50 protein-coding genes (2 of these 50 only partly in view) are annotated in these 57,671 nt (G+C 60.4%); 29 read left to right on the top strand and 21 right to left on the bottom strand.

What is annotated here, in order from left to right; all coding sequences use genetic code 11:
• The 15 genes from hscB to AB4O36_RS21150 all read left to right on the top strand — a co-directional run.
• On the top strand, positions 1-382 hold the 3' portion of the coding sequence (hscB, locus tag AB4O36_RS21220) for a co-chaperone HscB (protein ID WP_460140192.1). 140 nt of this gene lie to the left of the window's left edge; only the last 382 of its 522 coding nucleotides appear in the window; its start codon lies off the left edge, out of view; the stop codon is at positions 380-382.
• 51 nt (positions 383-433) lie between these two features.
• Entirely contained in the window at positions 434-2,296 is a 1,863-nt protein-coding gene (gene hscA, locus AB4O36_RS21215; protein WP_460140191.1) for a Fe-S protein assembly chaperone HscA, read from the top strand.
• Between the two features lie 2 nt (positions 2,297-2,298).
• Positions 2,299-2,640: an ISC system 2Fe-2S type ferredoxin gene (gene fdx / locus AB4O36_RS21210; protein ID WP_368557202.1), complete on the top strand. Its 342-nt coding sequence runs from the start codon at positions 2,299-2,301 to the stop codon at positions 2,638-2,640.
• Positions 2,641-2,654: 14 nt separating this feature from the next.
• The gene (gene iscX, locus AB4O36_RS21205; RefSeq protein ID WP_460140190.1) at positions 2,655-2,855 is read left to right on the top strand and encodes a Fe-S cluster assembly protein IscX; all 201 of its coding nucleotides are present in this window, start codon (positions 2,655-2,657) and stop codon (positions 2,853-2,855) included.
• 88 nt (positions 2,856-2,943) lie between these two features.
• Positions 2,944-3,369 carry a nucleoside-diphosphate kinase gene (gene ndk, locus AB4O36_RS21200; RefSeq protein ID WP_192302616.1) on the top strand — a complete coding sequence of 142 codons (426 nt, stop codon included), beginning with the start codon at positions 2,944-2,946 and terminating at the stop codon, positions 3,367-3,369.
• 29 nt (positions 3,370-3,398) lie between these two features.
• On the top strand, positions 3,399-4,541 hold the full coding sequence (rlmN, locus tag AB4O36_RS21195; RefSeq protein WP_460117749.1) for a dual-specificity RNA methyltransferase RlmN: 1,143 nt from the start codon (positions 3,399-3,401) through the stop codon (positions 4,539-4,541).
• A 14-nt stretch (positions 4,542-4,555) separates the two neighbouring features.
• Positions 4,556-5,314, top strand: coding sequence for a type IV pilus biogenesis/stability protein PilW (gene pilW / locus AB4O36_RS21190; protein ID WP_460117747.1), 759 nt, complete (start codon positions 4,556-4,558; stop codon positions 5,312-5,314).
• Positions 5,314-6,351 (top strand): RodZ domain-containing protein, encoded by a 1,038-nt coding sequence (locus AB4O36_RS21185; protein WP_460117745.1) that lies wholly within the window; start codon positions 5,314-5,316, stop codon positions 6,349-6,351. The genes pilW and AB4O36_RS21185 overlap by 1 nt, the downstream gene beginning before the upstream one ends.
• Before the next feature lie 3 nt (positions 6,352-6,354).
• A complete protein-coding gene (gene ispG / locus AB4O36_RS21180) occupies positions 6,355-7,464 on the top strand; it encodes a flavodoxin-dependent (E)-4-hydroxy-3-methylbut-2-enyl-diphosphate synthase (RefSeq protein WP_460117743.1) in 1,110 nt (369 codons plus the stop codon).
• Positions 7,465-7,496: 32 nt separating this feature from the next.
• Complete coding sequence (gene hisS / locus AB4O36_RS21175) at positions 7,497-8,786, top strand: histidine--tRNA ligase (RefSeq protein WP_460117741.1); 1,290 nt, start codon at positions 7,497-7,499, stop codon at positions 8,784-8,786.
• 41 nt (positions 8,787-8,827) lie between these two features.
• Positions 8,828-9,469 carry a YfgM family protein gene (locus tag AB4O36_RS21170; RefSeq protein ID WP_460117739.1) on the top strand — a complete coding sequence of 214 codons (642 nt, stop codon included), beginning with the start codon at positions 8,828-8,830 and terminating at the stop codon, positions 9,467-9,469.
• The gene (bamB, locus tag AB4O36_RS21165) at positions 9,462-10,613 is read left to right on the top strand and encodes an outer membrane protein assembly factor BamB (protein WP_460117737.1); all 1,152 of its coding nucleotides are present in this window, start codon (positions 9,462-9,464) and stop codon (positions 10,611-10,613) included. Before AB4O36_RS21170 ends, bamB begins: the two co-directional genes overlap by 8 nt.
• A 280-nt stretch (positions 10,614-10,893) precedes the next feature.
• Entirely contained in the window at positions 10,894-12,363 is a 1,470-nt protein-coding gene (gene der / locus AB4O36_RS21160; RefSeq protein ID WP_460140189.1) for a ribosome biogenesis GTPase Der, read from the top strand.
• Between the two features lie 140 nt (positions 12,364-12,503).
• A complete protein-coding gene (locus tag AB4O36_RS21155; RefSeq protein ID WP_460140188.1) occupies positions 12,504-13,652 on the top strand; it encodes a pyridoxal phosphate-dependent aminotransferase in 1,149 nt (382 codons plus the stop codon).
• A complete protein-coding gene (locus AB4O36_RS21150) occupies positions 13,640-14,431 on the top strand; it encodes an amidohydrolase (RefSeq protein WP_460140187.1) in 792 nt (263 codons plus the stop codon). The genes AB4O36_RS21155 and AB4O36_RS21150 overlap by 13 nt, the downstream gene beginning before the upstream one ends.
• Positions 14,432-14,606: 175 nt before the next feature.
• On the opposite strand, the gene leuA is transcribed toward AB4O36_RS21150, so the two are convergent.
• The 3 genes from leuA to xseA form a co-directional block, all read right to left on the bottom strand.
• Positions 14,607-16,286, bottom strand: coding sequence for a 2-isopropylmalate synthase (gene leuA, locus AB4O36_RS21145; RefSeq protein ID WP_460140186.1), 1,680 nt, complete (start codon positions 16,284-16,286; stop codon positions 14,607-14,609).
• 459 nt (positions 16,287-16,745) lie between these two features.
• Positions 16,746-17,567, bottom strand: coding sequence for a peptidoglycan DD-metalloendopeptidase family protein (locus AB4O36_RS21140; RefSeq protein ID WP_460140185.1), 822 nt, complete (start codon positions 17,565-17,567; stop codon positions 16,746-16,748).
• Between the two features lie 3 nt (positions 17,568-17,570).
• A complete protein-coding gene (gene xseA, locus AB4O36_RS21135) occupies positions 17,571-18,950 on the bottom strand; it encodes an exodeoxyribonuclease VII large subunit (RefSeq protein ID WP_460117726.1) in 1,380 nt (459 codons plus the stop codon).
• 63 nt (positions 18,951-19,013) lie between these two features.
• On the opposite strand from xseA, the gene AB4O36_RS21130 reads away from it, so the two are divergent.
• The 4 genes from AB4O36_RS21130 (at position 19,014) to guaA (ending at position 23,787) form a co-directional block, all read left to right on the top strand.
• Complete coding sequence (locus AB4O36_RS21130) at positions 19,014-19,781, top strand: sulfite exporter TauE/SafE family protein (RefSeq protein WP_460117725.1); 768 nt, start codon at positions 19,014-19,016, stop codon at positions 19,779-19,781.
• A gap of 154 nt (positions 19,782-19,935) precedes the next feature.
• Complete coding sequence (locus tag AB4O36_RS21125) at positions 19,936-20,484, top strand: sugar ABC transporter ATPase (protein ID WP_460117723.1); 549 nt, start codon at positions 19,936-19,938, stop codon at positions 20,482-20,484.
• A gap of 129 nt (positions 20,485-20,613) precedes the next feature.
• On the top strand, positions 20,614-22,083 hold the full coding sequence (guaB, locus tag AB4O36_RS21120; protein WP_460117721.1) for an IMP dehydrogenase: 1,470 nt from the start codon (positions 20,614-20,616) through the stop codon (positions 22,081-22,083).
• 126 nt (positions 22,084-22,209) lie between these two features.
• On the top strand, positions 22,210-23,787 hold the full coding sequence (guaA, locus tag AB4O36_RS21115) for a glutamine-hydrolyzing GMP synthase (protein WP_460117719.1): 1,578 nt from the start codon (positions 22,210-22,212) through the stop codon (positions 23,785-23,787).
• 95 nt (positions 23,788-23,882) lie between these two features.
• Here guaA and AB4O36_RS21110 read toward each other — a convergent pair whose 3' ends face one another.
• Positions 23,883-24,194, bottom strand: coding sequence for a hypothetical protein (locus AB4O36_RS21110; RefSeq protein WP_460142167.1), 312 nt, complete (start codon positions 24,192-24,194; stop codon positions 23,883-23,885).
• A gap of 95 nt (positions 24,195-24,289) precedes the next feature.
• Entirely contained in the window at positions 24,290-25,180 is an 891-nt protein-coding gene (locus AB4O36_RS21105) for a LysR family transcriptional regulator (protein ID WP_460140184.1), read from the bottom strand.
• Between the two features lie 132 nt (positions 25,181-25,312).
• On the opposite strand from AB4O36_RS21105, the gene AB4O36_RS21100 reads away from it, so the two are divergent.
• Entirely contained in the window at positions 25,313-26,410 is a 1,098-nt protein-coding gene (locus AB4O36_RS21100) for an aldo/keto reductase (RefSeq protein ID WP_460140183.1), read from the top strand.
• 14 nt (positions 26,411-26,424) lie between these two features.
• Here AB4O36_RS21100 and AB4O36_RS21095 read toward each other — a convergent pair whose 3' ends face one another.
• Positions 26,425-26,922: a lipocalin-like domain-containing protein gene (locus AB4O36_RS21095; protein ID WP_460117715.1), complete on the bottom strand. Its 498-nt coding sequence runs from the start codon at positions 26,920-26,922 to the stop codon at positions 26,425-26,427.
• A 109-nt stretch (positions 26,923-27,031) separates the two neighbouring features.
• Here AB4O36_RS21095 and AB4O36_RS21090 point away from each other — a divergent pair, with 109 nt between their 5' ends.
• A complete protein-coding gene (locus AB4O36_RS21090; protein WP_460140182.1) occupies positions 27,032-27,931 on the top strand; it encodes a LysR family transcriptional regulator in 900 nt (299 codons plus the stop codon).
• Between the two features lie 39 nt (positions 27,932-27,970).
• On the opposite strand, the gene AB4O36_RS21085 is transcribed toward AB4O36_RS21090, so the two are convergent.
• The 5 genes from AB4O36_RS21085 to AB4O36_RS21065 form a co-directional block, all read right to left on the bottom strand.
• Entirely contained in the window at positions 27,971-29,254 is a 1,284-nt protein-coding gene (locus AB4O36_RS21085) for an MFS transporter (protein ID WP_460140181.1), read from the bottom strand.
• A 40-nt stretch (positions 29,255-29,294) separates the two neighbouring features.
• On the bottom strand, positions 29,295-30,434 hold the full coding sequence (locus AB4O36_RS21080) for a mandelate racemase/muconate lactonizing enzyme family protein (protein WP_460117710.1): 1,140 nt from the start codon (positions 30,432-30,434) through the stop codon (positions 29,295-29,297).
• Between the two features lie 287 nt (positions 30,435-30,721).
• Complete coding sequence (locus AB4O36_RS21075) at positions 30,722-35,011, bottom strand: membrane-targeted effector domain-containing toxin (RefSeq protein ID WP_460140180.1); 4,290 nt, start codon at positions 35,009-35,011, stop codon at positions 30,722-30,724.
• A 199-nt stretch (positions 35,012-35,210) separates the two neighbouring features.
• Positions 35,211-36,566 carry a membrane-targeted effector domain-containing toxin gene (locus AB4O36_RS21070; protein WP_460140179.1) on the bottom strand — a complete coding sequence of 452 codons (1,356 nt, stop codon included), beginning with the start codon at positions 36,564-36,566 and terminating at the stop codon, positions 35,211-35,213.
• A gap of 23 nt (positions 36,567-36,589) precedes the next feature.
• A complete protein-coding gene (locus tag AB4O36_RS21065) occupies positions 36,590-38,287 on the bottom strand; it encodes a dermonecrotic toxin domain-containing protein (protein WP_460140178.1) in 1,698 nt (565 codons plus the stop codon).
• A gap of 196 nt (positions 38,288-38,483) precedes the next feature.
• Here AB4O36_RS21065 and AB4O36_RS21060 point away from each other — a divergent pair, with 196 nt between their 5' ends.
• The gene (locus AB4O36_RS21060) at positions 38,484-39,857 is read left to right on the top strand and encodes a multicopper oxidase family protein (protein ID WP_460140177.1); all 1,374 of its coding nucleotides are present in this window, start codon (positions 38,484-38,486) and stop codon (positions 39,855-39,857) included.
• Complete coding sequence (gene tadA / locus AB4O36_RS21055) at positions 39,857-40,354, top strand: tRNA adenosine(34) deaminase TadA (protein ID WP_460140176.1); 498 nt, start codon at positions 39,857-39,859, stop codon at positions 40,352-40,354. Before AB4O36_RS21060 ends, tadA begins: the two co-directional genes overlap by 1 nt.
• A 44-nt stretch (positions 40,355-40,398) precedes the next feature.
• Here tadA and cmoB read toward each other — a convergent pair whose 3' ends face one another.
• From cmoB to AB4O36_RS21015, 8 genes are all read right to left on the bottom strand, one after another.
• Positions 40,399-41,355, bottom strand: a complete 957-nt coding sequence (gene cmoB / locus AB4O36_RS21050; RefSeq protein WP_460140175.1) for a tRNA 5-methoxyuridine(34)/uridine 5-oxyacetic acid(34) synthase CmoB — start codon at positions 41,353-41,355, stop codon at positions 40,399-40,401.
• Positions 41,352-42,131, bottom strand: coding sequence for a carboxy-S-adenosyl-L-methionine synthase CmoA (gene cmoA / locus AB4O36_RS21045; RefSeq protein WP_460117698.1), 780 nt, complete (start codon positions 42,129-42,131; stop codon positions 41,352-41,354). The genes cmoB and cmoA overlap by 4 nt, the downstream gene beginning before the upstream one ends.
• Before the next feature lie 74 nt (positions 42,132-42,205).
• On the bottom strand, positions 42,206-42,841 hold the full coding sequence (locus AB4O36_RS21040; protein WP_460140174.1) for a lysoplasmalogenase: 636 nt from the start codon (positions 42,839-42,841) through the stop codon (positions 42,206-42,208).
• Positions 42,842-42,843: 2 nt separating this feature from the next.
• Positions 42,844-43,236, bottom strand: coding sequence for a protease inhibitor I42 family protein (locus AB4O36_RS21035; protein ID WP_460140173.1), 393 nt, complete (start codon positions 43,234-43,236; stop codon positions 42,844-42,846).
• Between the two features lie 129 nt (positions 43,237-43,365).
• Complete coding sequence (locus AB4O36_RS21030) at positions 43,366-43,776, bottom strand: hypothetical protein (protein ID WP_460140172.1); 411 nt, start codon at positions 43,774-43,776, stop codon at positions 43,366-43,368.
• A gap of 176 nt (positions 43,777-43,952) precedes the next feature.
• A complete protein-coding gene (lon, locus tag AB4O36_RS21025) occupies positions 43,953-46,370 on the bottom strand; it encodes an endopeptidase La (protein ID WP_460140171.1) in 2,418 nt (805 codons plus the stop codon).
• Positions 46,371-46,617: 247 nt separating this feature from the next.
• On the bottom strand, positions 46,618-49,029 hold the full coding sequence (locus AB4O36_RS21020) for a glucose/quinate/shikimate family membrane-bound PQQ-dependent dehydrogenase (protein ID WP_460140170.1): 2,412 nt from the start codon (positions 49,027-49,029) through the stop codon (positions 46,618-46,620).
• 94 nt (positions 49,030-49,123) lie between these two features.
• On the bottom strand, positions 49,124-50,506 hold the full coding sequence (locus AB4O36_RS21015; protein WP_460140169.1) for a carbohydrate porin: 1,383 nt from the start codon (positions 50,504-50,506) through the stop codon (positions 49,124-49,126).
• Between the two features lie 283 nt (positions 50,507-50,789).
• Between AB4O36_RS21015 and AB4O36_RS21010 the strand changes: the two genes are divergently transcribed.
• Positions 50,790-51,020 carry a VF530 family protein gene (locus tag AB4O36_RS21010; protein ID WP_460117687.1) on the top strand — a complete coding sequence of 77 codons (231 nt, stop codon included), beginning with the start codon at positions 50,790-50,792 and terminating at the stop codon, positions 51,018-51,020.
• A gap of 2 nt (positions 51,021-51,022) precedes the next feature.
• Positions 51,023-51,655: a Pr6Pr family membrane protein gene (locus AB4O36_RS21005; protein WP_460140168.1), complete on the top strand. Its 633-nt coding sequence runs from the start codon at positions 51,023-51,025 to the stop codon at positions 51,653-51,655.
• A gap of 62 nt (positions 51,656-51,717) precedes the next feature.
• On the opposite strand, the gene AB4O36_RS21000 is transcribed toward AB4O36_RS21005, so the two are convergent.
• Together AB4O36_RS21000 and AB4O36_RS20995 are read right to left on the bottom strand one after the other, a co-directional pair.
• Positions 51,718-52,503 (bottom strand): siderophore-interacting protein, encoded by a 786-nt coding sequence (locus AB4O36_RS21000; protein ID WP_460140167.1) that lies wholly within the window; start codon positions 52,501-52,503, stop codon positions 51,718-51,720.
• The gene (locus AB4O36_RS20995; RefSeq protein ID WP_460140166.1) at positions 52,500-53,069 is read right to left on the bottom strand and encodes a PadR family transcriptional regulator; all 570 of its coding nucleotides are present in this window, start codon (positions 53,067-53,069) and stop codon (positions 52,500-52,502) included. The genes AB4O36_RS21000 and AB4O36_RS20995 overlap by 4 nt, the downstream gene beginning before the upstream one ends.
• Positions 53,070-53,534: 465 nt before the next feature.
• Between AB4O36_RS20995 and AB4O36_RS20990 the strand changes: the two genes are divergently transcribed.
• The 4 genes from AB4O36_RS20990 to AB4O36_RS20975 form a co-directional block, all read left to right on the top strand.
• Positions 53,535-54,035 carry a CS1 type fimbrial major subunit gene (locus AB4O36_RS20990; protein ID WP_460117679.1) on the top strand — a complete coding sequence of 167 codons (501 nt, stop codon included), beginning with the start codon at positions 53,535-53,537 and terminating at the stop codon, positions 54,033-54,035.
• Between the two features lie 119 nt (positions 54,036-54,154).
• The gene (locus AB4O36_RS20985; RefSeq protein WP_460140165.1) at positions 54,155-56,674 is read left to right on the top strand and encodes a TcfC E-set like domain-containing protein; all 2,520 of its coding nucleotides are present in this window, start codon (positions 54,155-54,157) and stop codon (positions 56,672-56,674) included.
• Positions 56,675-56,723: 49 nt separating this feature from the next.
• Positions 56,724-57,479, top strand: coding sequence for a molecular chaperone (locus AB4O36_RS20980; RefSeq protein ID WP_460140164.1), 756 nt, complete (start codon positions 56,724-56,726; stop codon positions 57,477-57,479).
• Between the two features lie 5 nt (positions 57,480-57,484).
• Positions 57,485-57,671: the 5' end (the start) of a CS1 type fimbrial major subunit gene (locus AB4O36_RS20975; protein ID WP_460140163.1), read on the top strand. Its footprint extends 302 nt past the window's final position; 187 of the gene's 489 nt are visible here — the first part of the coding sequence; the start codon lies at positions 57,485-57,487; the stop codon falls past the right edge of the window.

Below are 57,671 nucleotides of genomic sequence, written 5' to 3'. Positions count from 1 at the left end.
GCGCCTGGCGCTGGAGCAGTCGGCAAGCCTCAATGAGGCCTACCAGACGCTCAAAAGCCCTCCCAAGCGCGCGCGTTACCTGCTCGCGTTGAACGGTGGCGAGCTGCCGCTGGAAGTCACGGTGCATGATCCGGAGTTTCTCCTGCAACAGATGGAGTTGCGCGAAGAGCTTGAAGACCTGCAGGACAGCGCCGATCTAGCCGGTGTTGCCGCGTTCAAGCGTCGTCTCAAGTCCGCCCAGGAAGAACTGAACCAAAGTTTCGCCGCTTGCTGGAACGATGCCGAGCACCGCGAGCGCGCCGAGCGCCTGATGCGACGCATGCAGTTCCTCGACAAGCTGACCTACGAAGTGCGCCAGTTAGAAGAGCGCCTCGACGATTAACCCAGTGCCGCTCCGGTCGCACGCCTGATATACAGATAAGTCCTGATCACGATGGCCCTACTGCAGATCGCCGAACCCGGCCAAAGTCCTCAACCGCACCAGCGTCGCCTGGCTGTGGGGATCGACTTGGGTACTACCAATTCGCTGGTCGCTGCATTACGCAGTGGTCTTTCCGAGCCGCTGGCCGATGCTGACGGGCAGGTCATCCTGCCGTCCGCCGTGCGCTACCACGCCGACCGCGTCGAAGTCGGCGAGTCGGCCAAGCTTGCCGCCTCTGCCGATCCGCTGAACACCGTGCTGTCGGTCAAGCGCTTGATGGGTCGTGGTCTGTCCGACGTCAAGCAATTGGGCGAGCAACTGCCGTATCGCTTTGTCGGCGGCGAGTCGCACATGCCGTTCATCGATACCGTGCAGGGTCCCAAAAGCCCGGTCGAAGTCTCCGCCGATATCCTCAAGGTGCTGCGCTTGCGCGCCGAGGCCACCCTGGGTGGTGAATTGGTCGGTGCGGTGATCACCGTGCCGGCGTACTTCGATGACGCTCAGCGCCAGGCCACCAAGGATGCGGCGAAACTCGCCGGCCTGAATGTGCTGCGCCTGCTCAACGAGCCGACCGCTGCTGCCGTGGCGTATGGCCTGGATCAACATGCCGAAGGCCTGGTCGCGATCTACGACCTGGGCGGCGGCACCTTCGATATTTCCATTTTGCGCCTGACTGGCGGCGTCTTCGAAGTGCTGGCCACCGGTGGCGACAGCGCCCTGGGTGGCGATGACTTCGACCACGCCATCGCTGGCTGGATCATCACCAATGCCGGTTTGTCCGCCGACCTCGATCCGGGCGCGCAACGCAATCTGCTGCAAACCGCTTGCGCGGCCAAAGAGGCGCTGACCGATGCGGCGTCGGTTGAAGTCGTCTATGGCAACTGGAAGGCCGAACTGACCCGCGAAGCCTTCAATGCGCTGATCGAGCCGATGGTCGCCCGCAGCCTCAAGGCCTGCCGACGCGCCGTGCGTGACTCCGGTGTGGAACTGGAAGACGTGCACGCCGTGGTCATGGTCGGTGGCTCCACCCGCGTACCTCGTGTGCGTGAAGCGGTCGCCGAAGCCTTTGGTCGTCAGCCGCTGACCGAAATCGATCCGGATCAAGTGGTGGCCATTGGGGCCGCGATCCAGGCCGATACGTTGGCTGGCAACAAGCGTGATGGCGGCGAATTGCTGCTGCTCGACGTGATTCCGTTGTCCCTGGGGCTGGAAACCATGGGCGGCCTCATGGAGAAGGTGATTCCGCGCAACACCACCATCCCCGTCGCCCGTGCCCAGGACTTCACCACGTACAAGGATGGCCAGTCGGCCATGGCGATTCACGTGTTGCAGGGCGAGCGGGAGTTGATCAGCGACTGCCGTTCCCTGGCGCGTTTCGAATTGCGCGGCATTCCTGCCATGGTGGCGGGTGCGGCGAAAATCCGCGTGACCTTCCAGGTCGACGCCGATGGCCTGCTCAGCGTTTCGGCCCGGGAAATGGGGTCGGGCGTTGAAGCCAGCATTCAGGTCAAGCCGTCCTACGGTCTGACCGACGGCGAAATCGCCAAGATGCTCAAGGATTCGTTCCAGCACGCCAATGATGACAAGGTCGCTCGTGTGTTGCGTGAGCAGCAGGTCGACGCCCAGCGCCTGATCGAGGCGGTGCAGGCTGCGCTTGATGCGGACGGCGAGCGTCTGCTCGATGCCGAGGAGCGCATGGTCATCGACATGCAGGTGCAGGAACTGACCGAACTGATGAAAGGCACCGATGGTTATGCCATCGAGCAGCAGACCAAGCGTCTGTCGCAAGTGACCGACGCCTTTGCCGCCCGCCGCCTGGATTCGACGGTGAAAGCCGCGCTGGCGGGTCGCAACCTGAATGAGATTGAGGAATAACGATGCCGCAGGTCATTTTTCTGCCACACGAAAAGTTTTGCCCCGAAGGCATGGTTGTGGAGGCTGAGCCCGGTACGTCTATCCTCGATCTGGCCCATGAGCACCATATCGAGATGGAAAGTGCCTGTGGTGGCGTCTGCGCCTGCACCACCTGTCACTGCATCGTTCGCGAAGGGTTCGATTCGCTGGAAGAGGCGGATGAGCTCGAGGAAGATTTCCTCGACCGCGCGTGGGGCCTGGAAGCGCAATCGCGCCTGGCCTGTCAGGCCATTGTCGGGACTGAAGACCTGACCGTCGAGATTCCGAAATACTCGCTCAACCACGCCGCCGAAGCGCCGCACTGATTCAAGGAACTATCATGAGTCTCAAGTGGACTGATGTGCTGGAAATTGCTATCCAGCTGGCTGAAAGCAAACCTGAAGTTGATCCAATGTCGGTCAACTTCGTCGATCTGCGTAAATGGGTGATGGAATTGCCCGAGTTCGACGACAAGCCTGAAAATTGTGGCGAAAAGATCCTCGAGGCCATTCAGGCCAACTGGATCGAAGAACGCGACTGAGCCACGCTGCAGGTTAGGCAATACCCAAGAACCCGCGTATAATTCGCGGGTTTAATTTTTCACAAATTACCGTTTCTGGAGTTACACCATGGCTGTTCAACGCACTTTCTCCATCATCAAGCCTGACGCCGTTGCTAAAAACGTGATCGGCGAGATCACCACCCGTTTCGAAAAAGCCGGCCTGCGCGTTGTAGCTTCGAAACTGAAGCAACTGTCCAAAGCCGAAGCTGAAGGCTTCTACGCTGAGCATAGCGCTCGTGGTTTCTTCGGCGACCTGGTTGCCTTCATGACCTCCGGTCCGGTTGTCGTTCAGGTTCTGGAAGGCGAAAACGCCATCGCTCGCAACCGTGAGCTGATGGGCGCTACCAACCCTAAAGAAGCGGCTGCCGGCACTATCCGTGCTGACTTCGCTGAATCGATCGACGCCAACGCTGTACACGGTTCGGACTCCGAAGCCGCTGCTGCTCGCGAAATCGCATACTTCTTCGCAGCTACTGAAGTAACCACTCGCTAAGCATTGGCTTAAAGAGTGAAGGTGAATCCATGACGACATCGACTGTAAAAACCAACCTGCTGGGGCTTACCCAGCCGGAAATGGAGAAATTCTTCGACTCAATCGGGGAGAAGCGTTTCCGTGCCGGTCAGGTAATGAAATGGATTCACCACTTTGGCGTCGATGATTTCGACGCCATGACGAACGTCAGCAAGGCCCTGCGCGAAAAGCTCAAGGCTGTTGCTGAAGTTCGCGGCCCCGAAGTGGTCAGCGAGGACATCTCCAGCGACGGCACCCGTAAATGGGTGGTGCGCGTGGCGTCCGGCAGCTGCGTCGAGACCGTGTACATTCCCCAGGGCAAACGCGGCACCTTGTGCGTTTCGTCCCAGGCAGGCTGTGCCCTGGATTGCAGTTTCTGCTCCACCGGCAAGCAAGGCTTCAACAGCAACCTCACCGCCGCCGAAGTCATCGGCCAGGTGTGGATTGCCAACAAATCCTTTGGCAGCGTCCCGGCGACCGTCGACCGTGCCATCACCAACGTGGTGATGATGGGCATGGGTGAGCCGCTGCTGAACTTCGACAACGTCATTGCGGCCATGCACCTGATGATGGACGACCTGGGCTACGGCATTTCCAAGCGCCGCGTGACCCTGTCGACCTCCGGCGTGGTGCCGATGATCGATGAGCTGTCCAAGCACATCGACGTCTCGCTGGCGTTGTCCCTGCACGCACCGAATGACGCATTGCGTAACCAATTGGTGCCGATCAACAAGAAATATCCGCTTAAGATGTTGCTCGAATCCTGTCAGCGTTACATGTCCGCCCTCGGCGAGAAGCGTGTGCTGACCATCGAGTACACCCTGCTCAAGGACGTCAACGACAAGCTTGAGCACGCCGTGGAAATGATCGAGTTGCTCAAGAACATCCCGTGCAAGATCAACCTGATTCCGTTCAACCCGTTCCCGCATTCCGGTTACGAGCGTCCGAGCAACAACGCGATTCGTCGTTTCCAGGATCAGCTTCATCATGCAGGTTTCAACGTCACCGTGCGCACCACCCGTGGTGAGGACATCGACGCCGCCTGCGGTCAATTGGTAGGGCAGGTGCTGGATCGCACCCGTCGCAGCGAACGTTATATTGCCGTGCGCGAATTGAGCGCCGACAGCGATATGGCGCAAAACGCCGCGAAATAATAGAGAGGATCTCCATGTCCCTGCGCTTCGCGCTGCTTGTGCTGTTGGCCAGTCTTTGCACTGGCTGCGTCCTGTCGGGCGATTACAACCCGATGAAGACCAGCAAGGGGCGTGACGAGGCGCGGGTTGCCTATGTGCAATTGGGCCTGGGCTACCTCCAGCAGGGCATGACCGAGCGCGCCAAGGTGCCGTTGAAGAAGGCGCTGGAGCTGGACAGTTCGGATCCGGACGCCAATGCGGCGCTGGGGCTGGTGTTCCAGGCCGAACGGGAGCCGGAGCTGGCGGACGAGCACTTTCGCAAGGCGCTGTCGGCCAGCCCCAAGGACGCACGAATCCTCAATAACTACGGCAGTTTCCTCTACGAGCAGAAGCGCTTCAAGGAGGCGTACGAACGCTTCGAACAAGCCGCCGCCGATACCTTGTATCCTGAGCGATCGCGGGTGTTCGAGAACCTGGGGATGACCGCTTCCATGATGGGCCAGCGTGAGTTGGCCCAGCAGCAACTGGATAAAGCCCTGCGTTTGAATCAACAACAACCCCGTGCCTTGCTGGAAATGGCTGAGTTGTCTTACGAAGACAGGCATTATGTGCCGGCGCGTGACTACTACGACCGTTTCAGCCAGCTCACCGAGCAAAATGCACGTAGTCTGTTGCTTGGCGTTCGGTTGGCAAAAGTATTTGAAGATCGCGACAAGGCCGCCAGTTACGGCCTGCAACTCAAACGACTCTATCCCGGTACGCCGGAATATCAGCAATACCTGTCGGAGCAATGATGAAAGCGGCGCATCCTGAAGTTGTAGCAGCGAATCGCGTTAACCCCGGTGAGACTTTGCGCCAGGCCCGCGAAAGCAATGGCTGGTCGCTGGCCGAAGTGGCCCTCAAGCTCAACCTCACGGTTACCTCATTGAGCAACCTTGAAGCAGGCGCTTTCGACAAGCTGCCTGGGCATACCTTCGCTCGCGGTTACATTCGCGCTTATGCCAAATTGCTGGGCATGGACCAGACCGTTCTGGTCCAGCAGTTCGACCAATCCACCGGCACCGACTCCCAAGGCAGCAGTGTCCACGCCTTGGGGCGAATCGAAGAGCCGGTGCGGGTTTCCCACACCATTTTGCGTATCGTCAGCCTGTTGCTGCTGATCGCCGTGATCGGCGGCGGTTTTGTCTGGTGGCAGGATCAGACATCGCTGCGCACCAAGGACCTGATCAGCCTGACCCCGGAACACGTTGAAGTCGAAGGCGCGGACGGCACTACTCAGATTCACCCGCTGGACGAGCCGGAAGACCAGGCTGTTGCCGAAGCCCAGACTGACAACTCCACCGCCCTTGCATTGCCGCAAGCCGAGACCTCGGCTCAAGCGCCGGCAGAAGCGGCAACCCCTTCCGCTGAGCCGACTGCTCCGGTTGCGCCAGCAGCGCCGGCCCCTGCCGCACCGACACACAACGCTGCACCAGCGGTCACCACGCCGGTTGCGCCTGCTCCGACCGCTCCAGTGGTCTCGACGCCGCCTGCGACGGCTGCGGTGACGCCGACCATTCCAGCCCAGACAGCCGCTGCCACCACCGCAGGCCAGGGTCAGGTGCAACTGCAATTCACCGCCGATTGCTGGACGCAAGTCACCGATGGCGCAGGCAAGGTGCTGCTCAGCGGTCTCAAGCGTAAAGGCGACAGTGCCAGCCTCAGCGGCAAGCCACCGTTTACCGTGCGTCTGGGGTATGCCCGTGGCGCGCAGGTCAGCTACAACGGTCAGTCGGTTGATGTCACTCCGTTCACCAGTGGCGAGACTGCTCGCCTGAAGTTGGGTCAATAAGTCATGCACGGCGAATCTCCAATCAAACGTCGCGAATCACGCAAGATCTGGGTGGGTAACGTGCCCGTGGGCGGCGATGCGCCTATCGCTGTGCAAAGCATGACCAACAGCGACACCAACGACGTAGCGGCTACCGTCGCCCAGATCAATCGCCTGGAGGCCGCTGGCGTCGACATCGTGCGCGTGTCCGTGCCGGACATGGATGCCGCCGAGGCGTTCGGCAAGATCAAACAACTGGTCAAAGTGCCATTAGTGGCCGACATTCACTTCGACTACCGCATTGCCTTGCGCGTGGCCGAACTGGGCGTCGATTGCCTGCGGATCAACCCCGGCAACATCGGTCGTGAAGACCGTGTGCGTGCGGTGGTCGATGCCGCCCGCGACCGCGGCATTCCGATCCGCATCGGCGTCAATGCCGGTTCGCTGGAAAAAGACCTGCAAAAGAAATACGGCGAGCCGACCCCGGCCGCGCTGGTCGAGTCTGCGCTGCGTCACGTCGAGCACCTGGAACGCCTGAATTTCCAGGACTTCAAGGTTAGCGTGAAGGCCTCCGACGTGTTCATGGCCGTCGAGGCTTATCGCCTGCTGGCGAAGGAAATCGTCCAACCCTTGCACCTGGGCATCACCGAAGCCGGTGGTTTGCGTTCGGGCACGGTGAAATCCGCGGTGGGCCTCGGTATGCTGCTCGCCGAAGGGATTGGCGATACTATCCGCATCTCGCTGGCCGCTGACCCGGTCGAGGAAGTGAAAGTCGGGTACGACATCCTCAAATCGCTGCACCTGCGTTCCCGTGGCATCAACTTCATCGCCTGCCCGAGCTGCTCGCGGCAGAACTTCGATGTGGTCAAGACCATGAACGAACTGGAAGGACGTCTTGAAGACCTGCTGGTGCCGCTGGATGTGGCGGTGATCGGTTGCGTGGTCAACGGGCCGGGCGAAGCCAAGGAAGCCCACGTGGGCTTGACCGGCGGCACGCCGAACCTGATTTACATCGACGGCAAGCCGTCGCAGAAACTGACGAATGACAATCTGGTGGATGAGCTCGAACGCTTGATCCGCGAGAAAGCGGCCGAAAAGGTCGAAGCTGACGCTGCGCTTATCGCGCGCGGCTGAGCCCGACGGCCCAACGAATTTAAGGATTGATAGTGAGCAAGTCTCTGCAAGCCATTCGTGGCATGAACGACATCCTGCCCGAACAGACTCCCCTGTGGCGTCACTTCGAAGGCACCGTTGCGCGCCTGCTGGATAACTACGGTTACAAGCAGATCCGCATGCCGATCGTCGAGTTCACCGAGCTGTTCAAGCGCTCGATCGGCGAAGTGACCGACATCGTCGAAAAGGAGATGTACACCTTCGACGACCGCAACGGCGATTCCCTGACCCTGCGCCCTGAAGGCACGGCGGCCTGCGTGCGTGCCGTGCTCGAGCACGGCATCACCGGCGGTGGCCAAGTGCAGAAGCTGTGGTACATCGGTCCGATGTTCCGCCACGAGCGCCCGCAAAAAGGCCGTTATCGCCAGTTCCACCAGATCGGTGTCGAAGTGTTCAACCTCGACGGTCCGGACATCGACGCCGAACTGATCGTATTGACCTGGCGCCTGTGGGGCGAGCTGGGCATCCGTGATGCGGTCAAGCTCGAACTCAACAGCCTGGGCACCAGCGAGTCCCGTGGCCGTTATCGCGAGGCGCTGGTGGCGTTCCTGTCCCAGCACATGGACAAGCTCGACGAAGACAGCCAGCGTCGTCTGAAGACCAACCCACTACGGGTCCTGGACACCAAGAACGCTGACACGCAGGCCATCCTGGTCGATGCGCCGAAAATGGCCGACTACCTGGACGACGAATCCCGCGCGCATTTCGAGGGCCTCAAGGCTCGTCTCGATGCAGCCGGCATTCCGTATGTGATCAATCCGAAGCTGGTACGCGGGCTGGATTACTACAGCAAGACCGTTTTCGAATGGGTCACCGACCAGTTGGGCGCCCAGGGCACCGTGTGTGCCGGCGGCCGTTACGACGGTCTGGTAGAGCAGATGGGCGGCAAGCCGACCCCGGGCGTAGGTTTCGCCATGGGCATCGAGCGCCTGGTGCTTCTGCTGGAAACCCTGGAGCAGATCCCGCAAGAGATCTCCCGCCAGGTCGACGTTTACCTCTGCGCCTTCGGTGAAGAAGCCGAATTGGCTGGGCTGAAACTGGCCGAGCGTGTGCGTGATCAACTGCCCAACCTGCGCCTGCAAGTGAATGCCGGCGCCGGCAGCTTCAAAAGCCAGTTCAAGAAAGCCGACAAGAGCGGTGCGCTGTTTGCATTGATTCTCGGTGACGACGAAATGGCCCAGCAAGTGGTAGGTTTCAAACCCCTGCGTGGCCAGGGCGAACAACAAAGCATTGCCTGGGATGCGCTTGCCGCACACCTGGCCACCTGCGTCGTGCAGGGTTGAAGCTGTCTAAACAGCCGATTTAGCGATTAAGGAGTATTGGGGTGTCGAGTACCGAAGACGAACAGCTGGCGGATTTGAAGGACTGGTGGTCACGCAACGGCAAGCCCCTGGTCACTGGCGGCCTGTTGGCGCTGGTCATTGTGTTCGGCTGGCAGGCTTTTCAGAAGTATCAGAGCAACCAGTCGCAAGGCGCTTCGGTGCTCTATCAGCAATTGCTCGAAACCACGCTGACGCCTGACGGCAAACCGGATGCGGCACGTGTTTCGGACCTGGCCGGCAAGCTCAACAGCGAATTCGGCGGCAGTGCCTACGCGCAGTATGGCAGCCTGTTCGTGGCGAAAGTCGCGGTCGACAGCGGCAAGCTGGACGACGCAGCCAGCGAGCTGAAAGCCATTGTTGCCAAACCCGCCAACCCGGCACTGGGTGAAATCGCCCGTCAGCGCCTGGCGCAGGTGCTGGGTGCGCAGAACAAGGCCGATGAAGCCCTGAAACTGCTCGAAGGCGATGCCGACAAGTCGTTCCTGGCCACTCGCGAAGAGCTCAAGGGCGACTTGCTGGTGCAGCTGGGTCGTACCGACGAAGCGAACACGGCGTATCAAAAAGCCAAGGCGGCACTGTCGGATGAAGCGGCAGTCGGTGGCCTACAAATCAAGCTGGACGACCTGGCCAAAGGGGATGCGTGACGTGATCCGTTGGAAACATGCAGCATTGCTGGCTCTGGCCATTCTGGCCGCGGGTTGCAGCAGCAACAGCAAAAAAGAATTGCCACCGGCTGAACTGACCGACTTCAAAGAAGAAGTGGTTTTGCAGAAGCAGTGGAGTCGTTCGATCGGTGACGGTCAGGGCGAAACCTACAACATGCTCGTTCCGGCAGTTGAAGGCAGCACTATCTACGCCGCCGACGTAACGGGCGTGGTGGTGGCGATGGACCGCATGAACGGTGATGTCATCTGGAAAAAAGATCTCGAACTGCCTGTTTCCGGCGCCGTTGGCGTGGGTTACGGCTTGCTCCTGATCGGTACGACCAAAGGCGAAATCGTTGCGCTGGATTCGGTCAACGGTGAAGAGAAATGGCGCGCTCGCGTGTCCAGCGAAGTACTCGCGCCACCGGCCAACAACGGTGACGTTGTCGTGGTGCAGACCCAGGACGATCGCGTGATCGGCCTGGACGCCGCTACCGGTAACCAGCGCTGGTTGTATGACAGCACTCCGGCGGTCCTGACCCTGCGCGGCACCAGTGCGCCGATCGTCACCAACCGCATGGCGGTAGCCGGTCTGTCGACGGGTAAAGTCGTCGCTCTGGACATTTCCAACGGCGTGCCGGTATGGGAACAACGGGTTGCGGTTCCACAAGGTCGTTCGGAACTGGAACGCGTGGTGGACATCGATGGTGGCCTGCTGCTGTCCGGCGGTACGTTGTATGTTGCCAGCTACCAGGGTCGCGTAGCGGCCATCGACCTGGAAAGCGGCCGTCCGCTGTGGCAGCGTGATGCTTCCAGCTACGCCGGCCTGGCCCAGGGTTTCGGTAACGTCTATGTCAGCCTGTCTTCGGGCACGGTAGAAGGCATCGACGAGCGTTCGACCACCGCGTTGTGGAGCAACGACGCTCTGGCTCGCCGTCAACTGTCGGCGCCGGAAGTGTTCTCCAGCTACGTTGCAGTGGGTGACCTGGAAGGTTACCTGCACCTGCTGAGCCAGGTCGACGGCCGTTTCGTTGGTCGCGAGCGTATCGACAGCGACGGCCTGCGTGCCCGTCCGCTGGTGGTAGATAACATGATTTATGTGTATGGCAACAGCGGCAAACTGGAAGCCCTGACCATCAAGTAACAACTATGCTTGGGGGTGATACCCCAGGCGGCTATACCTGTCGGCACGACTGTAGCTGTAACTGTCACTGTAGGAGCGAGCTTGTCGAGGCGTCGAACCGTCGCGATGGACGTCAGGATAATGCTGGCGTCCTGGATGAACGCGGTGTCTGTGCGTTCATCGCGAGCAAGCTCGCTCCTACAGGTACAGGGATCGCAGGCGTGCCGGGGAAGCCCACGAGCACCAGCCGCTGCCTAGCAGCGGCTTTTGTATTTTCTGAAATAACGAAGTGGAGAGCCGCATGGTTCCCGTAATCGCCCTGGTGGGTCGACCGAACGTCGGCAAGTCCACCTTGTTCAACCGCCTGACCAGGACTCGCGACGCCATCGTCGGCGACTTGTCCGGTCTGACCCGTGATCGCCAGTACGGTGAGGCCAAGTGGCAAGGGCGTTCCTACATTCTGATCGACACCGGCGGTATCTCTGGTGACGAGCACGGTATGGACGAAAAAATGGCCGAGCAGTCGCTGCTGGCCATTGAAGAAGCGGATGTTGTCCTGTTTCTGGTCGACGCCAAGGCGGGTTTCACCGCCGCCGACCAGATGATCGCCGAGCATCTGCGCAAGCGTAACAAGCGTTCTTACGTGGTAGCCAACAAGGTCGACAACATCGACCCTGAGATGGCCCGCGCCGAGTTCGCCCCGCTGGGCATGGGGCACGCGATCCCGATCGCCGGTGCCCACGGTCGCGGTATCACGCAGATGCTGGAAACAGCCCTGAGCGACTTCCCGAAAGACGATGACGAGCAGGAAGAAGGTGAGGAAGAGGAAGTAGCCGAAGGCGAAGAAGCCAAGCGCATTCCTGGTCCGAGCGAAAAAGACGGGATCAAGATCGCCATCATCGGTCGCCCGAACGTCGGCAAGTCGACGCTGGTCAACCGTATGCTCGGTGAAGATCGGGTCATCGTCTATGACCAACCCGGCACCACTCGCGACAGCATCTACATTCCCTTCGAGCGTAACGAAGAGAAGTACACGCTGATCGACACCGCTGGTGTGCGCAAGCGCGGCAAGATCCACGAAGAAGTCGAAAAATTCTCCGTGGTCAAAACCCTGCAGGCGATCAAAGACGCCAACGTGGTGATCTTCGTCATGGACGCCCGCGAAGGCGTGGTGGACCACGACCTCAACCTGCTGGGCTTTGCCCTGGAAGCGGGTCGTGCGCTGGTCATCGCGATCAACAAGTGGGACGGCATGACGCCGAGTGAACGTGATTTCGTGAAGATCGAGTTGCAACGTCGGCTGTTCTTCGTCGAATTCGCCGACATCCACTTCATCTCGGCGCTGCACGGCACGGGCGTGGGTAACCTGTACGCCTCGGTACAGAACTCGTTCAAGTCGGCGGTTACCCGCTGGCCAACCAGTCGCCTGACCCAGATTCTCGAAGACGCGGTCACCGAGCACCAGCCGCCGATGGTCAACAGCCGCCGGATCAAGCTGCGTTATGCCCACTTGGGTGGCGCCAACCCGCCGATCATCGTGATTCACGGTAACCAGATCGAGAAGGTACCGAAGTCTTACGTGCGCTACCTGGAAAATACTTATCGCCGTGTCTTGAAGCTGGTCGGTACGCCGATTCGCATCGAGTTCAAGGGCGGTGAGAACCCGTACGAAGGCAACAAGAACTCGCTGACCGACCGCCAGGTCAACAAGAAGCGTCGTTTGATGTCGCACCACAAGAAGGCTGACAAGAAGCGCCGCGATAAGAAATAGGGGCAGCTTCGAGCGGCAAGCTTCAAGTGAAAGCAAAAGAGGGTCCTCAGCGGGGGCCCTTTTTTGTGGGTGGGACTTTGAGGCTTGACCGCTTGCGGCTTGTCGCTTGAAACTTGGGGCTCACCTGCCGAGGCCCACCGATGATCACCAGTAAGTTGCCGAATGTCGGCGTCACTATTTTCACTCAGATGTCTCAGCTCGCGGCGCAGACCGGGGCGATCAACCTGTCCCAGGGTTTCCCCGATTTCGACGCACCGCAGGCGTTGTGCGATGCGGTCGGCCGGCACATTGCCCAAGGCCATAACCAATATTCGCCCATGACCGGTTTGCCGGCGCTGCGTCAGCAGGTATCGGCCAAGATTGCTCGCAGCTATGGCGTGCAGGTCGATGCCGATCATGAAGTCACCATCACCCCCGGTGCCACCCAGGCGATCTTCTGTGCGATTCAGGCAGTTATCCACAGCGGCGACGAGGTGATTGTGTTCGACCCTGCCTACGACAGCTACGAGCCGTCGGTGGAGCTGGCCGGTGGCCGTTGCGTGCACGTGCAACTGGGCCTGAATGACTTTTCCATCGACTTTGAACGGCTCGCGGCAGCCATCACCCCGCGCACTCGCATGATTGTGCTGAACACGCCACACAACCCGAGCGGTGCGTTGATCAGTCGTGCCGAGTTGGACCAGTTGGCGGACCTGATTCGTGATCGCGATATCTATCTGGTCAGCGATGAAGTCTACGAACACCTGGTGTTCGATGGCGTGCCCCACGTCAGTGTGTTGAACCATGAAGAGCTCTATCAGCGCGCCTTCGTGGTCAGTTCGTTCGGCAAGACCTATCACGTTACCGGTTGGAAAACCGGCTATGTGGTCGCGCCGCCGGCCCTCACGGCAGAGCTGCGCAAGGTCCATCAATACGTGAGCTTCTGCGGCGTGACGCCGCTGCAATTCGCCCTCGCCGATTTCATGGCCGAGCACCCGGAACACATCGATGAGTTGCCGGGCTTTTATCAGGCCAAGCGCGACCTGTTCTGTGATCTGTTGACGCCGTCGCGTTTCAGCTTTACCCGGGTGACCGGCACCTACTTCCAATTGGTCGATTACTCGCAGATTCGCCCGGACCTCAATGACGTCGAGATGTCGCTGTGGATGACCCGCGAGCACGGCGTGGCGAGCATCCCGATCTCGGTGTTCTACCAGACCCCACCGCAAGGCCAGCGCGTGGTGCGCCTGTGCTTTGCCAAGCGCGAGGAGACCCTGCGAGAAGCAGCGGCAAAACTATGCGTGATCTGAGTGCATTGCCCAACCTGAACATTGCGCTGATCCAGACCACCCTGGCCTGGCATGACCGGCAGGCGAACCTCGATCACTTCGAGCCGTTGCTGGAGCAGGCGCGGGGGGCGGACCTGATCATCCTGCCCGAGATGTTCACCACGGGTTTCTCGATGGAATCTGAAACACTCGCCGAAGCGGAAAACGGCCCCACCAGCAAATGGCTGCGCGCCCAGGCCGCAAAGCTCGATGCTGTGATCACTGGCAGTGTGATCGTTCAGGCTGGCGACGGCAGCCATCGCAACCGGCTGCTGTGGGCTCGTCCGGACGGCGAAGTCTGGCACTACGACAAGCGCCACTTGTTCCGCATGGCGGGGGAGCACAACCACTACACCCCAGGTGAACGCCAGGTGCAATTCGAGCTAAAGGGTTGGCGGGTGCGGCCCCTGATTTGCTACGACCTGCGCTTCCCTGTTTGGAGTCGCGATGCCCAGGACACCGATCTGTTGTTGTACACGGCGAACTGGCCGGGAGCCCGGCGCCAGCACTGGAATCGCTTGCTGCCGGCCCGTGCGATTGAAAACCTGTGTTATGTGGCAGCGGTGAACCGCATTGGCACCGACGGCAAGGGCTTTGCCTACACCGGCGACAGCCAGGTGCTGGACTTCCAGGGTGAGACCTTGCTCAGCGCCGGGGATGCGGATGGCGTGTTCAAGGTGGTGCTGGATGCGGCAGAGCTGCAGGCGTACCGGACTCGGTTTCCAGCGAATCTGGATGCTGACACGTTCGAATTCACCTGAGATTCTGGTTGTCTGACGGGCTGCCATCGCGGGCAGGCTCGCTCCTACAGGTTATATGAGTACCCTGTAGGAGCGAGTTTGCTCGCGATGAGGCCTTCAAGGCCACCGAAATCACCCGCCCAACAAAAAGGCCCCAAGGTTCACACCCAGGGGCCTTTTGTATTACAGCGACTGCTTACGCCGCCTTCGCCTCAGTCTGGCTCAGCGAACGGTTCAGCGCGCTGAACAGTGCCTTGAAGCTGGCCGTGGTGATGTTTTCATCGATGCCAACGCCATGCACCGCACGCTCGCCGTTCACCCGCAGTTCGATGTAGGCCGCCGCCTTGGCGTGGGTGCCCGCGCCGATGGCGTGTTCGTTGTAGTCCATGATCTCCACCGGTACCGGCAAGCCGGCCACCAGGGCTTCCAGTGCACCGTTGCCCTTGCCGCGCCAGTGCAGATTGGTCTCGCCCTGGCCTTTGCTGGACACTTCCACTTCCACGGCGCTGTGACCGTTTTCCTCCTGCAGACGATGGCTGACCAGCGCATACGGAGTGTTGGCCTGCAAGTATTCGCTGTGCAGCAGACCGTGGATTTGCTGGGCCGTCATTTCCAGGCCCAGGCGATCGGTTTCGCGCTGCACGACCTGGCTGAACTCGATCTGCATGCGACGTGGCAAGCTGATGCCGTATTCCTGCTCCAGCAGGTAGGCGATACCACCCTTGCCCGACTGGCTGTTGACGCGGATGACCGCCTCGTAGCTGCGACCGATGTCGGCCGGATCGATCGGCAGGTACGGCACTTCCCAGAGGGCGTCCGGTTTCTGCTGGGCGAAGCCCTTGCGGATGGCGTCCTGGTGCGAGCCGGAGAACGCGGTGTGAACCAGGTCGCCGACGTACGGGTGACGTGGGTGCACCTGGATCTGGTTGCACTCTTCGACGACCTTGCGCACGCCGTCGATGTCGGAGAAGTCCAGCTCAGGGTTCAGGCCCTGGGTGTACATGTTCAGTGCCACGGTGACCAGGTCGACGTTACCGGTGCGCTCGCCGTTGCCGAACAGGCAGCCTTCGACGCGATCGGCGCCGGCCATCAGGCCCAGCTCGGTGGCTGCAACGCCAGTGCCACGGTCGTTGTGGGTGTGCAGGCTGATGATCACGCTGTCACGACGGTTGATGTGACGGCCGAACCATTCGATCTGGTCAGCGTAGATGTTCGGGGTCGCGCATTCCACGGTGGCCGGCAGGTTGAGGATCATCTTGTGCTCAGGCGTCGGGTTCCACACCTCGATCACCGCGTCGCAGACTTCCTTGGCGAATTCCAGTTCGGTGGCGCTGAAGGTTTCCGGCGAGTATTCGAACGTCCACTCGGTTTCCGGCTGCTGGGCGGCGTATTTGACGAACAGCTTGGCCGCGCTCACGGCGATTTCCTTGATGCCGTCCTTGTCCTGGTTGAAGACGATGCGACGGAAGGAAGGGGAGGTGGCGTTGTACAGGTGAACGATGGCTTTCTTCGCCCCGCGCAGGGACTCGAAGGTCCGCGCGATCAGGTCTTCACGGCCCTGGGTCAGCACCTGGATGGTGGTGTCGTCCGGGATGTGGCCGTCTTCGATCAGAGTGCGCACGAAGTCGAAGTCGGTTTGCGAAGCGGCCGGGAACGAGGCCTCGATTTCCTTCACGCCGACCTGCACCAGGGTTTTCCAGAAGCGCAGTTTCTTCGCCGCGTCCATCGGTTCGATCAGCGACTGGTTGCCGTCACGCAGGTCGGAGCTGCACCAGATCGGCACCTCGGTGATGGTTTTCGACGGCCAGGTGCGGTCCGGGAGGTTGATGGCCGGGAACGCGCGGTATTTCGAAGACGGGTCTTTGAGCATGCTCATCGCAGTAATCCTTGTTGTGTGGGCCGAGAAGAGGCGGCCTGCCCGGTGGAACTGTTCTAGGGGAAAAGCGTAGGACGAGGCGTCGCGATTCAGCCCGGCAGTCGTGCGCTGACTAGGCACAGGCTGCGGTGCTGGCGAAGCTGAATGAGGGTGTGAGAGGTTTTCATGCCCTCAACCCTAACCGCGAGGGGAAAGGATGGCAAGCAGTGGAAAAAAATTGGGAGAAGTTCTGCTTTTAGGGTTTTTGTCGCGATTTTATCGCGGCTTGGAGGGTTTGGGGCGTGGATGATTGCGCTGATGATCTGGCGTCCGCAATTTGGTTTTTGCGTGAGCCTGCTGGCCCCATCGCGGGCAAGCCCGCTCCTACAGTGGTCGGTGGTGGGCACAACTCTTCTGTTCACCCGGCCCCCCTGTAGGAGCGAGCTTGCTCGCGATGAGGCCTGCAAGCTCACCCACAAACTAAGGCTGGAAAGCCCCAATAAAAATCGCCGGATCCACCCGCGCATCATTCAGGCTGACATTCCAGTGCATGTGCGGCCCGGTCGCTCGCCCGGTAGCCCCGACCTTGCCCACCACGCCACCGCGAGCCAGCTGTTGGCCGACCTTCACGTCGATTTTCGACATGTGGCAGAACATGCTGATGAAGCCCTGGCCATGGTCGACGAACACGGTGTTGCCGTTGAAGAAGTAATTGCCGATCAGGATCACCTTGCCAGCGGCCGGGGTTTTGATCGGTGTGCCGGCGGGCACCGCGAAATCCAGGCCGGAGTGCGGGTTGCGTTCTTCGCCGTTGAAGAAGCGGCGCACGCCGAACTTGCTCGACAGCGGGCCGTTGACCGGCTTGTCCAGCAGTAGGTTGCTCGGTGTGTTCGGGCTGAAGGTGCGATAGGCGGCGATCTGCTCGGCCAGTTCGCGCTCGATGCGCTTGAGGTTGCTCTGATCTGGATTGACCTGCTGGGTGTTCTTCAGGGTGATGCGCTGTTCCGGGTACTTCTTGCTGCCAACGCTGAAGTTGAGGGTGCGACCGCCGCTGCTGATGGACTGCACGCCCGGCTTGACCGTCAATGGCACACCGACGATGGCGCGCCAGTTGTCCTGCTCCTTGACCACCAGTACCGGTTTGCCCTGATAACTGGCGGTTGGTGTCTGCGCAGCGGTGCCCAGATCGATCACGGCCACGCCGCCCGGCACCGGTTTGTTGAGCAGCCGGGTGATGTAGCTGTCGGCATGGGCGTTGAAGGTCAGGCACAGCAAGAGCAGCGAAGCTAAAAAGCGCGGCATGGATCAGTCCAGTAAAGAAAGGGTGACGGGCGTCAGGTGATTGTCTTCGACCCGCACTTGCAGTTCGCCTTCGCCGAGTTTGGCTTTCAGGCGCTGGCCGTTGTGGGTTTGCGCGGCGTTGCGGATGGCATTGCCGCGCTCGTCCAGCAGAATGCTGTAGCCACGGCCCAAGGTCGCCAACGGGCTGACCACGTGTAGCGTCTGCATCTGCGCGTGCAGTTGTTGACGGCGATCCTTGAGCCCTTCGCGCATGGCCCGAGGCAAACGTTCGGCGAGGCTGTCCAGGCGTTGGCGCAGCATCGCCAGCTGGCGTCCTGGGTGTTGCCCGGCGAGGCGGGTTTCCAGGCGCATCAGCCGTTCGCGACGGGTATTGAGGCTGCGCTCGAAGGCGCGGCGCATGCGCATGTCCAGATCATCCAGGCGCTGAGCCTGCTGGCGAAGGCGTTCGCCAGGGTGGCGCAGGCGGCGGGAAACGCCTTCGAGGCGCAAGCGCTCACGCATCAAGCGGTCGCGCATGCGCATCACCAGCCGGCGATGCAGGCTTTCGACCTGACGCACCAGATGGCTGGAGTCCGGGGCGAGCAGCTCGGCGGCAGCCGACGGCGTCGGGGCGCGAACGTCGGCGACGAAGTCGCTGATGGACACATCGGTTTCATGGCCGACGGCACTGACAATTGGCGTCACGCAGGCACCCACGGCGCGGGCCACGGCTTCTTCGTTGAAGCACCAAAGGTCTTCCAGCGAGCCGCCGCCACGGGCCAGGATCAAGGCATCGAAACCACGGGCGTCCGCCAGCTTCAGCGCGCGGACGATCTGCGCGGTGGCTTCGCGGCCTTGCACGGCGGTGGGGATCAGCGTCAATTGCACCTGCGGCGCGCGGCGGCGGAATACGCTGATGATGTCGCGAATTACCGCGCCGGTGGGCGAGCTGATGATGCCGATGCGTTGCGGATGCGCGGGCAGCGGCACCTTGCGTTCGGCACTGAACAGGCCTTCGGCGCTGAGCTTTTCTTTCAGGGCATCGAAAGCCAGGCGCAGCGCACCGTCACCGGCGGGTTCCACGGTGTCGAGGATCAACTGATAATCGCCACGGCCTTCGAACAGCGAAACCTTGCCGCGCACCTTCACCGCCAGGCCATCCTTCAACGCCTGGCGCACGCGCTGTGCGTTCTGGCGGAACAATGCGCAACGCACCTGGGCGCCGCTGTCCTTGAGGGTGAAGTACACGTGCCCGGACGCCGGGCGGGCGAGGTTGGAGATTTCGCCTTCGACCCAGATATTGCTGAACACATCTTCCAGCAACACCCGCGCGCGGCCATTGAGCTGGCTGACGGTCAGGACTTCCCGGTCCAGGCCGAGTCTTGCAAAGGGATCTTTAATCATGGGCGCAGTTTAAAGGATTCGCTGAACGGGTAAAGTAGGCGCCGAACTCAAGGATGACACCCAATGAATCTGCTCGAACTGTTACAGCAATGGCCCTTCGGCCTCACGGATTGGCTGGTGATCGGCCTCGGCATTGCCCTGGCCTACATCGTGTTCGGCATCGCTGGTTTTGGCACCGCGCTGGTGGCAGGGCCGATTCTGATTCTGTTCATGCCGTTGTCCAAGATCGTGCCGTTGCTGGTGCTGCTGGATTTCATCGCGGCATTCGGCAACTTGCTGCCTTCGCGCAGGGATGTGGCACGGCCCGAGTTGCTGCGGCTGCTGCCGTGCATGGCGATCGGGTGCACGCTGGGGGTAATTTTCCTGCTGAACCTGCATTCTGATGTGTTGCTGCTGTTGATGGGGCTGTTCATCAGTGCCTACGCCATTTACAGCCTGTGGGTCAAAGCCCGCCCGGCCGAGCTCTCGGCCGCCTGGGCGGTGCCGATGGGCACGATCGGCGGGATGTTTGGTGCGCTGTTCGGCAGTGGCGGGTTTCTCTACGCGATCTACCTCAACAGCCGCCTGTCGAAAGAAGCCGCGCGGGCCACCCAGAGTGCGCTGATCAGTTGCAGCACCGTGGTTCGGTTGAGTCTGTTCGTCGTCGCGGGGGTGTATGCCGAGCTACGCTTGTTGGTGTTGGCGGTGTGCTTGCTGCCGGCCATGGCGCTGGGCTTGTGGATCGGGCGACGGCTGACCATGCGCCTGTCCCGCGAGGCGTTCGTGCGGCTGGTGACCTGGTTGGTGCTGGCCAGCGGGATTGCCTTGATCGGGCGGTACCTGAGCACTTGACCTCTGGGTGTCAGGGATTAAGCTGCCGGCCTTTAGGGCCTCATCGCGGGCAAGCCCGCTCCCACAGGTTTTGTGAACGCCGCTGAACCCTGTGGGAGCGGGCTTGCCCGCGATGGCGTCAGTCCGAACACTGCAAATGCGCCAGGCCCACCCCATGAACTCCCAAAGCATCATCGTCCCGAAAATCTCCACCTTGCCGGTTCACGAGCCCCGGGCTCGGGCAATCGTGCGCTGGCTGGTGCGCAAGAACATCATCCACGAAGAGTTGACCACCTGTGGGCGTACCGGCAACCGCATGGGGCACGCCATTGCCGAGGGGGCCCGCGCCGTGGTGCTGCACCCCGAGGCGCTTCCGTTTGGCGAGCCGGTCAATGGCCTGGAGATCGTCACCAAACGCTGCATTTACACGCCGGCCAAGGGGTTCCTGGGGGAGGCGGGCTGCGCCGAGTGCCGCCAGGAAGTCGGCGAGGCGCTGTTCGAAAGCCTGGAAGACTGGATGCCGGGGCGCACCGATAACTTCACCTGCCCCGAATGCGGTCATGAAGACGACATCAATGGCTTTCTGTTCCTGCAGGAATGCGGGTTTTCCAACCTGGGTTTCATCTTCAACAACTGGGCCGAGGCCGGGTTCAAGCAAAGCTTTCTCGACGAGTTTGCCGACTGGCTGGACCAGCCTGTCAGTTGCGTCAAGGTCGAGCTCTAAACAGGCGCTTTGGGCCGGGAAAAGCTCCGTCGATCACCACATCGAATATAGACAGAGTTTTACATTGAACAGGGCAGGGTGTCTGACTATAATGGCGCGCTTCCATTTTCCCGCTCGGGAGCCCCCGCGATGCTGCGTATCAGCCAAGAAGCTCTGACATTCGACGACATTCTCCTAGTGCCCGGTTATTCCGAGGTGCTTCCTAACGAAGTCAGTCTGAAGACCCGCCTTACCCGTGGCATCGAGTTGAACATTCCTCTGGTTTCTGCCGCCATGGACACCGTTACTGAAGCCCGTCTGGCAATCGCCATGGCTCAGGAAGGTGGCATCGGCATTATCCACAAGAACATGACCATCGAGCAGCAAGCTGCTGAAGTGCGCAAGGTCAAGAAGTTCGAAGCCGGCGTTGTCAAGGACCCGATCACCATCGAGGCAGATGCCACGGTTCGTGACCTGTTCGAATTGACCCGCCTGCACAATATTTCCGGCGTACCGGTGCTGCACGATGGCGACCTGGTCGGCATCGTCACTTCCCGTGACGTGCGTTTCGAAAGCCGCCTGGACGTCAGCGTCCGTGAAGTGATGACGCCGAAAGAGCGCCTCGTCACGGTCAAGGAAGGCGCCAACAAGAACGACGTTCGCGAGCTGCTGCACAAGCACCGCATCGAACGCGTCCTGATCGTCGACGACAAGTTCGCCCTCAAGGGCATGATGACCGTCAACGACATCGAAAAAGCCAAGGCTTACCCGCTGGCCAGCAAGGACGATCAAGGTCGCCTGCGCGTAGGCGCTGCCGTCGGTACCGGTAAAGACACCGGTGACCGCGTTGCCGCCCTGGTCAATGCCGGTGTGGACGTGGTGGTGGTCGACACCGCCCACGGTCACTCCAAAGGCGTGATCGACCGCGTTCGCTGGGTCAAGCAGAACTTCCCTGACGTGCAGGTCATTGGCGGCAACATCGCCACCGGCGCTGCCGCCAAGGCCCTGGCCGAAGCCGGCGCTGATGCGGTCAAGGTCGGTATCGGCCCTGGCTCGATCTGCACCACCCGTATCGTCGCCGGTGTCGGCGTCCCGCAAATCAGTGCCATCGCCAACGTTGCCGCTGCCCTTGAAGGCACTGGCGTTCCGTTGATCGCCGACGGCGGCATCCGTTTCTCCGGTGACCTGTCCAAGGCCATCGTTGCCGGTGCCTCCTGCGTGATGATGGGCTCGATGTTCGCCGGTACCGAAGAAGCACCGGGCGAGATCGAACTGTTCCAGGGCCGTTCGTACAAGGCTTACCGTGGCATGGGTTCGCTGGGCGCCATGTCCCAGGCTCAAGGCTCCTCCGACCGTTACTTCCAGGACTCCTCGGCCGGCGCCGAGAAACTGGTTCCGGAAGGCATCGAAGGCCGTGTGCCTTACAAGGGCACCCTGAGCGCGATCATCCACCAGTTGATGGGAGGCTTGCGTTCCTCGATGGGCTACACCGGCAGCGCCGACATCGAGCAGATGCGCACCATCCCTGAATTCGTGCGGATCACCGGCGCAGGCATGGCCGAGTCGCACGTACACGACGTACAGATCACCAAGGAAGCGCCAAACTACCGGGTCGGCTGACGCCTCCAGCTAGAAGCCACAAGTTACAAGCTGCAAGCGGTGCTGTGTTTGTGCAGCCACCGCGCAGCCTCCGATTACTTGCAGCTTGCAGCTTGAAGCTTGCAACTGCTTTGAGAGTTTTTTTCCATGGCCCTCGATATTCACGCTCACCGCATCCTGATCCTCGACTTCGGTTCCCAGTACACCCAACTGATCGCCCGCCGCGTGCGTGAAATCGGCGTGTACTGCGAACTGCATCCGTTCGACATGGACGACGAAGCGATCCGCGAATTCGCGCCAAAGGGGATCATCCTCGCGGGCGGCCCGGAATCGGTACACGTGGCCGATAGCCCACGCGCTCCACAGGCCGTCTGGGACCTGGGCGTACCGGTTTTCGGTATCTGCTACGGGATGCAGACCATGGCCGAGCAACTGGGCGGCAAGGTTGAAGGTTCCGAGCTGCGTGAGTTCGGTTACGCCCGTGTCGACGTGGTCGGCAAGAGCCGCCTGCTGGATGGCATCGAAGACCACATCGACGCCGACGGCCTGTTTGGCCTCGACGTGTGGATGAGCCACGGTGACAAGGTCACCAAAATGCCTGGCGACTTCCACATCCTCGCCAGCACCCCAAGCTGCCCGATCGCCGGCATGTTCAGCGACGAGCGCGGCTACTATGGCGTGCAATTCCACCCGGAAGTGACTCACACCAAGCAGGGCGGTCGCATCCTGTCGCGCTTCGTCCTCGACATCTGCGGCTGCGAAGCCCTGTGGACCCCGTCGAAAATCGCAGAAGACGCCATCGCCCAGGTGCGCGCTCAAGTGGGCACCGACAACGTGCTGCTGGGCCTGTCCGGCGGTGTCGACTCCTCGGTCGTTGCTGCATTGCTGCACAAGGCCATCGGCGACCAGTTGACCTGCGTGTTCGTCGACAACGGCCTGCTGCGCCTGCACGAAGGCGAGCAAGTGATGGCCATGTTCGCCGAGAACATGGGCGTCAAGGTCATCCGCGCCAACGCCGAAGACCAGTTCCTGAACAACCTGGCCGGCGAAGCCGACCCGGAGAAGAAGCGCAAGATCATCGGCCGTACCTTCATCGATGTGTTTGATGCCGAATCCTGCAAGCTGGACAACATCAAGTACCTGGCGCAGGGCACCATTTACCCGGACGTGATCGAGTCGGCTGGCGCGAAAAGCGGCAAGGCCCACGTGATCAAGTCGCACCACAACGTGGGTGGCTTGCCGGAAGAAATGAACCTGAAACTGGTCGAGCCCCTGCGCGAACTGTTCAAGGACGAAGTGCGTCGTCTGGGCCTGGAACTGGGCCTGCCGTACGACATGGTCTACCGCCACCCATTCCCGGGCCCGGGCCTGGGCGTGCGTATCCTGGGTGAAGTGAAGAAGGAATACGCCGACCTGCTGCGTCGCGCCGACCACATCTTCATCGAAGAACTGCGCAAGGCCGATTGGTACCACAAGGTCAGCCAGGCTTTCGTGGTGTTCCAGCCCGTGAAATCGGTAGGCGTGGTCGGCGACGGCCGCCGTTACGCCTGGGTCGTGGCCCTGCGTGCGGTGGAAACCATCGACTTCATGACTGCCCGTTGGGCACACCTGCCTTACGAATTGCTGGAAACCGTCAGTGGCCGCATCATCAACGAAATCGAAGGCATCTCGCGCGTGACGTACGACGTGTCGAGCAAGCCGCCGGCGACGATTGAGTGGGAATAACCCGCAGCGCTGCATGAAAGAACCGGCTCCGGCCGGTTTTTTCATGCCCGCGTAAAGTGCGAGTTCTTGCGCGGCAGCGGCATGCTATGAGCGATCTACCGGCGGCCTTCGCACACCGGTGACTCGCCAATGCGGCCTTCTTTACAAAGGTCAATGTTATCGTTGCGCGAGAACCCGGCGTCCTTCATGCAATAGAACCGCGTGAGTACCTGGTCAATCGGCGTCTTGTCTCCCGTCCCCACCAGGTTGGTATAACCACAGGCGGTCATGGCGCTCTTGACGCCGTCTTGCGAGACTCCGCTTTTTTTCCAACTGGTAAATTCCGGCGGCGGCGGTTGAAAGCCCCTGCCCGTGCAGCCAACCAGTAACAATGTGCAAAAACTTATCAACAGCTTCCTTGTGAACATGGTGTTCTTCCCTAGGATCAGTGTGGCATCAGCCGACGGGTCAATCCCCGTCGGCGTGCCCATCAAATGGTGGGCGTTGAATCGCTGGTGGAAAATCATCGCTGATCACGGATGTATTCAAGAAAAGCCCGCACGGCTGCGCTTGGGTGTCGCCGGCTCGGGTAGTACAGGTACCAGCTCGGTAGCGTCTGCTGCCAGTCGTTGAGCAATTCGACCAGCCTGCCGTGCTCGATGTCTTCACGCACATAATCCTCGAACAGGTGGGCGATTCCCGACCCGGCCAGCGCGGCCTGGCGTTCCTGATGCGCTGAACCCAGCGTCAGCCGGCCCTCGGGGGCGATTTCCACTTTGTCGTCATCCTTCTCGAATGTCCACGTCACCAGGGTACCGCCGGGGAAACGGCGACGGATGCAGTCGTGTTGCAGCAGATCTTGCGGAACCTGCGGCTGACCGCGCTCCTGGAGATAATCGGGCGCGGCCACGATTGCATAGCGCAGGGCCGGGCCCAGGGGCACGGCGATCATGTCCTGAGCGAGCTGGTTGCCAAAACGCACGCCGGCATCAAAACCTTGTTCCACGATATCGATGATCGCGGCATCGCTGACGATCTCAACGCTGACCTCGGGATAGAGCTTCATGAACTCAAAGGCCAGGGGACACAGCACGTGATCGGCCGCCGGCCCCGGCGCATTGATGCGCACGGTGCCGGAGGGGCGGTCGCGAAGCTGATTGAGGTCGTCCAACGCCGCTCTTATTTCGTGTAACGCGGGCCCCAGTCGCTGCAGAAGTTGCTCGCCCGCTTGGGTCAGCGCGACGCTGCGTGTGGTTCGGTTCAGCAGCCGGATGCCTAGCGCTTCTTCGAGGGTGCTGATCGATTGGCTGATGGCGGATGACGAAACACCCCTGCCCAGCGCTGCGGCTCTAAAACCACCTGAGCGAACGACGTCCTCAAGGGTCTCCAGGCTGTCCAGGCGTAATGGCGGCATTGTTAAGGCCTGCTTATCAAATTGATCGGTTTTGATCAGCTTATCTGTGCAGTCGACGTGTGTCACTTATAGGCAAACGGCAAGCGGGCGCAAACGTGTCCCGTGCATGAAGACACAACAGGAGACTGACGGATGAGTGAACAACAGCAGCCCGGCCTTAATCGACGCGGCTTTATGGGGGCCATTGGCGCAGGCGCCACACTACTGGCGGCAACCCACTTGTTTCCCGCCGAGGCTCACGCTCAGGCGCCAGCGGGTTCGCCGGTAACGGCGGCCGCCACACCTGTGCGGACCCGCACGATTGCGCGAACCCAGCAGACGCTGACTTCGCTTGGCCTGGGCACGTTCCTGACGTTTGACGCTCGCCCGGGTGGCGACCGCAGCCATCTACGCGAGGTCTTCCGGCGCTATGTCGCGGGCGGTGGTCGAGTGGTCGACACGTCGCCCCTCTACGGTTCGGCGGAAGTCTCGGTGGGGGCGTTTCTGGCCAGCACACCACAGGCCTCCGAGATCTTCATGGCCAACAAGATCTGGTCGACCGGCGAATACCTCGGCGACGAAAGCCATGCAGTGGCAAGTTTCGAGCAGTCGAGGCTGCGTGTCTGGCGCGATACGATCGACCTCATGCAGTGCCATACCCTCATCAATGCACCGGTAATCGTCCCGCTCATGCACGCGTGGAAGAAGGAAGGTCGCATTCGCTACGTTGGTGTCACCCACCACGAAGCCGGGGCGCAGGATCAGCTTGCCCAACTGGTTGAGGGAGGCGGTGTCGATTTCGTCCAGACGAACTATTCGATCTTCGACCGCAGCGCCGAGCGGCGCCTGCTGCCAGCCGCCGCAGCCCATGGCGTCGGCGTCTTCATCAATCTTCCGCTCGAGAAGGCGCGCCTGATGAAGGTGGTGGAAGGGCGTCCGCTGCCTGCCTTCGCCCGGGAGTTCGAAGCCGCGACCTGGGCGCAGTTTTTCCTCAAGTGGGTCATGGCCCATCCGGCGGTCACGACGGTATTGTGTGGCACATCAAATCCTGATCATGCCGAAGATAACGTGCAGGCCATGTACGGCCCCTTGCCGGACGAGGCGATGCGCCGGCGCATGGTGCAGCACATGGAGACTATTCCAGGTTTTTCGCAAATAGGCCGGATGCCCTGGTACCCGGGCAAGGATGACCAATACCAGGGACTGATCCGTGGGGCCCAGGCCAATGCGCGCGCTCGTAGCTCGACGTGAGCCCATCGCGGGCCTCACTTGACCCGCTGGAATTCGATCTGGATTGCAGTGCCCTCCGGGCGTCGAAAGTGTTCGGTCATGCGATCGCCATTCACCACCAGTGTGAGCTGCTCGCGGGTGCGGGTGCTGCCGACCCAGTTGGGAAACGTCGCCGCTTGGACGTGATTGCCGCTGAACTGACCTTCTTCATCGACGGTATAGGTGCCGAAGAAGCCGATACTGCCTGACATCGCCCTGCGGTTCTCCTCATCGGTTCCTTCGCCCCGGGCATCGGAGGCAAAGCGCGGGGTGCTGGCATCGGTCAGCACTTCGATGAAATGCATGTCCGCGGTGAACACGAGAAGACCGTTGGGCCTCTCGCCATACGCAGGGATATTACGGCCACCGGGATCGATCGTTGCCGAAACCACTCTCCAGGTTCCAACCACCTGGTTTTTTGCTGCTGTCTGCGCGAATGCGGGGAGAGCCGGGAGACAGATGACGAGTGCGAAGATGGCTGAACGGATGAGCATGAGCAGGTCCCTGGTCAGTTCGTTGTGGGTAGTGCTCCTCACGTTAAATCAGTTCGAAGGGTGGTATAAGACGGCCAATATGAGTTGAGCTGGTGAGGATATTTCACGAATGCCCCGTCCAAGCCTGAATGATTTGGCGGCATTTGCTGCCGTAGCGAGCCACCGCAGCTTTCGCAAGGCGGCGGACGCGATGGGCGTGTCACGCTCGGCACTCAGCCACGCCGTGATCGGGCTGGAGGAAAAACTGGGCATACGGTTGCTCAATCGTACGACGCGCAGCGTGTCGCTGACCCCGGCGGGATCGAAGCTGCTCGCACGACTCGAGCCGGTGCTCCAGGACCTGGATCAGGCTTTGGATACGCTGTCTGACGCCCGCGGAACGCCCAGCGGCCAGTTACGGATCAATGCGAACAAGAGTGGGGCGCGTATCCTGTTGCGGGATGTCGTGCCCCGTTTTCTGGACCTGTACCCTGGGGTTGAACTCGACCTTGTCTCGCAAGGCCAGCTAGTCGACATCGTGGAGCAAGGTTTTGATGCCGGCGTTCGCCTTCTCGAGACCGTCCCTCAAGACATGATTGCCGTCAGCTTCGGCGGCGACGTGCGTTTCATCGCCGTCGCTGCTCCCGCCTATCTGCAAGACCGTGGCATTCCCGAAACGCCCGACGATCTCCAGGCGCATTCCTGCCTACGCCAACGTCTGCCGGGTGGAAGGCGCTATCGGTGGGAGTTTTCCCGACGCGGCGCGCACGTGACGGTCGATGTGCCCGGCAACCTCACGCTTGATGACAACGATCTGCTGGTGGAAGCGGCGGCGGCCGGACGCGGCATCGCCTACGTGCCGGAACACTTTGCGCAACCTGCGCTGAAGGCGGGGCGACTGGTGACGGTTCTGGCGAACTGGTGCCCGCCGATACCTGGGCTGGCGCTTTACTACCCGCGCAATCGGCACATGCCATCACCGTTGCGTGCGTTCATCGACCTCTTGAAAGAGGCCGATGAACAGCGATGAATGCGCCGTCTGCCGTCGTCTTTGGGTGACTCGAAATGCTCAGTGCACCGCCGCTGCCGCAGCCGGGCCCTGCTGACTCTGCCCCCGCACCGCCAACACCACCACCAACATCCCCAGGCCACAGACCGCCGCCGAGATGATGAAGGCCACGTTGTAGCCGCCGCCGTACTGGACGACCAGCCCGGTCAGCGTGGGCGCGATGATGCCGGCCAGGTTGGCCAGCAGGTGGACGAAGCCACCGGTGCCGCCGACGCGGTTTTTCGGCACGATGTCCTGAATCAGGGCCCAGCAGATTTGCGGGGTCACGAACAGGAACACGCTGGAAATGGTGATGCACGCCACGGCCATGCTCAGCGAAGTCACCTGGGTCGTGATCAGCACGCAGGTGGCGGCGACGCCAAGGCCCAGGATGAGCATGATTTTACGGGCAAGGATGACGTTGTTGAGCTTCTTGGTCAGGGCATCGGTGAGGAAGCCGCCGCCGAGGAAGCCCACCGCCGCACCGAGCCACGGGATCACGCCGATGATGCTCATGCTCTTGATGTCCAGGTGCTGGTAGTCCATCAGGTAGCTGGGCAGCCAGGTCAGGAAGAAATACAGCACGTAGTTGAAGCAGAAGAACGCGGTCGCGACGGCCAGTACCGGTATGGAAAAAATGTAGCTGAACAGGCTGCGGCCTTCTTCGACGTTCTCCACCAACACTTCTTCGCGCCCGGCACGGATCAGTTCACGTTCGGCCTGGGAGACACTCGCGTGATGGTCCGGGGTGTCCTTGAAGATCATCAGCCAGGCCAGTAGCCACAACGCGCCCAGCACGGCGATGACCACGAAGGAAATGCGCCAGCCGAAGTTGAACGCCACCAGCCCGACCACGGGACCAGCCAGAGCTGCGCCCAGCGGTTGCCCGCAGTTGGTGAAGCCCAGGGCGCGTCCGGCTTCCTGGCGTGGGAACCAGTTGGTGATGGCCTTGTTGGTCGTGGTGCCCATCGGCCCCTCGCCCATGCCAAACAATACGCGGAAGATCAGCAGTTGCAGGTAGCCGGTGATGACGGCGGTCAGGCCGCAGAACACCGACCAACTGCCGGCGGCCCAGGCGAACACCTTTTTCGGCCCGTACTTGTCCGCCGCCCAGCCGCCGATGAAGCACAGCGCGCAGTAGCCGAAGAAAAACGAGCTGAAGATGAAGCCCATTTGCGCATCGTCGATGTGCAATTCGGTCTTGAGCAGTGGCGCGACGACCGAGAGGGCCGCGCGGTCGAGGTAGTTGAGCATGCCGGCGAAAAACAGCAGGCCGGCAATGTTCCAGCGGTAATAGCCTTTCATTCTTTTATGGCCTTTATTATTGACAGAAAACAGGGATGGCTCAGTCGATCAACGTACGTTCCAGGCAGTAGTCTTCGAGCACTTGCAGGTCCGGGTCGAAGCCCAGGCCGGGGGCGGTTGGCAGTTGCATGTGCGGCTTGAAGGCCAGGGCAGGGTAGAGCAGGCGTTCGAACTCGATGAAGGGCACTTCCACCGCCACATTCGGCGGCAGCAACGTGCACAGGTGCGCCACGGCCAAAAGGCCTGGGCCGAAGTAGAAGCAGTGCGGCACGACTTTCACGCCATGCTGTTCAGCGAGGGCAAATACCTGAAGCATGGCGCCGATGCCACCGATTTTCGCCACGCTGGGTTGCACCACATCGATGGCTTGTTGTTCGAGCAAGGTCTTGATGCCCTGTACTCCGGCAGCATTCTCGCCCGCGGACAACGGCACGCCTTGTTGACGCACCTGTGCCAGTCCGGCGACGTCATCGGGCGGCCAGACCGGTTCTTCCAGCCAGGTCAATTCCAGGGTTTTCAGGCGTTCGGCGATTTCGCTCGCTTCGGTAACCGACCATGGGCAATTCACGTCCACCATCAACTCGCCCGCAGAGACAGGCAGTGCCCTGCGAGCGGCGGCAATCGCGTCGACGTGGGTTTCGTGCAGTTTGATCTTGCGAAAGCCCAGATCGCGGGCGCGGCTGACCTGGCGATAGACCTCGTCGGGATCGTTGCCGTAGCTGACCAGGCTGGCATACAGCTCCAGCTTGCGAGGCGTGCCGCCCAGCAGTTGATGCAGCGGAGCGCCGGCCACCTGGGCCGCGAGGTCCCACAGGGCGATGTCGATACCGGAGAGGGCGTAGACCATGGCACCGGTCGAGCCGAAACCATGCACGGCGCGGCGGACCTTTTCCATCGTCTGCTCGCGATGCTCCAGCGAAGTGCCGATGAACATCGGGCCGACCACGGCCGTCAACGCCTGGAACGTCACCGGATTGGAGCCGTGTCCGAACGCTTCACCCCAGCCTACCAGCCCGGTGTCCGTGGTGACTTTGAGCATCAGGCTTTGCATGCGCTGATGGCTGGGCGAGGCGGCATTGAAGGCGTCGTCGTCCTTGGCCTGGCCGTGGTTTTGCCGCTGGCTGGCGCCCGTACTGAACGGGATGCTGATGCGGATAACTTCGATACTGCGAATGATCAAAAGTCGCTCCTTGCCCATTTTATTAAAATTGTGGGTCTGTCATGAAGCACAGGTACGTCATCGTACAACATAGAAAATGACAGTGAAACATTTTGTGACATCGCATTTTGCCTGCAGCGGGAGGCTCTAGCACGGGGCAGGGGGCTTTGGTGTAGGAGCGAGCATGCTCGCGATGGCCGTCCAGACACCGCTGGCATCCAGACAACCAGCGTCATCGTTCACCACCATCGCGAGCATGCTCGCTCCTACAGAGGGGGGAGATCTGTGCGGCATCCGTGCGTTGCGGATCAGCTCGCTTCGGTCAGTTTCAGTTCTTCCAAAGCCCTGCGCAGTGCTCCCATGCTGGAGAAGCGTTTTTCATGCAGTGCCAGCCACGCCGGGCGTTGAATATAAAAATGCCCGGACTCATACCAGATAGGCGTTTTCACGATCACGCCATCACGCCCACGGTGTACGAGAAAAACGCGGTCCGGTTTGCGTTGGAGGGTGTACATGCCGGGGCGGCTCAGTAACTGTTCGAGCTCCTCGTCCGTTCGGCTCAGCCACGGCGTTTCCATCTGTAATCGGAGATCGCTTTTCACCGTCCCCTCCGGCTTGCCCGTGATATCGAGATAGGTTCTGCCAGGATCAGGTTCAAAGCCGTGCGACTGGCCCTTGCCCACATCTTCGATGCGCAGCCCCAGCGCATTCTCCAATTCACTGACCCCAGGCACACCTTCAAATGTACTGGCGTGGGAGTTCCCCACTAGCGACACCCATTTGCCTGGCCCGCGAGTCGTCAGGTCGGCGTCGATGACGGTCTGGGCGTAGAAATTCATCATCGCCTGGCGTGTGGTCTTTTGCAGGCCCTGCATGCCGTTCAGCCGGTAACTGGCCATGCAGTCGATGGCCTGGACCCGGACGCCGTAGCGGGTGGCTTCCCTCACCAGTTCGAGGAAGTTGAAGGTGAGTGACGGATCGGTCATGTGGCCCGTATCCAGGCTCTGCAGGTACATTTCAAGGTCCCTGGGCATGACGCCGCTCCTGGCAAAACTGTCCAGTGACGCCTGGTGAAAGTCAGTGAGCAAATGCTCCATGTAGAGTGTTTTCACACCCTTGCGGGCCATCAGTTCCATATTTTCGATCAGCCACTGCTTGCTGCCGATGTCGGCATGACTCTCACCAATGACCAGGCCGTCGTAATGCACCAGCCACCACTCGATGAAAGATTCGGCATTCCAGGCGGGATCGATCGGCGGCAGCGGTGGTCGCTTGGCCAGGACCAGGTCGGCGAAAAACGCTTTGGTCGCCTCAAACAAGCGTCGACGTGTAGCCTGGAAGACCGACAGTGAGGAGCCTTCTTCGTCAAGTTCAGCAAAAACATCCCCCAGCAGTCTCCCGTCTGGGTTGTTGACGGCGTCCTTGAGACTCCCGCGAAGCTCCCGTGGAATCTCGTAGGGTGAGGTAAACAGCGGATTATCGGGCAGCTCGATATCCGGATTCGGCACCTGGCCCGTACCTCCGGCAGCCGGCAGCGGCTTGATGTGCGGCTCTGCAGCCAGGGGGTCGATGCGCACATGCGCCTGGGTCAGGCCTTCGTCTCCCAGCGCCAGGGCCAGTTCATTGAGGCTGGCGTAGCGACGTCCGCTGACCAACCTCCACCGTGGACGTATCAGGAAATATCCACCGGCATCGCGCTGCAACGGTGTGCTCACCAGAGTCCCGTCACTGCTGCGGTGGATCAGGGTTGCATTGTCTTCAATCATGAACATGCCACTTCTGGGCAAGGCTTTCTCGACCGTCTTGAACGTGACAATGGGTGTGTTGGCTTCCACTTGCAGGCGCAGGTCGCCCTTGAGCAGGTCGATAGCGCGATCCAACTCATCGAGCACTTCTCTTCCTGGATCGACGGTCAACCCGGCAGCGCCGGTGGGCACGTCTTCAATGCGCAACGAGACGGCGCCCCTCAGCTTGCCGATGCCCGCGACGTTGTAAAGGCTACCGGCGCGATCGTCATCCACCAGCGCCACCCAGCGATTGGCCCCTCGTGCGGTCTGGTCGGCGCGGATGGTTTCGTCCGAAAAGTAGTTCAGCATTTTCCGGGCACTGGCGTCCGTCGTGCGCTCCATGCCCGGAAATCGCCGGCTGGCCATGCAGTCGATGGCTTGCACGCGAATGTGGTTTTTCTGCGCGGCCGTCACCAGCTCGATGTAACTGTGGGGGCCGGCCGGATCGGTGCCCATCTGCAGGTCCATGGCCTTCAGCGAATCTTCCAGCGTTGGGGACATTTCGCCGATCTGGTGGAACAGATCGAGGTCGGCCTGGTGGAAATCGGTCATCAGGCGATCCACGTACAACGTCCTGACCTTCTGCTTGTTCAGCACTTTGAAGTTCTTGATGAGGAGGCGTCGGGCGGTGGTGCTGGCGTTCGGCTGCCCGAGCACCAGGCCAGGCCCATCCTTGAGCACGCCTTTGCTCAAGTCGGCAAAGGTGGTCGACGATTTTACGGCAGGCACTGCCGGCCGCGCGGGAAAGACGGGGTCGCGATAGAAGCTGCTCGCGTCGGCATAAAGGCGACGACGCAGCGATTTGAAGTTCTGGTAAAGGCCATCGGTTTCAGGCCCGATGTCCAGTGGGAAATCATCGGTACGGGCCTCGGCCACGGGTCGCAGTTCGGCTTTTACCGATTCCGCCACGTCGTAGGGCATGGGTTCGGTGGCTATTTCCGGCAGCGGTGTGGTCGTATGCCCCCAGGGCCAGTCGCCGAAGATCTTCATGCCGCCGCGCAAGCCGGGGCGGGCGACCGGCTCCCATTTCAACGCTTCGTTCAGGCGCACCGGCACATTGCGATAAAACGAGTAGGGGTGCACCGGGTCGATGATCACCCACCCACGCATCTGCTCGACATAGCGCACCTCGTAGAAGGCATCGGCGCCGGCGCGGCGCATCAGGATGTAGGTCTTGCCGGACGGTGTCCTGAAGATTTCCTGGAATTTGGGGTTGTCGGCCTCCAGGAGAGTCGGTTCGGTGAGGGTGGTTTTGAACGAGTCGAGGAAATTCTCCGGTGCCTTGGGCAATACTTGCGTCGGTGCGATATCCTCGATCGGCGGCAGCGGAGTACGCGCCTTCGCCGCTTCAAACAGTAGCGCCTCTTCCTCTTCTATGAGCACCGAGGTCTCGGCAATTTCCGGCAGGGCGCCTTCACCCGCCAGGAACGTGGCGTTGAACAGCGTGTCGATCGCGGTGAAAATTGCCGCGGTCACTGCTGACTTGCGCGCGCCCGGTGTCTTGCCGTTGACCGCCTGATCGATCTCCAGTCCGACGTTGGCGATGCCGGCGCCCACCACCGCCAGCGCGACTGGCCAGCCCACAGCGGCCATCGGACCAAACATCTTGTTAAAGGCGTTCAGGTAACCGATCCACAGTTTTTTACGCAGCTCGCCATTGGAGTGCAGCATGAACTCGGCGTCGCTGATCATGCGCGCATGGGTCGCGTACCCCAGGAACGTGAAGGCATCGCCTTCCACCGCTTCGGCCGACAGTGCGACCAACTTGTGATCATTGGTGTGCCAGGTCGTGGTCAGCAGATCGAGCACATGGGTGAGGCCGACGTTCTGGTTGTTTGGCTCACTCAGTATCTTTGCCGCGAGTGCCGCACCCGGGTTCAGTATTTCGAGCCACTCAAGCTTTGCACTCTTGCGCGAGGAGCTGTCCTCCGTAATGTCGTGATCGGCAACCTGGAAGTGCGCCATGAAACGCTTGCGACCGGACGGCGTCTTGATTTTCGACAGGATCCACCAGTGCACATGGCGGTCGGACTGCAAGGCATGCACGCCCCAAACTTCGCCAGGGGTGTAGATCATTTTCCTGCCATGGGCGTCGACGATGCACAGGATGTCGGTGGCGATGAAGTCGCCGACTTTCAACAGGCTGATGCGCACACCCTTGGGAGGGGGTGCTTGCTCTTCGAGCATCTGGCGCGTCACAGGCCAACGGACGTTGCCGGCCACGGCGTTGACGGCCGTCCGGAAGTTATCGTCGGAAAGCCGCCCGCTTTCACGGTCCTCCATGGCCTTGGCGAGAAAAGTACATTTGGCCAACATGCGGAACGTCTTGCGGTGGTTGTACCAGAACGCCTTGATCTTTTTCCGGTACTTGTCGGCGAAGTTGAGGTCCCAGAACACCTTCAGCACATCCTTGGCGTGCAAACGGATTTCGTTGGTCTGGTCGTAATTGCCGGCGTCCGGGCCGGCGGTGTAGAAGCCGGCGTCGGAGTCGAGCAGGTCGGCGTTGTCCTGGTCGTGCACGCTGAAACGCTGGATGACCAGTTGCGGCAGGGTCATCGATTCGCGGGGGACTTCAACACGATGCTCCCAGCCGGTGAAGGTCAGCGGGCTACTTTGCGCGGCGTGAAATCGATGGAAATAAACCTGTTCGGGCTCCAGGTGGCTGAGGTGGTGTTCGGCAAGAATATCCCGGGAGATGGCGCAGGCCATTTCGTACATGTCGGGGCAGGAGGCGACGAGTGTCGGAACCAGTTGCTTGAGCGCCTCTCTGTCGGCGGAATTGGGCAGTGCATCGGATTCTGGAGTGTCCACAGGCTTTCCTTGATCGTGGTGGGTTGATAACAACCACGATCATTTCAGGCGCAAGGGTGAAGGGTCTGTCAGAAGACAGGGCAGTGCGATGTCGGAACATGGATGGTATGCGTACGAAAAAACCGCAGCGTGCGAGCGCATCGTGAACCCGCGCGGGTCGAATGTGGCCCGCGGGGGCATTCAAATGTGAGCGATCACGTCAGCTCGGAATACGGCTCTGCAACACCATGCCCATGCCGCTCAGCGCCCGCGACAGCAGCTCGACGGAAGGAAACGGAACGCCGCTGACCTCTGTCCATGCGGGGCGGATGATGCACAGGTTACCGTGCGCCAGTGGCTCCACGGCGGTGTGGACGATGGAGCCCTCGCCGCTGCGATGGACGAGGGTGTATGCACCTTCCGCTTTCTGGAACAGGTACATGCCCCTGCGGAACAGCAGGCGTCTGATTCGCTCTTCGGTCCAATTCACCGGCGGCGCTTCCACTTGCAGGCGCAGGTCGCTGTAAAGAATGTCGGTCCTGCCCTTGAACACGCTGGTCACGGAGGGGCCGCGATCCATTTCAATGCCGGGATCGATTTCCAGGCCATGCCCTTGTCCTGGGTCCACCTCCTCAATGCGTACGCCCAGGCCTCCTTCCAACTCGCTGAGGCCTGCCATCCCCCTGAACGTGTTGGTGCTTTCCGCTCCGGTCAGTACCAACCATTTCCCGGCGCCATTGAGCACCCTGTCCGAGAACATGATTTCGCTCGCCAGGTGGTTGGCCATCATCTGCTCATCGTGGGGGATCATGGCGACGGGTTTTCGATAGTTGGCCGCGCAGTCCAGAGCCTGCACGCGGATACGCTGGGCTCGGGCTGCCTTGACCAGCTCCAGATCATTGAAGCGCCCAGCCGGATCGGTGCCCAGTTGAGTCAGGTATTTTTCCAGGTCCTCGGACATCACGCCGGTGTTGAAATATTGATTAAGGTCCTCCTGGGCAAAGTCGGCGAGCAGGCGCCGCATGTAGATGGTTTTCACGCCCTCGGCGGCCAGCGTTGGCATGTCCTTGATCACCAGTTTCATGCTGGTGATCCGGTCGAGTGTTTCGCCGATGACCAATCCGGGAAAGGCGCTGAACGTGCGCTTGATCAACGTTGTGAACGTCATCGAACTGTCGACCGCCGGAATGTGCGGACGTGAAGGCAAAGAGCGCCAGTCGAGGTTCTGGTAGAAACGCCGTGCGGACGTCAACAGCGACTGGTGTTTCTGGGCGAAGTTAAGTGCGTAGCGATCCTGGGAAAGCAATTCGCCGCTGGGGCCTCTCTGTATCCGGACGTGGGTTTCAGGGAGGTCCAATGCCCAGCGCTTCAAACCGTACGCTTTATAGGGATCGACGTCGTAGGACGTCACAATTCGTCTGGGTCCGGTGGAAATGGGCGGCAGGGCGCTCGGATGGGGTTGTTCCGGGGCGGGCGATGCGGGCTGGGCGGCTGCTTGTTCAGTCAACTCCAGTTCGACCACGCAGGCGGTCTTGCCCATGCATTGCCCACCGGCCGCCAATCGCAGTTTGGGCATCCGTTCCCATTGTCCTTCGGCATTCAGGCGCACGGGCAGGGAGTGGATAAACTGGTTGGGCCGGGTCGGGTCGACGATCGCCCAGTAACCGCCCCCCTGGAGTCGGGGAAGTAGCGCACGTAGTAGGCGTTGTCGTTGATCATGATGGCGTACGGCGGGTCGCCATCGAGCGGATAGATACCCTGGAATTTACCGGGTTCGCTGACGGGCGTTTTGCTGTCCAGCAGTTCGTTGGTTTGAAATTTCTCCGGTATGTCGGTGCGCGGAGCCGGCTTCGGCGACGGTGCTTCTGCGGTTGTTGGCAACCCTTCGGATGGTTCATCGGGCACGGCCGATTCGTCCGGGGTTCGTGACGACTCGGCGTACTCGTCCCACTCTGCCGCTTCCGCCGCATCGACCTCGGCACCGACCTCCGCCACCGACCCGACACCCTTGAGAAACGGCAGATTGAACAGCGCGTCGATGGCATTGAAGATCGCCCCGATCACGCCTTCCTTGCGCTCACTGGCGGTCTTGCCGGTTACCGCCTGATCGATATTCAGGCCCATGCTGGCAATGCTCGCGCCAATCACCGGCAGTGCCACTGGCCAGCCCACCGCGGCCATCGGGCCGAACACCTTGAGGCCGGCGCTGAGGTAACCGATCCAGAGATTCTTGCGCAGATCGCCATTGGAGGTCAGTGACAGGTTGGCTTCTTCGGTCATGGCGTTGCGGGTCGAGTCGCGCAGCCAGCCAAAGGCGTCCCCGGTAATCGTCTGGTCTTTCTGGTTGATCAGGTGATGATCGGAATGGCCCCAGGTGCTTGTCAGGCGATTCATCAGGTCGACGAGGTTTTCGCTGATGGCCTGGCGTTCCGCCAATGGGAAATGAGTCATGAGGGCTCGGCGAGCGGATTCATCGTTCATTTGATTGAGGATCCACCAGTGCAGGTCCGAGGGTGTCTCGAACACCTGCAAAGGTGTGTCCTCACCCGGTACATAGAGAATCTGCCGGCCCTTGGCATCGATGATTCGCAGGATATTCGTGGCGGCGTGGCCGGCGATATCCAGGGCGGCGACGCGCAGGTGCGAGACGGGTGATGCATCGGCTTGCAGCATTTTCAACGTGGCCGGCCAGGTGATCGGACCGATCACCGCCTCCAGCGCCATGTTGCAATCTTCGAGGTTCAATCGCCCGCTCTCATGGGCCTCGATGGTTTTGCCCAGGAACGTGCATTTGGTCAGCGTGCGGAAGTCACCGGCGTAGGCGTCCCAGAAGGCATGCAGTTTGTTGCGGTAAATGTCACTGAAGTTGAGGTCCCAGAAGTGCTTGAGCACCTCATTGCCATGCAATGGCACTTCATTGCTGGCGTCGAAGTTTTCCACCTCGGGGCCTGCGGTGTAGAAGCCGCCGTAGGTGTCCAAAAGGTCGGCGTTGTCCTGGTCGGTAGCGCGGAATCGGTAGATCACCAGTTGCGTGAGGGTCAGGGATTCGTAGGGTTTTTCGCCGTAATGCTGCCAACCGGTGAAAGACGACGCCAGACTTTGTGCGGTCTTGAACCGGTGGAAATACACCTGATCGGGGTCGAGATCATGGATGCCGTATTTCACCAACAGGTTGGCGGCAACTTCGTGGGCGGTATCGTGCAGGCTCGGGCAAGTCCGGACCACATGGGCGGCAATCGCCTTCAGGGCCGCCTTGTCGGCGGCATTGGGCAAGGGAGGGGTCTGGTCAGTGTTCATTGACTCGGTTCCTTGAGAATAGGGACCTCGAGGGTGAACCCTTCAATTGTCGCTGGGGCGGTACATATGTACCGCACAGACGTGCGCACATGCGTCCATCCGCCGCGCTGCCCTTACCGTTTCGCAACCGCAGGTGTATCGTATTCGCCTTTTGCAGGCCGCTGGGTTTGCGCTGGACGTTAAGGTGGTTGAGTTCATGTCTTTTACCCGTCGCCAAATCCTCGGTGGCCTGGCCGGTCTTGTTGTCGTTGGTGTCGGTGCGGGCGGCGCCTCGCGTTACTGGCTGGGCAAGATGGCCGATGCCGACGCGGGTCATGACTACGAGTTGATCGCCGCGCCCCTGGATGTGGAACTGGTTGCCGGGCACAAGACTCCGGCCTGGGCGTTTGGCGCATCGGCGCCGGGCACCGAGTTGCGCGTGCGCCAGGGCGAATGGCTGCGGGTTCGGTTTATCAACCATCTGCCGGTCGCTACCACCATTCACTGGCACGGCATCCGCCTGCCGCTGGAGATGGACGGCGTTCCCTATGTGTCCCAACTTCCGGTGCTGCCGGGCGAATACTTCGACTACAAATTCCGTGTGCCCGACGCCGGCAGTTACTGGTATCACCCTCACGTGAACAGCAGCGAGGAACTGGGGCGCGGGCTGGTTGGGCCGTTGATTGTCGAAGAGCGCGAGCCGACCGGGTTCAAATACGAAAAAACCTTGAGCCTGAAGAACTGGCACGTCGATGAGCAAGGCAATTTCGTCGAGTTCAGCGTTCCCCGGGAGGCAGCCCGGGGCGGTACAGCCGGACGCCTGGTGACAATCAATGGCCTGCCGACGCCTGTCATCGATTTACCGGCCGGCCAGATTACCCGGGTGCGCCTGCTCAACCTCGACAACACCCTGACCTATCGCCTGAACATTCCCGGAGTCGAAGCGAAGATCTACGCCCTGGACGGTAACCCCATCGAACCGCGCCCGCTGGGCAAGGAATACTGGCTGGGACCTGGCATGCGCATTTGCCTGGCGATCAAGGCGCCGCCGGCCGGCGAAGAGTTGTCTCTGCGCAACGGTCCGGTGCGTATGGGCACACTGCGCTCGGTGGCCAACAATGACGAACCGACCACCTGGCCACCGGCACTGCCGGCCAACCCGGTAGCCGAGCCGGACCTGGCCAATGCCGAGAAACTCAACTTCAATTTCGAGTGGGTCGGTTCGGTGTCGGTCAACGTCGACAACAGACCGCCGAGCCTGTGGCAAATCAACGGCAAGGCCTGGGATATCACCGACAAGACCTGTGCTGACCGGCCGATTGCCAAGCTTGAGAAGGGCAAAAGCTACATTTTTGAATTGAAGAACCTGACCCAGTATCAACACCCGATTCACCTGCACGGCATGAGCTTCAAGGTCATCGCCTCGAACCGGCACAAGGTGATTCCGTATTTCACCGATACCTATCTGCTGGGCAAGAACGAGCGTGCACAAGTGGCGCTGGTGGCGGATAACCCGGGTGTGTGGATGTTCCATTGCCATGTGATCGACCACATGGAAACCGGCCTGATGGCCGCCATCGAGGTGGCGTGATGCGTCAGATTCGACCTGCTGCGATCATCGATCGCAGCCGTGACCGCGACTTCATGCGCGAAGCCCTGGCACTGGCCGAACAAGGCGCGGCGCTGGGTGAGGTGCCGGTGGGCGCGGTGCTGGTGCAGGACGGTGAAATCATCGGCCGTGGCTTCAATTGCCCGATCAGCGGCCACGACCCCAGTGCCCACGCCGAAATGGTGGCGATCCGCGCAGCGGCGTTGGCTGCCAGCAACTACCGGCTGCCGGGCAGTACGCTCTACGTGACGCTGGAACCGTGCAGCATGTGCGCCGGGCTGATCGTGCATTCGCGCATTGCGCGGGTGGTGTACGGCGCGCTGGAGCCCAAGGCCGGGATCGTTCAGAGCCAGGGGCAGTTTTTTACCCAGGGCTTCTTGAATCACCGGGTGCTGTTTGAGGGCGGGGTGCTGGCAGAGGAGTGTGGGGCGGTGTTGAGTGATTTCTTCAAGGCGCGACGGGCCAAATCGGCAGATTAGAAAACTGACACCGCTCCCACAGGGTTACTGGTTGTTTTCAGAACTTACTTTTTAGCCACTATGACCGCCCGCATCGGCGCCGGCAGCCCTTCGATCGTTTTGCTGTGATCCTCAGGATCGAGGAAATCGCTGAGCGACTGGTACTTCATCCACTCCGTCCCGCGTTGCTCCTCGACCGTGGTCACGCTCACATCCACGCATTTCACATCGCTGAAACCGGCACGTCGCAGCCACAATTCCAGCGCCGGCACGGACGGCAGGAACCACACGTTGCGCATCTGTGCGTAGCGATCTTCCGGTACCAACACCTGATGCTTGTCGCCTTCGACCACCAGGGTTTCCAGTACCAGTTCACCGCCCTTGACCAGGCAATCCTTCAGCGCCAGCAAATGCTCGATCGGCGAGCGGCGATGGTAGAACACGCCCATGGAAAACACTGTATCGAAACCTTCCAGGTTCGCTGGCAAGTCTTCGAAAGGAAACGGCAGGTGCCAGGCATTGGGTTGCGACAGGTACCGCTGCACCGCCTGGAACTGGCAGAAGAACAGCCAGTTCGGGTCGACGCCGATCACGCTGTCGGCACCGGCGCCGAGCATGCGCCACATGTAATAGCCGTTGCCGCAGCCGACATCGAGGATGCGCTTGCCCTTGAGATCCAGGTGCGGAGCGACCCGCGACCACTTCCAGTCCGAACGCCATTCGGTGTCGACGTGCACGCCAAACAGATCGAACGGTCCCTTGCGCCATGGCGACAGGCCCATCAAGGCGCTGCGCATCTGCGCGCGGGTGGCGTCGTCGCAATCGGTATCCAGTTTCAGGCCATTGAGCAGGTCGACTTCGCTGGGCTGGATGTTCGGCAGGGCATCCAGCGCACTCTGCCAGCGCTCCAGGTCGCCGTGACCCTTTTCCATTTTCTTGTCGAGTTGCGCTTGCAGGGTGTTGGCCCATTCGGCCAGCGGTGTACCCGCCAGATGGCGGGCGAGGGGGGACAGATCGATCATGGCAAGGCAATCAACGAGGCAAAGTTAAGGCACTGGAACCACGGCACGACTTTCGAGAACCCGGCAGCCAGCAGGCGTTCGCGGTGTTCTTCGAGGCTGTCGGGCTTCATGACGTTTTCGATGGCGCTGCGCTTCTGGGCGATTTCCAGTTCGCTGTAGCCGTTGGCGCGTTTGAAGGCGACATGCAGGTCGGTGAGCAGCGCGTGCTCCTGCTCGTCTTCAAAACGCAGCTTTTCCGAGAGAATCAGGGCGCCACCGGGAAGCAGCGACTGGCGAATGCGCGCGAGCAACTCGGTGCGCTGCGGCCGGGCAATGAATTGCAGGGTGAAGTTCAGCGCCACCACCGAGGCTGGCTGGAAGTCGAGAGCCAGAATGTCGCCTTCGATTACCTCCACCGGCAACAGCTCCTGGAACATCGAGTCCTGGCCGTTGAGGTATTCACGGCAACGCTCGACCATCGCCGCGGAGTTATCCACAGCGATGACGCGGCAACCGTCGGTGCGCACATGGCGGCGCAACGCCTGGGTCACGGCGCCGAGGGACGAACCGAGGTCGTAGAGCACACTGTTCGGCTGGGCGAACTGCGATGCGAGCACGCCGAGGTTTTCGACGATGGTCGGATAACCTGGCACCGAGCGCTTGATCATGTCCGGGAACACCCGCACCACGTCCTCGTTGAAGGCGAAGTCGGGCACCTGGGCCAACGGCTGGGCGAATAGGCGATCGGGTTCTTTGCTCACGGCGGTTCCGGCGGTGTCGGTGGAAAAGGCCGGCATTTTAGCCAAGTTGGCGTGGGGATGCGCGGTTTGTCTGATAAACCGCCGGGAATGGTGGGGTGCGAATGCAAGAGCTATCGCGGTTTGTGCGCAAACGCCGAAGCCGTGATGCCCCACTGCCCCAGCCAGTAACTGAGGATGATCACATACGGCGCGGCGTTGAACGGCGCAACGAAGCGGTTGATGCCGATCACGCTGTCGGAAAACACGAACGCCACGGCGCCGCCGGCTGCCAGTAATGCCGAACGCCTGGGCACGTCGGTGCCCAGGCGGGCCAAGGCGCGCCAAAGCATGGCGCTGATAGCCACGCCGTAGACGATCACCGGCACGGTCAGTGGGCCCAGGCCGTTGGCCAGCAGGATGCCCAGCAGGACCGCGCCCACCACCAGGGCCAAGATCAACGGCAGCAGCGCCAGCCGACGGCAATCGCTCAGGTAAGCCTTGAGGTACGCCAGATGCGCGACCAGGAACGCGCCGAGACCGAACACGAACAAATCCACCGGCCACGCCAGCAGTACATCGCCAAGCAGCGAGAAGATCAGGCCCAGGCTGATCCAGCGTCGATAATCGCTGGGCGGCGCGTCGTGCAGCCAGCCGAGCAGGGCGAGCACCGGTAACGGTTTGACCAGCAGGCACAGCAGTGCGGCATGCACACTGAGGCCATAGAGAAAGGTCACTGCGCCCATCAGCGCCAGAATCAGCCAACCCATGATCAGTTGACCGAAATTGCGCAGTCAAAGCTGTCCACCGGCAACACTTCCGGTGCCCAAGGTTGCTGCGACGTCAGGCGCAGGCGCCCGGTGCCCGCGGCGAAGGCCTGGAACCGCCAGGTCGAAACCCCGGCAGCCCCCACCACGCCGGCGTCTTCAGGATTGCGGTAAACCTCCGGTCCCAGTGAGCGCAGTACGCCCCCGGCCGAATCCTGGATGGCCCAGCGATAACCCGTGGTGGGGTTGCTCGGCAGGCTCAGGATCAGGTTTTGCCCGTTGCTCATCTTCACCGGGCATTCGCTTTGCTTTTCCACTGTCACGTTCTGTTTGGGCTGCGAAGCGCAGGCGGCCAGCAGGGCGAGGGCGAGGGGGACAAACAGGCGGCTGGGGGACATAAGGGCAGAGGCTCCGGCGTTCACGACGAACGGCGAGCATAACTTAAGATGAGACAAATTGTGACAGCGTCGCCCGGTGAAGACTATTCCCTGCCTGTGCAGGCAATAGTCTTCAAGTGTCTGCGACTTCTAACTCTCCGTAATGTCAACGTTGCCCAGAACATCGATGAGTTTGCCCGAGCGATCACGCAGGTCTGCATGGAAGCCAATTTTGTAATTGCCTTCATGGAACTCGACGGTGAACGTACCTTTTTCAATGGTAGCGCGGGTCACTTCTACGTTATCTACACGCTGGGAATACAATACCGTTTGGATTCCATCGGGGCCTGAGGGAAATTCGTGTTTCCCGTTGGGAATGTCCCGGCTTGTGATGATGTAGAAAACTCGATGATCGTGGTCAGTTGGATTGGCGCGATAGGTTCCGGAAAAGTGTTTTTTGCCGTCAGGATCTGTATAGACCTGGACCTGAGTCGCGTTGAAGTCTGGCTCCGGGGGCAGTTTGGCGGTGAACGTTCCGGAATTTTTGGTAGTTGCGACCATTTCATTCTCCCTGCATGACGCTGATTGATGAGCTGAACGACGTTCGTCACCAGTATCTGGAAGCAGTCAGAGAAGCGTTACTATCAGAACTGACAGTTTTTAGAACGATTGGTTGTTTAGGTCGCGTGAATGGATGAGAAGGCGCTGTAAACAAGAGATCTACAGCGCCTTCAACGTTAGAACAGGACTTTCGCCACATCCGCAAACCGCTTGGCGAAATGCACCGTAATCCCTTCCTTCAGGTAATCGGGCAACTCTTCGAAGCTGCCCCGGTTGGCTTCTGGCAGGATCAATTCGAAGATCTTCTGCCGACGCGCCGCGATCACTTTCTCGCGCACCCCGCCAATGGGCAGGACATGCCCGGTGAGCGTCAGTTCGCCGGTCATGGCCACACCTTTTTTCGCCGGTTGGTTGCGTGCGAGCGAGAGCAGGGCGCTGGCCATGGTCACACCGGCACTCGGACCGTCCTTGGGGGTGGCGCCTTCCGGCACGTGCAGGTGAACGAAGGCTTCGTCGAAGAACTTCGGATCACCGCCAAACGACTTCAGGTTCGAGCTGATGTAGCTGTAGGCAATTTCCGCCGACTCCTTCATCACGTCACCCAACTGCCCGGTGAGCTTGAATCCACGGTTGTGCGTGTGAATGCGTGTGGCTTCGATCGGCAGTGTGGCGCCGCCCATGCTGGTCCACGCCAGGCCCGTGATGACGCCGGTGCCGGACAGTACCTGTTCGTTACGAAACACTGGGTGGCCCAGCGACGCTTCGAGGTCTTTCGGGCCGAGCTTGATCACCGCCTTCGGATCGTCGATCAGCTTCGTCACCGCCTTGCGCACCAGCTTGCCCATCTGCTTTTCAAGTTGGCGCACACCGGCCTCACGGGCGTAACCGTCGATCAAGGCTTTCAAGGCGCTGTCGCTGATCGACAGGCTGCCCTTCGATACACCGGCCTTTTCCAGCAGCTTCGGCCACAGGTGGCGCTTGGCGATGGCGACTTTTTCTTCGGTGATGTAACCCGACAGGCGAATGACTTCCATGCGGTCGAGCAACGGGCCGGGGATGGAATCCAGGGTGTTGGCGGTGCACACGAACAGCACTTTGGACAGGTCCAGGCGCAGGTCGAGGTAATGGTCGAGAAACTCGACGTTCTGCTCCGGGTCCAGCGTTTCCAGCAGCGCCGAAGCCGGGTCGCCCTGGTAGCTCTGGCCCATCTTGTCGATTTCGTCGAGCATGATCACCGGGTTCATCACTTCGACGTCTTTCAACGCCTGGACGAGTTTGCCCGGTTGCGCGCCAATGTAGGTGCGCCGGTGGCCCTTGATCTCGGCTTCGTCGCGCATGCCGCCGACACTGAAGCGGTAGAACGGCCGCCCCAGGGACTCGGCGATGGATTTGCCGACGCTGGTTTTGCCCACGCCCGGCGGACCCACCAACAGCACGATGGAACCGCTGATCTCGCCCTTGTAGGCGCCAACGGCGAGGAATTCGAGGATGCGATCCTTGATGTCGTCGAGCCCGGCATGGTGTTTATCCAGCACCTTGCGCGCGTGCTTGAGGTCGAGTTTATCATCGCCATATACCCCCCACGGCACCGAGGTCGCCCAGTCGAGGTAGTTGCGGGTGACGGCATACTCCGGCGAGCCTGTTTCGAGGATCGACAGTTTGTTCATTTCCTCCTCGAGGCGTTTTTGCACCTGCGCCGGCAACACCTTGCCTTCCAGGCGCTGCTCGAACTGCTCGATGTCGGCGCTACGGTCGTCCTTGGTCAGGCCGAGTTCCTGCTGGATGACCTTGAGCTGTTCCTTGAGGAAAAATTCGCGCTGGTGCTCGCCGATCTTGCGGTTCACCTCGGCGGAAATCTCCTTTTGCAGACGCGCGACTTCGACTTCCTTGCGCAGCATCGGCAAGACTTTTTCCATGCGCTTGAGCATCGGCACGCAATCGAGCACTTCCTGCAACTCGCTGCCGGTCGCCGAGGTCAGCGCAGCGGCGAAGTCAGTCAGGGGCGAGGGGTCGTTGGGGCTGAAGCGGTTGAGGTAATTCTTCAGTTCTTCGCTGTACAGCGGGTTGAGCGGCAGCAGTTCCTTGATCGCGTTGATCAACGCCATGCCGTAAGCCTTGACCTCGTCGGTCGGCTCGCTCGGCTGGTGCGGATACTCGACTTCCACCAGGTAGGGTGGACGATGGTGCTTGAGCCAGGTCTTGAGGCGTACGCGAGTCAGGCCCTGGGCAACGAATTGCAACTTGCCATTTTCGCGGCTGGCGTGGTGCACCTTGACGAGCGTGCCGTACAGCGGCAAGGCGGAAGTGTCGAAGTGGCGCGGGTCTTCCTGGGGCGTGTCCATGTAGAACAGGGCCAGGGAGTGATGATCGGATTTGCTCACCAGATCCAGGGTTTCGGCCCAGGGTTCTTCGTTGACGATGACCGGCAACACCTGGGCCGGGAAGAACGGGCGGTTGTGGATCGGGATGATGTAGACCTTGTCCGGCAGGTTTTGGCCAGGCAACGCGAGGCCTTTGCCGGCCGTACGGCTCGGGGCATTTTCTGGATCAGCGTATTCGCTCAGGTCTTCGGGAAAATCTTGCTGGTCGCTCATTGGGACACCTGCGCAATGGGTATGGGTCTTAGATGGGGCAGGTTAATGGTGGTTTCAATGATACCTGGGTGTTAATTCGGCCCCGCCCCCTGTAGGAGCGAGCTTGCTCGCGATGGCGGTGCATCAGTCAGCGAACATGGCGCCTGACACACTGCCATCGCGAGCAAGCTCGCTCCTACAGGGATGGGGTGACAATAAAAAAGGCGACACCCCTGAGGGTGTCGCCTTTGTTTATTGCCGCTACAGTTTACTCTGCCAATTTGTAAGCAATTACATAGTCACCTTGCTTGGTGCCCAGCGAACCGTGACCACCGGCCACGACCAGCACGTATTGCTTGCCGTCCTTGCCGGTGTAGGTCATCGGTGTGGTCTGCGCACCGGCGGGCAGGCGGCCTTCCCACAATTGTTTGCCGTTTTTCACGTCATAAGCGCGCAGGTACTGGTCGAGGGTGCCGCTCAGGAAACCCACGCCACTGGCGGTGGTGAAGGTGCCGCCCAGGCTGGGTACGCCCATGCTCAGCGGGATCGGTACCGGCGAGCTGTCACGCACGGTGCCGTTCTTGTGTTTCCACAGCACTTTGGAGGTGGTCAGGTCGATGGCAGCCACATAACCCCAGGCTGGCGCCTGGCATGGCAGGCCCATTGGAGAGAGCAGCGCTTCCAGCACCACGCCGTAAGGCGCGCCCTTGTTCGGTTGCACGCCTTCGGTTTCGCTTTTGCGCGGGCCTTGGGCTGCAATCTCTGCCGCCGGGATCATCTTCGATTTGAACGCCATGTAGCTAGGGTTCACGAAGGCGATCTGACGGATCGGATCAACCGAGATACCACCCCAGTCGAACACGCCGAAGTTGCCTGGATACACGATCGAACCCTGCAGCGACGGCGGGGTGAACGGGCCTTCGTAACGCATGGATTTGAAGTCGATCCGGCAGATCAGTTGGTCAAACGGCGTCACGCCCCACATGTCGTGCTCCTGCAGCGGTGGCGGCATGAGGTTCAAGTCAGACTTGGGCTGGGTCGGCGAGGTGTGATCACCTTCGACTGCGCCTTGGGGCACCGGTACTTCGTTGATCGGCACAATGGCCTGGCCCGTGCTGCGATCAAGCACGTAGATGCTGCCTTGCTTGGTGGAGGCCAGTACTGCTGGCTTCACGCCGTCAGCGGTTTTCAGGTCCATCAGGGTAGGCTGGCCACCCACGTCCATGTCCCACAGGTCATGGTGGGTGAACTGGAAGTGCCAGCGCACCTGGCCGGTGGCGATGTCGAGGGCGGTCAGGCCGGCGGCATGCAGCTCCGATTCGGGCGTGCGGGCACCCCCGAACTGGTCCGGGGTCTGGTTGCCCATCGGCAGGTAGAGCATGCCGAGTTTTTCATCGACGGCAAACATGGACCACATGTTCGGCGAGTTACGGGTATAGGTCTTGCCCTCGGCAATCGGCGTGGTGTCGTCTGGATTGCCGCTGTCCCAGTTCCACACCAGCTTGCCGGTGTGCACGTCGAATGCGCGGATCACGCCGCTCGGTTCGTCGGTAGAGACGTTATCGGTGACGTGGCCGCCAATCACGACCAGGTCCTTGGTGACGGCTGGCGGCGAAGTGGAGTAGTAACCACCGGCGGCGAACCCGCCGATGTTGGCGCGCAGGTCGACCTGGCCTTTGTCACCGAAGTCTTCGCACATCTTGCCGGTGTCGGCGTTGAGGGCGATCAGGCGGGTGTCGGCGGTCGGCAGGAAAATCCGGCGTGGACAGGCGTTGGCTGCCGGCGCAGGGCTGGCGCTGCCGGTAGGGCTCTGCTCGGACGCATAAACAGCGTCATCGTGGTAGGACACGCCACGGCAGGTCATGTGCGCCCAACCCTTGAAGTTCGCCGCATTCTGCGTTGACAGCTTCGGATCGAAACGCCAGATTTCCTTGCCGGTGTCCGGGTCCAGCGCGATCACCTGGCTGTGCGGCGTGCACACGTAGAGCATGCCGTTGACTTTCAGCGGGGTGTTTTCGGCGGTGGTTTCGCCCGGGTCATTCGGCCCCGGCAAGTCGCCGGTGCGATAGCTCCAGGCCTCGACCAGCTTGTGCGCATTTTGCGGCGTGATCTGCGCCAGAGGCGAATAGCGATCACCATGGGCGCTGCGACCGTATGAATTCCAGTCACCGTCGGGCATTGCCGGGGCGGTGTTAACCATGCCCGCAACGCTGTCGCGGTCCAGTTGACCCTTGATTTCACCCGGGTTGGTGAATTGGCTGGCCAATGCGGTTACGCCTGCCAGCACCACGGCGACGCCCAATGCGCCCGTGCCCAACGGCGCTGCGCCCTCACGCAGGATCGGGCGACGGAACCAAGGCAACAACATGACGATGCCCAGGGCAAACAGAAGCGCCAAACGCGGCACCAGTTGCCACCAGTCGAGACCGACTTCCCACAAGGCCCACACGGTGCTGGCAAACAGCACCAGTGCATACAGGCCCAATGCCGCACGGCGCGCAATGATCAGCAGCACCCCGGTCAATGTCAGGCCAATACCGGCCAGCAGGTAATACAGCGAGCCGCCGAGCAGGCTCAACTTGATCCCGCCGGCCAGCATGGCCAGGCCCATTAGTAGAAGCAGTAGGCCGAGCAGCGTCGGTAGCAGACGGCCTCGACTCAAAGCACCATCAGTGCTCATAGTGTGATTCTCCGTAAGGTTTCATGTATTCCTTCGCAGGTTCACTGTAGATGACGATCCCACGAAGGCATTGGTTCAGTTGCAAGGGCGATGGTTAAAACGACGACTGGATCTTGATCCCGCCAATCAGCGCGTCGTCGACCTTGTCCACGCCACCGGGGTGGCGGATGTATTGCAGATTTGGACGCACGGTCAGCCAATTCGTGACGTGCACGCCGTAATAGAGCTCGGCGCTGTACTCGGTGTCTTGCGGGGGCAGGAAGGACGGGTCGTCGTAGTCGTACACCGCCCGTGCCTCGTTGTGAGCTTCGGCATTCTTGCGATAGGCCGGGTTGACGTGAACCCGTGCCAGGGCAAACCCGATGTCGTCTTTGGCGCGAGCATCAAACAGGCCCTTGTAGACGACACCCGCCTGGACATAGTTGTCGATGGCGTTGGTCTTCTTGTCATGCATCGTGCCGTTGGCGAAGACGCTCAGGCCGCGAGAATTATCGCTGGCGCGGCGTGTGATCTGCTGCTGCACGCCCAGCCACACGCCATGCTTGCTCGAAGCGCTTCGGTAGGCCTCGCCGCTCAGTGCCGCTGGCTGACCGTTGCGGTCCTTGTAGGCGTCCGTGGCATTGGCATTGCTGTAGTAGTAACCGGCGCGGTATTCGCCCGGCAGGCCATTGAGTTTCGGCGTCCACACCAGCTCCACCGGCAGGATCGCGCCCTGAGTGCCGCTGCCGCTGAGTTTGAAACCGTTGCCGCGATCGAGGTTCGACGGGTTTTGCTCATAGGCGCCGACTTGCGCATACAGCTCGGGCGTCAGGTGATACTTGACCCGCATCGCCCACTGGCTGACGGGCCAGTTGTACCAGATGCCGCCTACCCAGTTGCCGACCTGCGAGCCGCAGAACGCCAGGTTCTGGAAATCGCAGGGAAAGCTGTTGAAGTCCTCGCCTTCACCAAACCGGCCAACCTTGATGTCGAGCTGCTGGTCGAAGAATTTCTGCTGGTACCACATCTGCGTCAGGCGCCAGGTTTGTCCGCGGCCCCAGACTTCCTGGGCCGACGTGAAACCGCCGACCCGTGGATCGTTGATCCTGTCATTGCTGATGTTGTTACCGCCGCGTTCGGTGATGGTCAGCTGAAATTCTGCGTCGCGCCAACCCAGGATTTTCTGCAGGTCCAGATGTGCGCCCAGACCGAACTGATCGCTATAGCGGGCAGTGCGATCGTGATCGTAGCCACCGTGCAGATTGCTGCCCATTTCGCCGGTGTAATCGAGTTTGAAGTCGTAGCCTTTTTCCGAAAGCTCGCTGCGCGTGCCGTTCCAGTCGCCGAGCATCCAGGGGGAATCGTTATCGAAGGCGGGTGCGGCCTGAACACACGTGGCAAGGCTTAGGGCGCCAAGGCCTGTTATCAGGCTCAAGGTGTTTTGATGGCTGACGGGCGCGAAGACAGCGCTGTCTCGCAAAAATCGCAAATAAGGCATGGGAAGTTTCTAGATCTTTTTCTGGGGATGAACTGCGAACCGCAAGGATGCAACGCGAATGGATGAAGCGTTTCAGCTTTTCGGGCGCAAGGATAATGTTCTGTTACAAATAGAGAAAGGCCTTTTCCCGACATGAATTCTTTCGAAATCGGTAACAGTGTCGCGCGGCGATATGTCGCGCTTCACCTACATTTAATCCATGGCGCCACACAAGTCTTCCACCCGGACAGGCCCTCGGCTAAGGTGCGCGACTTTCCACTCATTCATTGCTCGAAGGCCCGGCATGACCGAACAGAACAACAACCCGCTGCACGGCGTGACCCTGGAGCAAATCCTCAACGTGCTGGTTGAACACTACGAATGGTCGGGCTTGGCCGAGCGCATCGACATTCGCTGTTTCAAGAGTGATCCAAGTATCAAGTCCAGCTTGACGTTCCTGCGCAAAACGCCGTGGGCGCGGGAGAAGGTCGAACGCCTGTACGTGAAGTTGATGCGTACCAAGCGACCGATCTGAACATGCTTAAATCACCGGCTTTTGTGGCGGTAGCCGCTTGCCTGGGCTGGGCCGGGCTGAGCATCCAGATGTACCTGATCTTCCACTCGCGCTGGACACTGGGCGCCAGTCTGCTCGGTGGGTTGGTCAGCTTTTTCAGCTACTTCACCGTCATTACCAATACGCTGGTGGCAACTGTCCTGACCTGTCATCTGAGCGCTCGCGAATCAGCGGCCAGACGCTGGTTTCTGCAACCGGGGGTCTGCAGCGCGATCGCCGTGAGCATCGTCATCGTGGGCGCTGCCTACAACGTTTTGTTGCGCCATCTGTGGCATCCCGAAGGCTGGCAGTGGGTGGCCGATGAGCTGATGCATGACGTAATGCCGTTGCTTTACCTGGCCTGGTGGTGGATCTGCGTGCCCAAAGGCACCTTGCGATTGCGGCATATTGGGCTGTGGGTGATCTACCCGGTGGTGTATTTCGCGTATGTGCTGCTGCGTGGGCATTTGCTGGCTGTTTATCCGTATCCCTTCATCGATGTCGACAGCCTGGGTTATCCACAGGTGTTTCTGAATGCGGGGGGATTGCTGGTGGGGTTTTTGGTGATATCGCTGGTGTTGATCGGGGTGGATCGATGGCGGGGGCGGGTTTTGTAGTTTCTGGGCAATAGCCATCGCGAGCAGGCTCGCGATGGGTTCCAGCCCAGCCCTATAACCGGTCACTCTTCTTCAGAGTCATCCAACCGCCAATACCCCACGGCCTTCAAGAACTGCTCATCCACCCCATGCTCATCCAGCAGCACTCGGCGAATCTGTCGTGACGCCTTGCTCTCGGTGGCGACCCACGTGTACAGGCTGCCGCTGGGGATTTGCAACTGCTTCACGGTGGCCAGCAGATTATCCTTGCCACCTTCGCGCAACACCCAGATCACGTTGACCTGCGCCGCGCTTTCCAGCTTCTGCTGTTCGGCGCCGTTCTCCACTTCGACCACCACCAGCGCCCGGCGATTGGCCGCCAGGCCTTCCAGGCGACGGGCAATGGCGGGCAGGGCGGTTTCGTCGCCGATCAGCAAATAGCTGTCGAACATGTCCGGCACAATCATCGAACCCCTGGGCCCGCCGATGTGCAGGAACTGGCCGGGCCGGGCCTGTTCCGCCCAGGTCGAGGCAGGGCCATCGCCGTGCAGCACAAAGTCGATGTCCAGTTCCAGGGCGTCGAGGTCGTAGCGGCGTGGCGTGTAATCACGCATCGCGGGCATCGGCCCGTTGCCCTTGCCGGCGCCCAACACCAGGGTTTCCAGGGCGGCTTGCTCGGCTGCGTTCTGCGGGAACAGCAGTTTGACGTGATCATCAGCGCCCAGGCTGATGAACCCGGCGAGTTCCGGCCCGCCCAGGGTAATGCGACGCATGCGTGGTGTCAGGTCAACCACGCGCAGCACTTGCAGGCGACGGCGTTTGATGTCGTGCATGACGCGGTGAATGGATTGTTCGATCACTTGGGTCATTCGGTGTTCTCCCGTATGGACGCCACGGCAGGGCCGTCGACAATGGCTTTGGCGGTGTCATTGAGCAAGGCGGCAACCCGCAGGATTTCTTCCGGGCTCCAGCGCCCGTGATGCAGTTGCAAGGCATGACGCAGGTTATGCACAGCCTCGTGGATCTCGGCCGGCCGATCATGGCCGCGCAATGATCGCTTGCTCACATCGATGCGCATGCGCACGCCTTCCAGGGCAATCGCCTGCTCGCTTAAAGACAAACGTCCGGCGTCGGTCACGCTGTAACGTTTTTTTCCGCCTTCGGCATCGCCCTGGATCATTTCGCTTTCTTCCAAAAACGTCAGGGTCGGGTAAATCACGCCGGGGCTGGGGCTGTAGGCGCCATCGAACATGCCTTCGATCTGGCGGATCAGGTCATAGCCGTGGCAGGGCTGTTCGGCGATCAAGGCCAGCAGCAACAGCTTGAGATCTCCCGGGGCGAACACTCGTGGGCCGCGACCGCCGCGTTCGCGGCCGGGGCGTTTTTCAAAACCGTCGCCAGGATGTTCGCGATGGGGGGAATGATGGTCTCTCATGGTGTTTTCTCTCTTCATTTCTAGATACAACGTAAGATATATCTTAATGATGGGCAATCAGTTTTTTTCCTAGCCGATGGACCTCACGACGAGCGGCACGGCGCAGACAACCCTGCGACTTGACCCCGTGCCTGAGGAAAAAACTGTGGACGAAACCTGTTTAAAGTGGGCGATAAGCAAACTTTAGTTAAACAAGTTGTTAGTTAAAGTTTCAAGAGGGGGCGCGGTTAATGTTGTGTGTAGGAAGACGGCTTTATAAATAGTGGGTTTATATCGTATTTCATGTTTTCAACAAGTGAATTGGTGCAGCTAACTACACGCTTGGATGAAATTTCCTACTTACTTGTGATCTGGGATGGATGATCATGCGCACCGTTGAAAGTTGGGCTATGGCGCGCTGCAGTGAGCCGTTAACTGGTCTGACTTTTAATCAGAAACTTATCCTTCCCAAACAGGTGTTGAGTAATGTTCAGAAAAATTCTAGTCGGTACTCCATTGGTTGTCCTGGCACTGACTTCCTCCATGGCTTTTGCTATCGGAGAAGCGCGCCACTCCGTGAATATTGTCGCGGCAGTTCCATCCAGCGTTTTTTATGTGGTGCCTGTGGACCCCAGTTTGATCGACAAGGATCAGCGTCTGCATTTCGATCCGATCAGTGAGCAATTGAGCACGCTGCGTGCGCAGTTCGATACCAAGAACACCAACGGTTCGATCGAGGCGATGCTTGAGAGCGAGGCCTTTCTGTCAAACGGGGTTGTCGCAGAGAAGATCCCACTGGTCGTCACGTTTAACAACGTTGCTTTGAATCATACCGCGGCAGTGGAAGTTCTTAGTGACGCCGAGTCGACGCCAGGCAAGCGTGTGGATTTTGTTGTTACACCGACCAAACCAACAGGTGGCTATAAACCTGGCGATTACACGGGCGTAGTTGCCATGCGTTTTGACGCAGTACTTCCCACTCCATGATGTGAATCAAGCCTGATTGGACTGGGTTCCATTTGGCACACTTGACCGGTCGACGGGTTATCGCACCTGTCGACTCGGATGTTTACCGTCTCAATATCCAAAATACCGAGTATTCGTTCATGTTCCCGATGACTCCCATCGCGACTGCGCTCGCCTTTATGTTTTGCGCAGGTGCATTGGCTGCGCCCAACAATGGCACGACGCCCCGCAGTCTACTGGCTCAGGCCGAAGGTTTACCGGCGGACTTCGAAGAACACTTTTTTGATGTGCCCCTGGCCGTTCGCGTGGAACTTGATCAGCAATTGATGGGCGAGGCGATGATTGTGTTGTCTCGAGATGATCGCGTCACCCTGCTTGATTTTGCCGATGTCGCTGACAGTCAGGTGTCGGCTGGCCAGCGGGAAATCTGGGCCACTTACCTTAAACAAGGTATCGCGCTGGGTGCCTGTGAAGGTAATTGCCCGGAGCAGATGGTGGCTGCGCATTACAACCTGAACAATTCCCTGCTCTCGATTGCAACGGCAAACGCCGAGCGCAATACGCAAGACAAGCGTTACTACGAGCTGCCCGAGGGCGGCAGCAGTGGGCTGATCGTGCGCAATCAGTTGAATATCAACGGCGGTCAGGAGCAAGACACGGGCGGACGGTTGGGTCTGGAGGCAAGTGGCAGCCTGGGTAACTGGACCCAGAGCGTGAATGTCCAGTTGGCACGGCAAGGGGGCTCGGACGACAAGCTCCATCATGCAGTACACGAGCTATACAGCCAGCGTGAACTGCAAGGCAGCTTTTTGCGCCTGGGCTATTTCACGCCCAACTCCGAAGGCCTGACCCGCCAGATCCGTACGTTCGGGGCCAGCCCGGACACTGCTGCCGGCCTGATGGTTGGAAGCTCCGACAGTCTGGCGATCAACAGTCCGAAACCAAGCATCTATCCCCTGTACGTCACGGCCAACCGTCAAGCCTCGGTGGAAATCCTGCGCAACGGTACGTTGATCAATAGCCAGGCGGTAGAGGCAGGCTTGCAACCCCTGGATACACGTTCTTTACCGGGAGGAATCTATGAAGTGGAAGTGCGCCTGATCGAAGATGGGCAGATCACCTCCACAACCCGGGAATTGGTGTACAAGCCCACCAACTGGCACAACCAGGACAGCCGCTGGCGCTACAACCTGTTCGCCGGCCGGGAAAGCAAATTGCTCAGCAACTGGGAGGAGCAGGATTCCGGCGACATGACCGCAGGTGCCGCGTTCAATTACCTTCTGCATCCACGGGTCATTCTGGGTGTATCGGGGCGCCAGGTGCGCGAAAGGATGCAATACGGCACGTCGGTCGACTGGACCCTGGCCAGCCACACGAGCCTGTTCGCCAACGTCTACCAAACCGAGGACCACGGAACCGGGCTCGATGTGCAGGCGATTTACAGTTATGGAATCGGCAGTATTTTCCTGACCCACACCCGTAGCTGGCTCGACACCACCCGAACTTACGAAAGCCTTTCGGACGGTACCCGAGTGCGTCAGCGAAACGTTTTTGTCGGTCGCACGAGCAGTTCGTCGGTGTCGCTCAATCACCGGGTCAGCAGCAAAAGTTCGGTCAACGCACGGGTGTCGCACAGCGCCGGAAATGTCGACGGCACGGGGGTGGACCTGGGGTGGACCCAGCGAGGCTCATTGTTTGGCAGCGATGCCAACTGGCGCTTTTCGGTGTTTGATCGGCCGGGCAGTTTCAGCAGCGGCGACAAGCGCAACCGCGGTGTCGATCTAAGCGTCAGTGTGGCGCTGGGAGGGCCGGGTGAGCAGTGGTCCGGCAGCATCGGTACACGCACGTCCCGCGACGGTGGTCGTGACCACAACGCCACTGTCAGTTACCGCAAGGACTTGCAGGGGCATGTGCTGCAAAGCGTGTCAGCCACGGCACTCGCCGATACCTATGGAGCCGGCCTTTCCGGCACCGCGAATTTCGCCAACGACGCACTCAATGGTGATGTATTCCTCCAGCGTTCTTCCTTCAACGACAAGTTCGCCGGCGGTTTGAATCTGGACAGCACCGTAGCGGTCGGTGGCGAAAAAATCGTCATGACCAGCCAGAGCCATGGCGCAGGGGCGGGGATGATCGTCGACGTTGAGTCGGATGTCGATGGCATCGCCCTACGGGCCGACGATTCGAGCGGTGGCAGTACGAGCCTGCGACCGGGGCGCAATTTCATCCCGATGACCGCTTACAAGAGCAGCGTGGTGAGCTTCGACTTCGAGGGTAACCACCCACCGGCAGCGAGCATCCAGCCGCCGCGCAGCCTTTATCACTTGAACAAGGGCGGCGTCGGTTACCGCAGGATCACCGTCAACAAAACCCTCACCGTTCTGGGACGCCTGATCGATCCCCAGGGCAGGCCGCTCAAGGGCCATCACGTGATCAATCACGCCAGCCGCGGAGTGAGCGAGGTTGATGGCTTCTTCTCAATGGAAATGCAGGCCGGTTCGCCGACGCTGGAAGTTCGTCATGGCGATCAGTTGTTGTGTCGATTTCGCCTCGACACCGCCAATGCGCGCAAGGAAGACAACGTGTTGATGATCGGGGATCAGCGCTGCTCTGCGGATACGTTGGCGGACGCAACCTACAGCGACGCAAGCGCCGGTTGATCCGTGCGCAAAACACTCTTCGATAAAACTCTTTATCAGGTTGAACATGATGAAACGCTGGTTGGCAGTCCTTGGCTTTACCCTTTTACCGCACGTCGTCCTGGCAGGGCCTCAGATAAATGTCGGCGTGGTGTTCGACTATCTGGATGGCGATAAAAGTACCTATCTGAAACGGGTATTCAACAGCGGGGACAGCACGGCATTCGTGCGCGTCAACATTCTCGAAATTCTCTACAACGAGGATGGCACCTCTCGGGAAGTTCCATTGACCAACCAGGCGGGTGCCGTCGCTCGCGACGGTCTGATGGCCAGCCCCGCAAGGCTGATCGTGCCAGCCAACGGCATGCAGGGCACGCGTTTGCTGTACGTCGGCGAGCGGGATAAAGAACGTTATTTTCGCGTGCGCTTCGTACCGGTCGTTCCCGAAAAGGAAGATGAGTTCGCGGTGTCTGCCGAAGAGCGCGAGCAATACAGGAAAGGGTTGTCGGCAGGGATCAACGTGTTGGCGGGATACGGGACGATATTTTTCGTTCGACCTTCCAATACACGATTTGACAGTGTGATCACGGATGCGCCTGGCAACTACGCGATTCGCAATGATGGCAACTCGGTCGTGATCATCGACGAATTCAAGGATTGCGCTTCGAAAAGCGAAAGCGACTGCCAACCCACTACCAAACATCACATTCTGGCGGGTCGAACGTTCCAGTTCGACAAGCAGGCCGGCCGGGAGTATCGGTTCACTCTCATTGAAGGGGCCGTGTCAAAAAAGCTTGAAGTCAAGGGCCAGGTCAACCGCGAGTGAACAACATGATCAAAGCGATTAAAGCGGTGACGGCATTGATGGTGCTGACGCTGGTCAGTACCAGTGCGTTTGCCATCAGATTCAGCGAGAGCTTCTACGTCTCGGTCACCTTGCCGACGTCCGCGTTTCACGTGATACCCGCCGACCCTGACTGGATTCACCTGGAGCAACGGCTGCACTGGAACCCGATGA

Source organism: Pseudomonas sp. S2_E01 (assembly GCF_054668365.1).
Note: the sequence above shows the minus strand (reverse complement) of the source record. Positions and strands in the feature narration are given on the sequence as shown.

Coding starts and splice junctions, on each gene's coding strand:
- hscA (WP_460140191.1), top strand. CDS start 434: ATGGCCCTACTGCAGATCGCCGAACCCGGCCAAAGTCCTCAACCGCAC.
- fdx (WP_368557202.1), top strand. CDS start 2,299: ATGCCGCAGGTCATTTTTCTGCCACACGAAAAGTTTTGCCCCGAAGGC.
- iscX (WP_460140190.1), top strand. CDS start 2,655: ATGAGTCTCAAGTGGACTGATGTGCTGGAAATTGCTATCCAGCTGGCT.
- ndk (WP_192302616.1), top strand. CDS start 2,944: ATGGCTGTTCAACGCACTTTCTCCATCATCAAGCCTGACGCCGTTGCT.
- rlmN (WP_460117749.1), top strand. CDS start 3,399: ATGACGACATCGACTGTAAAAACCAACCTGCTGGGGCTTACCCAGCCG.
- pilW (WP_460117747.1), top strand. CDS start 4,556: ATGTCCCTGCGCTTCGCGCTGCTTGTGCTGTTGGCCAGTCTTTGCACT.
- AB4O36_RS21185 (WP_460117745.1), top strand. CDS start 5,314: ATGAAAGCGGCGCATCCTGAAGTTGTAGCAGCGAATCGCGTTAACCCC.
- ispG (WP_460117743.1), top strand. CDS start 6,355: ATGCACGGCGAATCTCCAATCAAACGTCGCGAATCACGCAAGATCTGG.
- bamB (WP_460117737.1), top strand. CDS start 9,462: ATGCGTGACGTGATCCGTTGGAAACATGCAGCATTGCTGGCTCTGGCC.
- der (WP_460140189.1), top strand. CDS start 10,894: ATGGTTCCCGTAATCGCCCTGGTGGGTCGACCGAACGTCGGCAAGTCC.
- AB4O36_RS21155 (WP_460140188.1), top strand. CDS start 12,504: ATGATCACCAGTAAGTTGCCGAATGTCGGCGTCACTATTTTCACTCAG.
- AB4O36_RS21150 (WP_460140187.1), top strand. CDS start 13,640: ATGCGTGATCTGAGTGCATTGCCCAACCTGAACATTGCGCTGATCCAG.
- leuA (WP_460140186.1), bottom strand. CDS start 16,286: ATGAGCATGCTCAAAGACCCGTCTTCGAAATACCGCGCGTTCCCGGCC.
- AB4O36_RS21140 (WP_460140185.1), bottom strand. CDS start 17,567: ATGCCGCGCTTTTTAGCTTCGCTGCTCTTGCTGTGCCTGACCTTCAAC.
- xseA (WP_460117726.1), bottom strand. CDS start 18,950: ATGATTAAAGATCCCTTTGCAAGACTCGGCCTGGACCGGGAAGTCCTG.
- AB4O36_RS21130 (WP_460117725.1), top strand. CDS start 19,014: ATGAATCTGCTCGAACTGTTACAGCAATGGCCCTTCGGCCTCACGGAT.
- AB4O36_RS21125 (WP_460117723.1), top strand. CDS start 19,936: ATGAACTCCCAAAGCATCATCGTCCCGAAAATCTCCACCTTGCCGGTT.
- guaB (WP_460117721.1), top strand. CDS start 20,614: ATGCTGCGTATCAGCCAAGAAGCTCTGACATTCGACGACATTCTCCTA.
- guaA (WP_460117719.1), top strand. CDS start 22,210: ATGGCCCTCGATATTCACGCTCACCGCATCCTGATCCTCGACTTCGGT.
- AB4O36_RS21110 (WP_460142167.1), bottom strand. CDS start 24,194: ATGTTCACAAGGAAGCTGTTGATAAGTTTTTGCACATTGTTACTGGTT.
- AB4O36_RS21105 (WP_460140184.1), bottom strand. CDS start 25,180: ATGCCGCCATTACGCCTGGACAGCCTGGAGACCCTTGAGGACGTCGTT.
- AB4O36_RS21100 (WP_460140183.1), top strand. CDS start 25,313: ATGAGTGAACAACAGCAGCCCGGCCTTAATCGACGCGGCTTTATGGGG.
- AB4O36_RS21095 (WP_460117715.1), bottom strand. CDS start 26,922: ATGCTCATCCGTTCAGCCATCTTCGCACTCGTCATCTGTCTCCCGGCT.
- AB4O36_RS21090 (WP_460140182.1), top strand. CDS start 27,032: ATGCCCCGTCCAAGCCTGAATGATTTGGCGGCATTTGCTGCCGTAGCG.
- AB4O36_RS21085 (WP_460140181.1), bottom strand. CDS start 29,254: ATGAAAGGCTATTACCGCTGGAACATTGCCGGCCTGCTGTTTTTCGCC.
- AB4O36_RS21070 (WP_460140179.1), bottom strand. CDS start 36,566: ATGCCCAAACTGCGATTGGCGGCCGGTGGGCAATGCATGGGCAAGACC.
- AB4O36_RS21065 (WP_460140178.1), bottom strand. CDS start 38,287: ATGAACACTGACCAGACCCCTCCCTTGCCCAATGCCGCCGACAAGGCG.
- AB4O36_RS21060 (WP_460140177.1), top strand. CDS start 38,484: ATGTCTTTTACCCGTCGCCAAATCCTCGGTGGCCTGGCCGGTCTTGTT.
- tadA (WP_460140176.1), top strand. CDS start 39,857: ATGCGTCAGATTCGACCTGCTGCGATCATCGATCGCAGCCGTGACCGC.
- cmoB (WP_460140175.1), bottom strand. CDS start 41,355: ATGATCGATCTGTCCCCCCTCGCCCGCCATCTGGCGGGTACACCGCTG.
- cmoA (WP_460117698.1), bottom strand. CDS start 42,131: ATGCCGGCCTTTTCCACCGACACCGCCGGAACCGCCGTGAGCAAAGAA.
- AB4O36_RS21040 (WP_460140174.1), bottom strand. CDS start 42,841: ATGGGTTGGCTGATTCTGGCGCTGATGGGCGCAGTGACCTTTCTCTAT.
- AB4O36_RS21035 (WP_460140173.1), bottom strand. CDS start 43,236: ATGTCCCCCAGCCGCCTGTTTGTCCCCCTCGCCCTCGCCCTGCTGGCC.
- AB4O36_RS21030 (WP_460140172.1), bottom strand. CDS start 43,776: ATGGTCGCAACTACCAAAAATTCCGGAACGTTCACCGCCAAACTGCCC.
- lon (WP_460140171.1), bottom strand. CDS start 46,370: ATGAGCGACCAGCAAGATTTTCCCGAAGACCTGAGCGAATACGCTGAT.
- AB4O36_RS21020 (WP_460140170.1), bottom strand. CDS start 49,029: ATGAGCACTGATGGTGCTTTGAGTCGAGGCCGTCTGCTACCGACGCTG.
- AB4O36_RS21015 (WP_460140169.1), bottom strand. CDS start 50,506: ATGCCTTATTTGCGATTTTTGCGAGACAGCGCTGTCTTCGCGCCCGTC.
- AB4O36_RS21010 (WP_460117687.1), top strand. CDS start 50,790: ATGACCGAACAGAACAACAACCCGCTGCACGGCGTGACCCTGGAGCAA.
- AB4O36_RS21005 (WP_460140168.1), top strand. CDS start 51,023: ATGCTTAAATCACCGGCTTTTGTGGCGGTAGCCGCTTGCCTGGGCTGG.
- AB4O36_RS21000 (WP_460140167.1), bottom strand. CDS start 52,503: ATGACCCAAGTGATCGAACAATCCATTCACCGCGTCATGCACGACATC.
- AB4O36_RS20995 (WP_460140166.1), bottom strand. CDS start 53,069: ATGAGAGACCATCATTCCCCCCATCGCGAACATCCTGGCGACGGTTTT.
- AB4O36_RS20990 (WP_460117679.1), top strand. CDS start 53,535: ATGTTCAGAAAAATTCTAGTCGGTACTCCATTGGTTGTCCTGGCACTG.
- AB4O36_RS20985 (WP_460140165.1), top strand. CDS start 54,155: ATGTTCCCGATGACTCCCATCGCGACTGCGCTCGCCTTTATGTTTTGC.
- AB4O36_RS20980 (WP_460140164.1), top strand. CDS start 56,724: ATGAAACGCTGGTTGGCAGTCCTTGGCTTTACCCTTTTACCGCACGTC.